At 64.5% G+C, this 56,881-nt stretch carries 47 protein-coding genes and 6 pseudogenes (1 of these 53 only partly in view); 15 read left to right on the top strand and 38 right to left on the bottom strand.

Annotation, left to right across the window (positions count from 1 at the left end; all coding sequences use genetic code 11):
* Positions 1–210: 210 nt before the first annotated feature.
* Positions 211–1,667, bottom strand: a pseudogene (locus ACFLEY_RS09485) (MATE family efflux transporter).
* Between the two features lie 143 nt (positions 1,668–1,810).
* On the opposite strand from ACFLEY_RS09485, the gene ACFLEY_RS09480 reads away from it, so the two are divergent.
* The gene (locus ACFLEY_RS09480; protein WP_060908750.1) at positions 1,811–2,389 is read left to right on the top strand and encodes a TetR family transcriptional regulator; all 579 of its coding nucleotides are present in this window, start codon (positions 1,811–1,813) and stop codon (positions 2,387–2,389) included.
* 48 nt (positions 2,390–2,437) lie between these two features.
* On the opposite strand, the gene ACFLEY_RS09475 is transcribed toward ACFLEY_RS09480, so the two are convergent.
* Positions 2,438–3,625, bottom strand: a complete 1,188-nt coding sequence (locus ACFLEY_RS09475) for a CaiB/BaiF CoA-transferase family protein (RefSeq protein ID WP_211434289.1) — start codon at positions 3,623–3,625, stop codon at positions 2,438–2,440.
* A gap of 130 nt (positions 3,626–3,755) precedes the next feature.
* On the opposite strand from ACFLEY_RS09475, the pseudogene ACFLEY_RS09470 reads away from it, so the two are divergent.
* Positions 3,756–4,757, top strand: a pseudogene (locus tag ACFLEY_RS09470) (IS630-like element ISRj1 family transposase); the annotation flags it as partial.
* A gap of 48 nt (positions 4,758–4,805) precedes the next feature.
* Complete coding sequence (locus tag ACFLEY_RS09465) at positions 4,806–5,693, top strand: VOC family protein (RefSeq protein WP_060908753.1); 888 nt, start codon at positions 4,806–4,808, stop codon at positions 5,691–5,693.
* A gap of 5 nt (positions 5,694–5,698) precedes the next feature.
* On the opposite strand, the gene ACFLEY_RS09460 is transcribed toward ACFLEY_RS09465, so the two are convergent.
* The 9 genes and pseudogenes from ACFLEY_RS09460 to ACFLEY_RS09420 form a co-directional block, all read right to left on the bottom strand.
* Entirely contained in the window at positions 5,699–7,351 is a 1,653-nt protein-coding gene (locus ACFLEY_RS09460; protein WP_211434080.1) for a copper resistance D family protein, read from the bottom strand.
* Positions 7,352–7,361: 10 nt separating this feature from the next.
* Positions 7,362–7,724 (bottom strand): copper resistance CopC family protein, encoded by a 363-nt coding sequence (locus ACFLEY_RS09455; RefSeq protein WP_060908755.1) that lies wholly within the window; start codon positions 7,722–7,724, stop codon positions 7,362–7,364.
* 172 nt (positions 7,725–7,896) lie between these two features.
* Positions 7,897–9,003, bottom strand: a pseudogene (locus ACFLEY_RS09450) (HoxN/HupN/NixA family nickel/cobalt transporter).
* A gap of 152 nt (positions 9,004–9,155) precedes the next feature.
* On the bottom strand, positions 9,156–9,926 hold the full coding sequence (locus ACFLEY_RS09445) for an amino acid ABC transporter ATP-binding protein (RefSeq protein WP_082755436.1): 771 nt from the start codon (positions 9,924–9,926) through the stop codon (positions 9,156–9,158).
* A gap of 16 nt (positions 9,927–9,942) precedes the next feature.
* Positions 9,943–10,788: a transporter substrate-binding domain-containing protein gene (locus ACFLEY_RS09440; protein WP_060908757.1), complete on the bottom strand. Its 846-nt coding sequence runs from the start codon at positions 10,786–10,788 to the stop codon at positions 9,943–9,945.
* A gap of 41 nt (positions 10,789–10,829) precedes the next feature.
* Positions 10,830–11,471 carry an amino acid ABC transporter permease gene (locus ACFLEY_RS09435; protein WP_060908758.1) on the bottom strand — a complete coding sequence of 214 codons (642 nt, stop codon included), beginning with the start codon at positions 11,469–11,471 and terminating at the stop codon, positions 10,830–10,832.
* A 6-nt stretch (positions 11,472–11,477) separates the two neighbouring features.
* Positions 11,478–12,145 (bottom strand): annotated as a pseudogene (locus ACFLEY_RS09430) (amino acid ABC transporter permease).
* A 101-nt stretch (positions 12,146–12,246) separates the two neighbouring features.
* Positions 12,247–13,347, bottom strand: a complete 1,101-nt coding sequence (locus ACFLEY_RS09425) for a Gfo/Idh/MocA family protein (protein ID WP_060908759.1) — start codon at positions 13,345–13,347, stop codon at positions 12,247–12,249.
* Position 13,348: 1 nt separating this feature from the next.
* Positions 13,349–14,209 (bottom strand): sugar phosphate isomerase/epimerase, encoded by an 861-nt coding sequence (locus ACFLEY_RS09420; protein WP_060908760.1) that lies wholly within the window; start codon positions 14,207–14,209, stop codon positions 13,349–13,351.
* 123 nt (positions 14,210–14,332) lie between these two features.
* Between ACFLEY_RS09420 and ACFLEY_RS09415 the strand changes: the two genes are divergently transcribed.
* Both ACFLEY_RS09415 and ACFLEY_RS09410 read left to right on the top strand, forming a co-directional pair.
* The gene (locus tag ACFLEY_RS09415; protein WP_060908761.1) at positions 14,333–15,001 is read left to right on the top strand and encodes a TetR/AcrR family transcriptional regulator; all 669 of its coding nucleotides are present in this window, start codon (positions 14,333–14,335) and stop codon (positions 14,999–15,001) included.
* 188 nt (positions 15,002–15,189) lie between these two features.
* Positions 15,190–16,977, top strand: a complete 1,788-nt coding sequence (locus ACFLEY_RS09410) for a peptide ABC transporter substrate-binding protein (RefSeq protein WP_060908762.1) — start codon at positions 15,190–15,192, stop codon at positions 16,975–16,977.
* A 120-nt stretch (positions 16,978–17,097) separates the two neighbouring features.
* Here ACFLEY_RS09410 and ACFLEY_RS09405 read toward each other — a convergent pair whose 3' ends face one another.
* Together ACFLEY_RS09405 and ACFLEY_RS09400 are read right to left on the bottom strand one after the other, a co-directional pair.
* Positions 17,098–17,988: a sigma-70 family RNA polymerase sigma factor gene (locus ACFLEY_RS09405; RefSeq protein ID WP_060908763.1), complete on the bottom strand. Its 891-nt coding sequence runs from the start codon at positions 17,986–17,988 to the stop codon at positions 17,098–17,100.
* A gap of 20 nt (positions 17,989–18,008) precedes the next feature.
* Positions 18,009–18,317: a hypothetical protein gene (locus ACFLEY_RS09400; RefSeq protein ID WP_060908764.1), complete on the bottom strand. Its 309-nt coding sequence runs from the start codon at positions 18,315–18,317 to the stop codon at positions 18,009–18,011.
* A 182-nt stretch (positions 18,318–18,499) separates the two neighbouring features.
* Between ACFLEY_RS09400 and ACFLEY_RS09395 the strand changes: the two are divergent.
* From ACFLEY_RS09395 to ACFLEY_RS09385, 3 genes and pseudogenes are all read left to right on the top strand, one after another.
* A pseudogene (locus ACFLEY_RS09395) lies at positions 18,500–19,276 on the top strand (MFS transporter); the annotation flags it as partial.
* A gap of 61 nt (positions 19,277–19,337) precedes the next feature.
* Positions 19,338–19,907 carry an MFS transporter gene (locus tag ACFLEY_RS09390; RefSeq protein WP_249163402.1) on the top strand — a complete coding sequence of 190 codons (570 nt, stop codon included), beginning with the start codon at positions 19,338–19,340 and terminating at the stop codon, positions 19,905–19,907.
* 822 nt (positions 19,908–20,729) lie between these two features.
* Positions 20,730–21,236: a GIY-YIG nuclease family protein gene (locus tag ACFLEY_RS09385; RefSeq protein ID WP_171901123.1), complete on the top strand. Its 507-nt coding sequence runs from the start codon at positions 20,730–20,732 to the stop codon at positions 21,234–21,236.
* A gap of 1,429 nt (positions 21,237–22,665) precedes the next feature.
* Here the strand turns inward: ACFLEY_RS09385 and ACFLEY_RS09380 are convergent.
* From ACFLEY_RS09380 to ACFLEY_RS09295, 18 genes are all read right to left on the bottom strand, one after another.
* Positions 22,666–24,033, bottom strand: coding sequence for a sensor histidine kinase (locus ACFLEY_RS09380; RefSeq protein ID WP_060908767.1), 1,368 nt, complete (start codon positions 24,031–24,033; stop codon positions 22,666–22,668).
* Positions 24,008–25,465, bottom strand: a complete 1,458-nt coding sequence (locus tag ACFLEY_RS09375; RefSeq protein WP_060908768.1) for a sigma-54 dependent transcriptional regulator — start codon at positions 25,463–25,465, stop codon at positions 24,008–24,010. The genes ACFLEY_RS09380 and ACFLEY_RS09375 overlap by 26 nt, the downstream gene beginning before the upstream one ends.
* The gene (locus ACFLEY_RS09370) at positions 25,462–27,162 is read right to left on the bottom strand and encodes a hydrogenase maturation protein (protein WP_211434079.1); all 1,701 of its coding nucleotides are present in this window, start codon (positions 27,160–27,162) and stop codon (positions 25,462–25,464) included. The genes ACFLEY_RS09375 and ACFLEY_RS09370 overlap by 4 nt, the downstream gene beginning before the upstream one ends.
* A 9-nt stretch (positions 27,163–27,171) precedes the next feature.
* On the bottom strand, positions 27,172–28,212 hold the full coding sequence (gene hypE / locus ACFLEY_RS09365) for a hydrogenase expression/formation protein HypE (RefSeq protein ID WP_060908770.1): 1,041 nt from the start codon (positions 28,210–28,212) through the stop codon (positions 27,172–27,174).
* Positions 28,209–29,351 (bottom strand): hydrogenase formation protein HypD, encoded by a 1,143-nt coding sequence (gene hypD / locus ACFLEY_RS09360; RefSeq protein WP_060908771.1) that lies wholly within the window; start codon positions 29,349–29,351, stop codon positions 28,209–28,211. Before hypD ends, hypE begins: the two co-directional genes overlap by 4 nt.
* A complete protein-coding gene (locus ACFLEY_RS09355; RefSeq protein ID WP_011089667.1) occupies positions 29,348–29,584 on the bottom strand; it encodes a HypC/HybG/HupF family hydrogenase formation chaperone in 237 nt (78 codons plus the stop codon). Before ACFLEY_RS09355 ends, hypD begins: the two co-directional genes overlap by 4 nt.
* A complete protein-coding gene (hypF, locus tag ACFLEY_RS09350) occupies positions 29,584–31,845 on the bottom strand; it encodes a carbamoyltransferase HypF (protein ID WP_060908773.1) in 2,262 nt (753 codons plus the stop codon). The genes ACFLEY_RS09355 and hypF overlap by 1 nt, the downstream gene beginning before the upstream one ends.
* Positions 31,842–32,750 carry a hydrogenase nickel incorporation protein HypB gene (gene hypB / locus ACFLEY_RS09345; RefSeq protein ID WP_060908774.1) on the bottom strand — a complete coding sequence of 303 codons (909 nt, stop codon included), beginning with the start codon at positions 32,748–32,750 and terminating at the stop codon, positions 31,842–31,844. The genes hypF and hypB overlap by 4 nt, the downstream gene beginning before the upstream one ends.
* A complete protein-coding gene (gene hypA / locus ACFLEY_RS09340; RefSeq protein ID WP_011089670.1) occupies positions 32,750–33,091 on the bottom strand; it encodes a hydrogenase maturation nickel metallochaperone HypA in 342 nt (113 codons plus the stop codon). Before hypA ends, hypB begins: the two co-directional genes overlap by 1 nt.
* The gene (locus ACFLEY_RS09335) at positions 33,084–34,172 is read right to left on the bottom strand and encodes a nickel-dependent hydrogenase large subunit (protein WP_060908775.1); all 1,089 of its coding nucleotides are present in this window, start codon (positions 34,170–34,172) and stop codon (positions 33,084–33,086) included. The genes hypA and ACFLEY_RS09335 overlap by 8 nt, the downstream gene beginning before the upstream one ends.
* A complete protein-coding gene (gene hybE, locus ACFLEY_RS09330) occupies positions 34,169–34,681 on the bottom strand; it encodes a [NiFe]-hydrogenase assembly chaperone HybE (protein WP_060908776.1) in 513 nt (170 codons plus the stop codon). Before hybE ends, ACFLEY_RS09335 begins: the two co-directional genes overlap by 4 nt.
* On the bottom strand, positions 34,678–34,887 hold the full coding sequence (locus ACFLEY_RS09325) for a rubredoxin (protein ID WP_011089673.1): 210 nt from the start codon (positions 34,885–34,887) through the stop codon (positions 34,678–34,680). Before ACFLEY_RS09325 ends, hybE begins: the two co-directional genes overlap by 4 nt.
* Positions 34,884–35,747, bottom strand: a complete 864-nt coding sequence (locus tag ACFLEY_RS09320; protein WP_011089674.1) for a hydrogenase expression/formation protein — start codon at positions 35,745–35,747, stop codon at positions 34,884–34,886. The genes ACFLEY_RS09325 and ACFLEY_RS09320 overlap by 4 nt, the downstream gene beginning before the upstream one ends.
* Complete coding sequence (locus tag ACFLEY_RS09315; protein WP_060908777.1) at positions 35,744–36,190, bottom strand: hydrogenase accessory protein; 447 nt, start codon at positions 36,188–36,190, stop codon at positions 35,744–35,746. The genes ACFLEY_RS09320 and ACFLEY_RS09315 overlap by 4 nt, the downstream gene beginning before the upstream one ends.
* 272 nt (positions 36,191–36,462) lie before the next feature.
* Complete coding sequence (locus ACFLEY_RS09310; RefSeq protein WP_011089676.1) at positions 36,463–36,759, bottom strand: HypC/HybG/HupF family hydrogenase formation chaperone; 297 nt, start codon at positions 36,757–36,759, stop codon at positions 36,463–36,465.
* Between the two features lie 26 nt (positions 36,760–36,785).
* Positions 36,786–37,364 (bottom strand): HyaD/HybD family hydrogenase maturation endopeptidase, encoded by a 579-nt coding sequence (locus tag ACFLEY_RS09305; RefSeq protein ID WP_060908778.1) that lies wholly within the window; start codon positions 37,362–37,364, stop codon positions 36,786–36,788.
* Between the two features lie 16 nt (positions 37,365–37,380).
* On the bottom strand, positions 37,381–38,124 hold the full coding sequence (gene cybH, locus ACFLEY_RS09300) for a Ni/Fe-hydrogenase, b-type cytochrome subunit (protein WP_060908779.1): 744 nt from the start codon (positions 38,122–38,124) through the stop codon (positions 37,381–37,383).
* Between the two features lie 9 nt (positions 38,125–38,133).
* Positions 38,134–39,924 carry a nickel-dependent hydrogenase large subunit gene (locus ACFLEY_RS09295; protein WP_060911516.1) on the bottom strand — a complete coding sequence of 597 codons (1,791 nt, stop codon included), beginning with the start codon at positions 39,922–39,924 and terminating at the stop codon, positions 38,134–38,136.
* Positions 39,925–39,944: 20 nt separating this feature from the next.
* Here ACFLEY_RS09295 and ACFLEY_RS09290 point away from each other — a divergent pair.
* A pseudogene (locus ACFLEY_RS09290) lies at positions 39,945–40,580 on the top strand (IS630-like element ISRj1 family transposase); the annotation flags it as partial.
* 26 nt (positions 40,581–40,606) lie between these two features.
* Here ACFLEY_RS09290 and ACFLEY_RS09285 read toward each other — a convergent pair.
* From ACFLEY_RS09285 to ACFLEY_RS09265, 5 genes are all read right to left on the bottom strand, one after another.
* A complete protein-coding gene (locus tag ACFLEY_RS09285; RefSeq protein ID WP_011089680.1) occupies positions 40,607–41,698 on the bottom strand; it encodes a hydrogenase small subunit in 1,092 nt (363 codons plus the stop codon).
* 197 nt (positions 41,699–41,895) lie between these two features.
* Positions 41,896–43,335 carry a nickel-dependent hydrogenase large subunit gene (locus ACFLEY_RS09280; protein ID WP_060908781.1) on the bottom strand — a complete coding sequence of 480 codons (1,440 nt, stop codon included), beginning with the start codon at positions 43,333–43,335 and terminating at the stop codon, positions 41,896–41,898.
* The gene (locus tag ACFLEY_RS09275; RefSeq protein WP_060911514.1) at positions 43,332–44,348 is read right to left on the bottom strand and encodes a HupU protein; all 1,017 of its coding nucleotides are present in this window, start codon (positions 44,346–44,348) and stop codon (positions 43,332–43,334) included. Before ACFLEY_RS09275 ends, ACFLEY_RS09280 begins: the two co-directional genes overlap by 4 nt.
* A 65-nt stretch (positions 44,349–44,413) precedes the next feature.
* On the bottom strand, positions 44,414–45,736 hold the full coding sequence (locus ACFLEY_RS09270) for a DUF3422 domain-containing protein (RefSeq protein WP_060908782.1): 1,323 nt from the start codon (positions 45,734–45,736) through the stop codon (positions 44,414–44,416).
* A gap of 112 nt (positions 45,737–45,848) precedes the next feature.
* Positions 45,849–47,852, bottom strand: coding sequence for a methyl-accepting chemotaxis protein (locus tag ACFLEY_RS09265; RefSeq protein ID WP_396604618.1), 2,004 nt, complete (start codon positions 47,850–47,852; stop codon positions 45,849–45,851).
* A gap of 473 nt (positions 47,853–48,325) precedes the next feature.
* Between ACFLEY_RS09265 and cybH (ACFLEY_RS09260) the strand changes: the two genes are divergently transcribed.
* Positions 48,326–49,051: a Ni/Fe-hydrogenase, b-type cytochrome subunit gene (gene cybH, locus ACFLEY_RS09260; protein ID WP_060912689.1), complete on the top strand. Its 726-nt coding sequence runs from the start codon at positions 48,326–48,328 to the stop codon at positions 49,049–49,051.
* Here the strand turns inward: cybH (ACFLEY_RS09260) and ACFLEY_RS09255 are convergent, their stop codons facing one another.
* Both ACFLEY_RS09255 and ACFLEY_RS09250 read right to left on the bottom strand, forming a co-directional pair.
* Positions 49,052–51,367 carry a TonB-dependent receptor gene (locus ACFLEY_RS09255; RefSeq protein WP_211434394.1) on the bottom strand — a complete coding sequence of 772 codons (2,316 nt, stop codon included), beginning with the start codon at positions 51,365–51,367 and terminating at the stop codon, positions 49,052–49,054.
* On the bottom strand, positions 51,348–52,187 hold the full coding sequence (locus ACFLEY_RS09250; RefSeq protein ID WP_249163471.1) for a HoxN/HupN/NixA family nickel/cobalt transporter: 840 nt from the start codon (positions 52,185–52,187) through the stop codon (positions 51,348–51,350). Before ACFLEY_RS09250 ends, ACFLEY_RS09255 begins: the two co-directional genes overlap by 20 nt.
* Before the next feature lie 394 nt (positions 52,188–52,581).
* On the opposite strand from ACFLEY_RS09250, the gene ACFLEY_RS09245 reads away from it, so the two are divergent.
* The 5 genes from ACFLEY_RS09245 to ACFLEY_RS09225 all read left to right on the top strand — a co-directional run.
* The gene (locus ACFLEY_RS09245) at positions 52,582–54,066 is read left to right on the top strand and encodes an adenylate/guanylate cyclase domain-containing protein (protein WP_249163470.1); all 1,485 of its coding nucleotides are present in this window, start codon (positions 52,582–52,584) and stop codon (positions 54,064–54,066) included.
* Positions 54,067–54,138: 72 nt separating this feature from the next.
* Positions 54,139–54,537 (top strand): transposase, encoded by a 399-nt coding sequence (locus tag ACFLEY_RS09240; RefSeq protein WP_082757112.1) that lies wholly within the window; start codon positions 54,139–54,141, stop codon positions 54,535–54,537.
* A complete protein-coding gene (gene tnpB / locus ACFLEY_RS09235) occupies positions 54,534–54,881 on the top strand; it encodes an IS66 family insertion sequence element accessory protein TnpB (RefSeq protein ID WP_396604617.1) in 348 nt (115 codons plus the stop codon). Before ACFLEY_RS09240 ends, tnpB begins: the two co-directional genes overlap by 4 nt.
* A gap of 134 nt (positions 54,882–55,015) precedes the next feature.
* Positions 55,016–56,560 carry an IS66 family transposase gene (tnpC, locus tag ACFLEY_RS09230; protein ID WP_224517700.1) on the top strand — a complete coding sequence of 515 codons (1,545 nt, stop codon included), beginning with the start codon at positions 55,016–55,018 and terminating at the stop codon, positions 56,558–56,560.
* A 50-nt stretch (positions 56,561–56,610) separates the two neighbouring features.
* Positions 56,611–56,881, top strand: partial view of a hypothetical protein gene (locus ACFLEY_RS09225; RefSeq protein ID WP_060908788.1) — the 5' portion only. Its footprint extends 233 nt past the window's final position; 271 of the gene's 504 nt are visible here — the first part of the coding sequence; it begins with the start codon at positions 56,611–56,613; its stop codon lies off the right edge, out of view.

Genomic DNA, 56,881 nt, shown 5'->3' with positions numbered 1-56,881 from the left:
GCGACAATGATTGGAACCGTATTCGCTTCTCCGCAGGATGAAATCAATAAAATGGAAATCCATATTGGCGGCCTGGGCGGGCCACACCTTCTCCATTCGACGCCAAACAGAAAACGAATTCACGGCGCCCGACGGCGCTACAGTTGCTGACCAACGCGCTACTGCTGCCGGTGCCGGCCGTTGGCGTTGCCAGCATCAGGTGAGCCGCGCCTATTCGGACCGCCAGGTCGACGGCGACAGCATGACCAGGGCGCAGATCGCGGCATAGGCTGCGAGCGCCACCGCGACCATGGTGGCGAGCCCCGCCATGCCCGCGCCAAAGCTTGCCACCGCGATCCAGCCGCCGCCGGCCGCGATCAGGATCCGCGCGATCGAGGAGGCGAGCGGCCCCATGGCGCGCCCGGTGCCTTGGGCGGCGAAGGACGTGACGAAGCCGAAGCCGAGCGCGGCATAGGCCGGCGCCACGATGCGCAAATAGGTCATGCCTTCGCTCACCACCTCGGCATCGCGGCTGAAGAGATTGAGCCAGGCGGTCGGGAAGATCGCGACCAGCAGGCCGATCGTCCCGGTCATGACCATGCCGACGATGCCGCTGATCCAGCCGATCCGGCGCGCCCGCGCGGTCTGGCCCGCGCCCATGTTGACGCCGACCATGGTCAGGGTCGCCGTGCTGTGCCGAACAGCAGCGGGATCATGATGTAGTCGAGCCGCGAGGCGATGCCGTAGCCGGCGAGCGCGGAGGTGCCGAACAGGCCGACCGCGCCGGTGACGAGGATGACGGTGAGGTTGGTCAACACCGCGTTGAAGGCGGTTGGGATGCCGACCGTCAGCATGTCGCCGAAGATTTTTGGGCGCAGCGGCACGATGTGCAGCTTCAGGCCTGTCGCACCCGATGCCATGTAGCGCAGCAGGAACAGCATGGCCGCGCCATAATAGAGGCCGAAGGCGACGCCGGCGCCGCCGATGCCGAGCCGCGGGATCGGCCCGAGGCCGAAGATCAGCGCCGGCGAGACCGGGATGGTCACGATCGCGCCGACCAGCGTCACCAGCGCGGGCACCTTGACGTTGCCCGAACCACGCAGTGCCGCCGCCTGGAGGTTGACGATCCACACCGGAATGGCGCCGGCGAACAGATAATTGGAATAGGTGGTGGCCGCAGCGAGCGCATCGCCCTGGCCGCCGAGGGTACGGTAGAGCCACGGGCCACCGAGGATCACGCCGAGCGTGAACACGCCGCCGGCGAGGATGGCGAGCACGACCGCATGAAACAGCGCCGCCTCGGCGTCATCACGGCGCCCCGCCCCGACCGCGCGCGCGACCGAGGACGCAACGCCAGAGCCGAACCCGCCGTTCGACATCATGGTCATCAGCATGAAGATCGGGAATACCAGCGCGGCGCCCGCCAGCGCGTCGGTACCGAGGAACCCGACATAATAGGCCTCGGCAATGTTCACCGCGGTCTGCGCCACCAGCACGGTCACGGTCGGCGCAGCCAGCTTGAGCAGCGTGGGGAGGATCGGCGCGATCAGCAGTGCCGCTCGCCGCTGCTCCGCCGCGCTTGGGGTGACGGCGGCGCCTGGCGCGGCCGCCTGGCGAAGCGGAGCCGCGGCATGGGCCGCGACTTGCGCGGCGGGCAAGGCTGGGGCGGCGGCATCCTCGACTGACATGGCCATGGTCCTTGCGTGCCTGCCGGACCGCCGCCGATCGGCCGCCCATTGCATTACGGCCATAATGTAATATTATGATCGTAATGCAATAGCCCCCTCCTCACGATTTCGTTGACCGGGGTGGGCATCCCAAGGAGGCGCGATTGGCGCGGTACGACAAGGGACACCGGGACGCGACGCGGCGGCACATCATCGACGTCGCCTCGGCGCAGTTCCGCGAGAGCGGCATCGCCGCCGTCGGTCTCGCCGGCATCATGTCCGAGGCCGGCCTGACCAACGGCGCCTTCTACACACATTTCGAATCCAAGGAGGATCTGGTGCGCGCGGTGCTGCTGGATGCGCTTGAGCGGCGCGAGCAGCGGCACAAGGACAATCTCGAAAACGGCATCGCGCTGGAGACCACGATCCGCGACTACCTCTCCCCGCGCCATCGCGACCACGCCGGGACCGGCTGCCCGACCGCGGCGCTGGCGTCCGAGATCGCGCGGCATCCGAAGACGACGCGCGATGCCTTCACCGCAAAGATGTCCGACATCATCATGCTGATGGCGGCGCAGATGCCGGATGGCTCGGCTGCGGAGCGCCGGCGGCGCGCGATGTCGGTCTATGCGACCATGGTCGGCGCGCTGCAATTGTCGCGGGCCGTGAGCGACAAGCAGTTGTCGGAGGAAATTCTGGAGAACGCGGTGAAGGCCGCGTTGACGCTTGCGAATGGGCGGTGACGCGTTCGAAATCTTCGGCGACCCAACTGCGGCCGCTCTCCGACCCAGCTAGACGATGCCGCTTTGCCGGAGCGCGGCGATCGCGGCCGCGTCATAGCCGAGCTCCGCGAGGACACGATCGGTATGCTCGCCGAGCGTCGGCGGGCGGCTCGCGATGTCACCCGGCGTTTCCGACAGCCGCACTGCGGCCCGCGCCACCGGCGCGGGCTTCGGCAGGCCCGGATAGTCGATATCCTGCATGAAGCCTGCGGCGCGAATGTGCGGATGATCCAGCGCCTGCTGCGGGCTGAGCACCGGTCCGGTCGGAATCATGGCCTTGCCCAGCGTGTCGACGGCCTCCTGCGTAGTGCGCTCGGCGCACCAGCGCGCCATCCGCTCGCTGATGACGGGGCCGTTGTTGCCGCGGCTGATGTCGTCGGCAAAACGCGGATCGTTCAGCCACTGCTCCTCCTCGCCCATCAGCTTGGCCCAACGCTTGAACAGCGGATGCCCCGTGACCTGGCACAGCACCCAGCCATCCCTGGTGCGGTAGATGTCGGCTGGAGCTGCGGTCTGGCCGAGATTGCCAGTCGGAACACGGTTGACGTTGATGACGGCCTGCTCGATCAGCGTGGCATTGGTGAAGGACAGCGCGGTGGCCAGCAGCGCGCCCTCGACGATCTGCCCGCGCCCGGACTTGCCGCGCTCGATCAGCGCGGCGAGCGTGCCGAACGCGCAGTGCAGCGCGGTTCCGAAATCGACCCAGTTCACCGCGGCGCGGTAGGGCGGATCACCGCCGCCGGTCATGTACACCGAGCCCGACATGACCTGGCCGACACCGTCGAAGCCGACGCGGTCGGACCAGGGCCCCGGCCCGCCGAATGCGGTTGCCGTCGTCAGGATGATGTCGGGCTTGATCGCGCGAAGCGAGTCGTAATCGAGCTTCATCGCGCGCAGGGTCTGCGGCGACAGGTTGGCGACGACCACGTCCGCGGTCGCAACCAGGCGGCGCATCACCTCCTGCCCCTCCGGCTTCATCGGATCGAGCGTGATGCACTTCTTGTTGCGGTTGACCTGGAGGAACAGCGCGCCCTCGCCGCCCGCGCCGACCGGCACCACGAAGCGATCCTCGCTGCCGTCGCGCTTTTCAACGCGAATGACCTCGGCGCCGAATTCGGCCAGCAAGGTCGCGCAATAGGGACCCGCGATATAGCGCCCGAAATCGAGGACGCGCACGCCTTCCAGAACTCCCCCCATTGACCCTTTCCTTGATGTCTTCCGCCTAGATTACAGGGAATGGTTGCCGCGGCAAGGTGGCCGACGGCATTCCCCGATCAGCAGATGTGATCGGCCGACGGTTCGACTGGCCGATATTCTGCTCTAGTGCTGTCGCTCACCGGTGACGTTGCAGCGCGATTTGAAGCGGGCGCGGATAGTTCTGTTGGCGGCGGGTGGGCGCAGCACCCGGTCGATCGCCAAGGAAGTTGGGGTCTCGCCGCGGATTGTCAGCCTTTGGCGGCATCGCTATGCCGACCATGGCCTTGAAGGGCTGCAAGACAAGCCGCGGCCTGGCAAGCAGCCGATCTATACGAAGACGACCGACAAGCGGATTCTGAAGCTGCTGGATAAGCCGCCACCGCAAGGGTTTGCGCGCTGGACCGGCCCCCTGCTGGCCGAGGCGCTGGGCGATGTCGATGTCCAATATGTCTGGCGGTTCCTGCGCAGCCACAAGATTGACCTGGTGGCTCGCAAGTCCTGGTGCGAGAGCAACGACCCGAACTTTACGGCCAAAGCCGCCGATGTTGTCGGCCTCTATGTCGCGCCGCCGGCGAAGGCCATTGTGCTGTGCGTGGACGAGAAGCCCTCGATCCAGGCTTTGGAGCGAGCGCAGGGTTATCTGAAGTTGCCCAATGGCCGCGCCTTGACCGGCCAAAGCCACGATTACAAGCGGCATGGCACCACAACATTGTTTGCGGCGCTCGAAGTCGCCACCGGAAAGATCATCGCGACCCATTCAAAACGCCGGCGCCGCGTCGAGTTTCTCGATTTCATGAACAGCGTCACCGCGGCTTTTCCGAACCGCAAGCTTCACGTCATCCTCGACAACCTCAACACCCATAAAAAGAACGAGGACTGGCTCAAGGCCCACCCCAACGTGCAATTTCATTTCACGCCGACAAGTGCGTCATGGCTCAATCAGGTCGAAGTATGGTTTTCCATCTTGCAGGGGCAGTCGCTCAGCGGCACCTCCTTCACGAGCCTCAAGCAGCTTCAGGAACACATCGATGCCTACGTCAACGCATACAACGACAGAGCCGAGCCCTTCGTCTGGACCAAGAAAAAGGTCCGTCAACGCCGTTTCAAAGGCCGCCGTATCACTCAGCTCTGATTCCGGGTACTAGTATGACCCGTCCGTCCCACACCCAGAGCCGCAGCCATGCCGCAACAGTTCGATCGATCCGCTGAAGACCTCGGCAACGCGATCCATTTCGAGCACGTCAACATCCAGGTCCCGGATCAGCGCCTGGCGACGTTATTCTACGTCACGGGACTTGGGCTCACCCGCGATCCCTATCTGATGGTGTCGGACACCAACATGTGGGTCAACGCCGGGCGGAGCCAGTTTCACCTGCCGAGCGGCAGGCCGCAGGTGCTGCGCGGCCATACCGGCCTCGTCATCGAGGGCCGCGAGGCGTTGCTGGCGCGATTGGCATCGGTCGCGAAGAAGCTCCAGGGGACGGCATTCACGTTCGCCGAGCACAATGACCATGTCGAGGCCGTCTGCCCATGGGGCAACCGGATGCGTGTCTATGAACCTGACGCGGCGCGGTTCGGCCGCATCTCGCTCGGCATTCCCTATGTCGAGTTCGACGTGCCGATCGGAACGGCATCGGCGATTTGCGCCTTCTATCCTGACATCATGGGCATGCCCTCAGGCATGCGGAATGGCGACGGCACGGTTGCGGCGGTGAAGACGGGCCGCGACCAGCACCTGCTGTTCCGCGAGACCGATCGGCCGCAGGGCGAGTATGACGGGCACCATGTGCAGATATACATCACCGACTTCTCCGGCCCCTATCGCAAGCTGCTCGCGCGCAACCTGATCTCGCGCGAGGACAATCAATACCAGTACCGGTTCTGCGACATCGTCGATCTCGACAGCGGCAAGAAGCTGTTCACGGTCGAGCACGAGGTGCGCAGCGCGACCCACCCGATGTTCATGCGGCCGATGGTCAATCGCAATCCTGTCGTCACCAACCGGAACTACGCGTTCGGCCATGATCAGACGTCATGGGCGATGGGGCCGGATCAGTACGACGGATAGCGCGTTCAGGCTTCGCGGTAATCCAGCAGGATCAGCCCGACCAGGATGAAGGCGACCGGCCAGATCCAGGCCGCCGCCCGCCTGACCCGGCCGTCGAGACGCAGTTCGAGCCAGCGGGCCCAGCCGGCGGCGACGCCGCAGAGCGCAAGCGGGGTGTGGCTCATCTCGATGAGCAGCTGGTCCTTGATTGCGATCGCATGAGAATGCGCGAGCAGCAGGGCGCCGCCGAGCGCCGTGGTCAGGGGAAACACCAAGGCCGCCGGCCCGGCCTTGGTGCCGCGCAGCCGCACACGCCATTCGAACAGGCCGAACACGGCGATGAGCAGCACGAAGATGCGATGCTGCGTCACCTCCGGATCACGCAGCGACTCGAAGAAGCCCGCCGGGCCGAGCGGCCAGGCCTGCTCGTCGGCGCGGAAGAACAGGAAGGCCGCCATCGCGAGGAAGAACAGCGGCCAGTGCCGCGCCCAGCGCCCCCAGCGGAAATGCTCGACCAGCGCCAGGAGCCCGATCAGCACCACGAAGACGCCGGCCCAGTGATGGTTGTACTCCGACCAGGCGATATCTTCCGCATTTCGCGGCAGGATCGTGCCCTCACCGGGAACGTAGGCCGATTGCGCGCTCGCGCGCCCGGCGTCCGCCAGCGTGATCTTCGCCTGGAGCTGCGCGACGGTCAGTTTGTCGTAATCCGGGCTGGTCAGGCGCGGCGGCCATTGCGGCGCGGCGCGCTCGACGATCTCATGCCAGTCTAGGCGATCATGAGGGAGATCCGCGCCCGGCGGCAATGACGTCAGGGACGCCGCAGCAAGCAGCACGGTGATGCCGATGCCGATCTCGACCTCGGCGAAACGCTTCAGGCGAAAGATCGGCGTCGTGGGGTCGCGGCGCAGACGTTCGACGAGGAAGTAATTGCTCGCGCCAAGCATCAGCAGCATCAAGAGCAGCCCGACCTTCGCCAGTGTCATGACGCCATAGGCGGTGCCGTAGACCGCCGCGACGGAGCCGATATAGTTCGCCGCCATGACCAGACCACCGGAGACGATCGCCGCGACCGCCGCCATCGACATCAACGAATAGCGGCGCGCAATGAGGCGCCAGTCACCGGCGTCCTTGCAGCCGTTCAGCGCGATCAGGAAATAGGGCAGACCGCCGATCCAGGCGGCCGCCCCCGCCATGTGACCTGCGTCGGACAGCAGCAGCGGCCAGCGCACATCCGGCCGGCTGGCCGCATGCGTGAGCCGGGTCTGCATCGCGAGCGCCAGCACCGACAGGGCGAGAAGCGCGGCCGACCGCACCCGGTGCGCGGGGCCTTTCGTCAGGACGGCGATGCCGGCTGCGCAAGCCGCGATCACGAGGTCAGCGCGGCCAAAATCGGCAGTGACCGCTTCGCTCCAGGGCACCTGGAGCGTTCCGACGAGCGCGGCCGCGTTGAGCGCCAGCGAGGCGACGGTGAGGAGCGCCCATGCGACGGCGCTGAACCGCAGGAACGCGCGGCATCGCTCCTCGATCGAGAGGCCGAAGACGGAGAGCTGCGGCTGCAGCGGCCCCCACAGCAACAGCTGAAACGCGAGACCGCCGAGGGTGAACGACTGGGCGATCAGGATCAGGCCCCGCAGGACCACCGACAGATAGCCGAAGATGTCGAGGAGCAGGTACACGGCCGTGGTTTCAGCGGACGGTGAACGGAATGTCGCCGCGGGTGATGTGCCCGTCGACGCTCAAAACCTGCCAGCGCAGGTGCCATGTCCCCGCCGGCAGCAGCGTCTCATCGGCATTGAGCTCGTCGGCGGGCGCATCGGAAGCCGGCCTCAGCGCGCGCGACGCACCATCCGGTGCCAGCAGCGTCAATTTCGAGCGCGCGTGATCGATCCGGCTGTTGAAGTGCAGGCGGATCGCGACGATGTCGCCGGATATTGTCGCGCCGGTTGTCGGCGAGGACGAGACGATGATGGCGTGGGCCTGGGACGCGTGTGGATGAGCAGGAAGCCACAGGGCAGTTAGAACGAATGCGATTCGGAAGAACCCGCGCATGATGCTCACTCGCTGTCGACAGCCGTCTCTTTCACCCGCCCCCTGGCGTGTGAACTTTACCGGACGCTATGTTGGAGCGAGTTGGTTGTTCGCAAGAGCGCGAGGAATTTGGATCCGATCGCGGATCGCGGAAAATCGCCGATTGTTGCCGTTGCGACACACTCAGGTGCGATCACCCCGCCGCGGCGTCCCTGCTCAGCGCGTCAGGATCGACCATGCGCCGCCGGGCGCCCGGAGCGATACGGCGATAGAGCACGACCGAGACGAGCCAGGCGAGCGCGAACAGCGCGATCACGGCGAAGCCGAAATTGGCGAGCGAGTCGTTGACGGCCTCGACCAGTGACCACAGCCCGCCGGACAGGCCGAGCCGGTCGCCGATGAGCCCCAGCGCCTCGATGCCGCCGATGAACAGCGCGACCGCGATCGAGGCGCACGGTGATCGTGAGGTTGTACCAGAGCTTGCGATAGGGATCGACGAAGGCCCAGCGATAGGCGCTCACCATCAGCGCGGAATCGGCGGTGTCGACCAGCGCCATGCCGGCGGCGAACAGGGCGGGGAACACCAGCACATGCGCGAGCGAGGCGCCGCGCGCGGCTTCGGTGGCGGAGATGCCGAGCAGGCCGATCTCGGTCGCGGTGTCGAAGCCGAGCCCGAACAGCAGGCCGAGCGGATACATGTGCCAAGGTTTGGTAACGAGGCGGAACATCGGGCCGAGCAAGCGCGCCAGGAATCCACGGGCCGCGAGCAGCGCCTCGAGCTGCGCGGCGTCATGAATGCCTTGCTCGCGCACCTCGCGCAGGATCCGCCACAGGCCGACGAAGATGGCGAGATTGATCGCCGCGATCACCAGCAGGAACAGCGCCGACACCGAGGTGCCGATCAGGGCGCCGATCTCCTTCAGCAGGCTGTCGCCGCCGAGGCTCACGACGCCGAGCGCGAGCAGCATGGTCGCGGCCAGGACGACCGTGGAATGGCCGAGCGCGAAATACAGGCCGACGCTTCGCGGCGCGTCGCCCGCTTGCATCAGCTGCGCACGACATTGTCGATCGCGGCGATGTGGTCGGCATCGACGGCGTGACGCAGGCCGAACACCCAGGCGAGCAGCGCGGTAGCCATCACCGCGGGCCGGTCGCCGAACATCGCGAAGGCGAAGACCCATGCGGCGATGTTGGCGGCGATCAGCCCGCCGAACAGCACGCCGGGCTCGAACGCTTGCCTCGCAACACCACCTGACTGAATCACGTCACCCCTCCGAGTATGATGTTCATACCAATCCATCATACTCGCCGGCAAGAGCGGGGCCATGTTCGGGGGACACAGCCGGTCACCCGGGAACGCGCGTCTCCACGATCGGCGATCGCGACATAGCGACGGCAGTTCGCGTCGAGCGCCTGGGCGGCGTGCAGGCGACCATCGGACCCATCCCCGACTCAATGCGCCACCAGGATCTCTCCCAGAAACTTCCTGGTGCGATCGTGCTTCGGATTCCTGAAGAAGCTTTGCGGCTCGGCCTCCTCCACGATCCTGCCATCGGCCATGAAGATCACGCGATCGGCGACCTGCCGCGCAAACCCCATTTCATGGGTGACGCAGATCATGGTCATACCATCCGTCGCGAGCCCGATCATGGTGTCGAGGACCTCCTTGACCATTTCGGGGTCGAGCGCGGAGGTCGGCTCGTCGAACAGCATCACCTTCGGCTCCATGCAGAGCGCGCGCGCGATCGCGACGCGCTGTTGCTGGCCGCCCGACAACTGAGCCGGATATTTCTCGGCCTGGTTCCCTATTCTGACCCGATCGAGCAGACGGCGCGCGGTCTCTTCGGCTTTCGCCCGCGGCACACCCCGGGAGCGCATCGGCGCCAGCATGCAGTTCTCCAGCACGGTCATGTGCGGAAACAGGTTGAATTGCTGGAACACCATCCCGACCTCACGACGCACGGCATCGACCGAGCCGGCAGCGTCGTTCAGCCGCGTGCCGGCGACGACGACTTCGCCGCGCTGGTAAGCTTCCAGCGCATTGATGCAGCGGATGAGGGTGGACTTGCCCGAACCGGACGGCCCGCACAGAACGATTTTCTCGCCCGGGCTGACCGTCAGGCTGATATCGGTCAGGACCTGGCAGGTGCCGTACCATTTGCAGACGTCGCGCATGGCGATCATCGGCTCTGGAGCAGTTTCCATCGCGGCTACACCCGGCATGGCGCTCTCTCCCTGCCTAGCTGACGTTGAAGGGAATACCGGGAATGGCGTCGGGGAAAGCCGGCAGCGGATTATTCATCCACTTCTGATAGATCTTCGCCAGCTCGCCATTGGCCCTGATCTTCTCAATGAAGTCGTTGGCGAAGGCGTTGATCTCCTTCTCTCCGAGCCGGGTGCAGGCGCCGTTGTAGAGTTTCGTGAATTCGAGCTTGTTCTCGTAATAGCCGGGCTTCGATTCATCGAGGCGCGGAACGTAGAAGATGTTGCCACCGACCGCCTGGACCTGACCGGACAGCAGGGCCTGCATGGTCGGCGCGTCGCCGTCGAAGCGGCGAATGGTCGTGCCCGACGGCGCGGCCCTGGTCACGTCGCTGTCCTGCACGCTGCCGCGCGCGACGCCGATGACGTATTTGCCCATGTCGGCCGGAGATTTGATCTCGAACTCCTTCGGCGCGATGAAGGTGATGATGTTCGCGCCATAGGGTTTTGAGAACTGCACGGCCTTGGCCCGCTCCGGCAGCATGGCCATGGTCGCGAACAGGATATCGACACGACCGGAGGTCAGGGCCGGGATACGATTGGCGACCGCCAATTGCGTGAACTCGGCGGGCACACCGAGCTCCTTGGCGAACAGCGCCGAAATCTCCGCATCGTATCCATCCTGCTTTCCCGTCGCATCGACAAATCCCCAGGGCGGATTATCGCCCTGGATGCCGATCAGAACCTTGCCCCTCGCCTTGATCTCCGACGGCGTCACCGCATAAGCGGCGCGCGTCAGCACGAATGGCGAGGCGATCGTCGCGGCTGCGAGCGCCAGCAGACGACGCCGGTTGAGTCCTGTGGTCCTTGCGTTGGTCATCATTCCCTCCTCTGTCCTCGTCCTGTTGTCTGTTGTTGCCCTCGTCATCGCGCGGCGACGGCCATCCGGCGTTCGAGCCGCGCGCCAACGAGCGACAGCGGCCAGCAGATGGCGAAATAGAGGACACACACCAAGCCGAGGACGAGCAGCGGCTTGAAGTTCTGGTTGGACACGATGGTCCCTGCCCGCATCAATTCGGTGAAGCCGATGATCGCTGCGAGCGACGTTCCCTTGATCAGCTGGACCAGAAATCCGATCGTCGCCGGCAGCGAAATGCGGATCGCCTGCGGCAGGACGACATCCTGCATCCGCGAGCCGTAGTTGAGGCTCAGCGCCTTGGCGGCCTCGACCTGGCCTTTCGGAACGGCCTCGATCGCGCCGCGCCAGATTTCGCCGAGGAACGCGCCGGAATGCAGCGTGAAGCCGATGGAGACCGAAACCCAGGCATCGAGCTTGAGGCCCGCCAGCGCCAGCCCGTAATAGACCACGAACAATTGCATCAGAAGCGGCGTGCCCTGGAACAAGGCGATGTAGCCGGCCGCGACGCGCTCCAGCGCGCGGTGGCCCGACGTGCGCGCCAGCGCCACGCCGAGGCCGGCGATCGAGCCGACCACGAAGCCGATCGCGGACAACGCAAGTGTCCATTTGAGGCCACCGAGCAGAAACAGGAACTGATTCCGGTCCATCGCCCCTCACTTCACGGGATAGCTGAAGTAACGCGCGTTGATCAGCGCGAACATCTGCATCAGCATCCACGACATGGCGAAATAGAGCAGCGTGACGACGCCATAGACCTCGAAACTGCGGAAGGTATTGGTCTCGATCGTCTGCCCGACCGAGGTCAGTTCATAGGCCGAGATCGCAGACGCGATGCTGGTCGTCAGCGTCAGCATGACGAACTGGCTGGTCAGCGACGGATAGATCGCGCGCAGCGCCGGCTTCAGCACGATCAGGCGGAACACCTGCGCCCGGCTCAGGCTGAGCGCGAGACCGGCTTCCACCTGCCCCTTGTTGATCGACTGCACGCCACCGCGGATGATCTCGATCGCATAGGCCCCGCCGTTGACACCGAGCGCGATGATCGCGGTTAGTGTCGGATCGAGGCGAACGCCGACCAGCGGCAGCGCGAAGAAGATGAATAGATCTGCCCGAGGAACGGCGTGTTGCGGATCGCCTCGACAAAGGCGATGACCAGCCAGCGCAGCGCCAAGACGCGGGATTCGCGCAGCACGACGCCGCCGATCCCGATTGCAAGCGCCAGCACCATGCCGGACAGCGCAAGCTCCAGCGTGCCGGCACAGCCCCACAGCAGGTCCGGAAGTCCGTCCAGCACGGGGCTAAAGTCGAACGTGTAGTTCACCTCGTTTCCTCCCTCCGGGCGACCGTCTTGCCGGCGTCGTTGAGATCGCGCCGCGGCTCTGCCCATCCTGGTCCGCCGAGCGGCGGCGAATGTGTTTGCGCTCAGGAAGCCCTTTGTTGGTCTGGCGTTGCCGGTACGACCGGACTTGCGAGCGTTTCGTAGCGATGGCGCAGGTCGACGCGTCGTCCACCGACGGCCGCCTCGGCGACCGCCAGGGTCGCGATCAGGCTTCGCGCGCCGTCCTCGACCGGCTGAAATGACCGCGCGTTGCCGCGAATGATGTCGCGGAAATGGTCGAGCTGGGCGACGTAGGGGTCAACCGAGGAGGCATGGATGCGCTGGGCCTGGATCGGCTTGTTCCAGTCCTGCGCGCCGCCGGCTTGCGACCATTGCACGAGCGCCGGAAATTCGATCGACCCGGCTCGGCCGAGGAAGCGATAACTGCTCTCGCCGCTGAACGGGAATTCGGGGGCCTCGCCGAGCCCCTGCTCGGAGGTCCAGGGCGAGACGGCGCTGTCGCTGATGAAAAACGTGCCGAGCGCGCCGCTGTCGAATTCGATCAGCGCCGCGGCGGTATCCTCGACCGCAAAGCTGCGCTGGCGGTTCGACGCAATCGCTTCCACGGCGACGATCTCGCCCACGGTAAAGCGCAGGAAGTCGATCTCGTGGATGAGGTTGATCAGGATCGGTCCGCCGCCAGCCTGCGAGCGCCATGGCGCGATCTCGAAATAGGCCGCTGGCTTGTGGGTGGCCCAGATCGCCGACACCCCGACGACATCGCCGATGCGCTTGTCTCCCAAAGTCGCCTTCAGCGTCCTGACCTGCTGATGGTGGCGGCGGTGATGCCCGACCAGCGACTGGATGCCGGCCTTGCGCACCTCGGCAATCAGGCTTGCCGCGGTCTCCACCGTGTCCGTGACCGGCTTCTCGATCAGGATGTGAATCCCGCGCCTGGCGCATGCGATGCCCTGCTCGGCATGAAGCTGGTTGGGTGAGGCGATGATCACGGCCTCCGGCCGCGCCTCGTCGAGCAGTTTCCGGTAGTCGGCGAAGACAGGGGTCCCGGGATAATCGGCTGCGATCCGATCGGAGTTCACGTCCGCGATGCCGACGAGGTCATAGTCCCCGCGCCCGGCCAGCTTGGCGAGGTGCTTCCGCCCGATCAGTCCCGCGCCGATGACGCCTATGGTGATGTTCTTCATCTCACGTCGTCCGTATCTGGATTGGGCCGCCGGCTTCGCGGCGATGGTCTGGCCGCGACGCTCCCCGTACCCGATGCTCGAGCAGGCGCCTGGTGGCGTTGAGCGCGGTGGCGAGCCGGGGCCGCACCGCCAAGGCCGGCAACGGCATCTCGACGCTGAGGCTCGCGTCCACCGGAAGCGCTTCGAGGAGCTCGCCGAGCGGCAAGGCGCCTTCGCCCGGCGGCAACCGGCCTTCGCGCGCTTCAGCGATGATGGCGGCATCGCTCGCAGGCATATCCGCGACGACGTCGCAGATCTGCGCGGCGCGCAAATAGTGCGCGGGAATCGATATCAAGTCGCCCGGCTTGCCGCCGGAACGATGGAGATGCAGCGCATCGACGAGAATGGTGCCGTTGGCCTTGCCCGCGCCACGCACGATCGCCGCGGCCTGCGGCAGCGAGCCAATCGCGCGCCAGCGCATGAACTCCAGATCGACACGCAGGCCGAATTGCTGCGCGAGGTCGCAGAGATCGGCGAAATGCGCGGTGAGACGGACCGGATCGTCGTCATCCCCCGATGCCGTGACCGCCACAGCGCCGAGATCGGCTGCGGCTTCGAACAGGCCCGCGAGCGCCGGAATGTCGATGCGAGGCGTGAGCTGAACGAACTCGATCTCGTTCAGTCGCACTCCCTCGCCGGCGAGAGACCGTTTGAGCTCGCGGTGCGCGTCCGTTCCCATCCGCGTCGGATAGGCAGGTCCGCCGGCAGTCGCAGGGATCGCGCGCAGGCCGATGAAGCTGAAGCCGGCACGCGCGGCCTCGGCCACAAGCGCGACAGGCGCAAGGTCCAGTGCCGTCAGATGAGCAAGGCCGAGATCCGTCATAGCTAATTAATCCATAGGTTAATTACAATTAACCCACGGGATAATTGGTGTCAAGGACCGCCGATTGCGCTATGGAGGGAGGGGCAAGCAGGCCTGGCCGGATGCAGAGGACCGAACCGCCGGATGAGACCCAAGGAAAAGCCCGTCGCGGAGGACGCGAAGCAGCCGCCGGTGCGGCGGCGCGACCGGGAGCGCACCAAGCGCGAGATCCTGGAGATCGCGTTCGCGGAATTCGCCGAGAACGGCCTCGCCGGCGGCAATACCGATGCCATCGCCGCGCGCGCCAACATCACCAAGCGGCTGATTTTCTACTACTTCAAATCCAAGGAAGAGCTGTTCACGGCCGTGCTCGAGATGGCCTACGCCAAGATGCGCGTCGCCGAGCAGGATCTTCACCTCGAAGCGCTCGCGCCGGAGGCCGCGATTCGCAGGCTGGCCGAGTTCACCTTCGATTTCGACCAGGCCAACCCGGAATATGTCCGGCTGGTCACGATCGAGAACATCCATCGCGGACGGCACATCCGGGGCAGCAAGAAGCTCAAGGAGATGACGCGGCCGATCGTCAGCCAGATCGCCGCGGTGCTGGACCGGGGCGTTCGCGCCGGCGCGATCAGACCCGGCATCGATCCGGTCGAACTGCACATGTCGCTGAACGCGCTCTGCTTCTTCTCGGTCGCGAACCGGCATACGTTCGAGGCGCAATTCGCAACCGACATGTCCTCGCAGAAGGCGAAGGCACAGCGCCGGCTCGAAGTCGCCGACCTGCTCTGGCGCTATGTGCGGAGCGACTAGAGAGGCGAATTGACGATGCCCCGCCCGGCTGGGCTCGATGCATCGTCGCGACGGCACGACCGCGCCATACACACCTTCGCCATTTCGCCGCAGGGGTTCCCCGCCTTGTCGGCATTGCCGCCTTGCCCGCGATGCAACATGATGGGTCGCCGGTGACGACTTTTCTGCGCGAAGGTGGAGCTCATCCGATGAACGAGAACGAAATCCGCAAGGCCATCGCGGAGGTGAAGGACGGCACGCTGTCGCGGCGCTCGTTCATCCGGACAATGGCCGCGGTCGGGATCGCGGCGCCCGCTGCAAGCCAGATCCTGCTCTGGAACGACGTGGCGATGGCGGATGCCACCTTGCCATACAAGCCGACCAAGGCCGGCGGCGGCGGTCCGCTGAAGATCCTGATCTGGCAGGCCCCCACCTTGCTCAATCCGCATTTCGCGCTCGGCACCAAGGACCAGGTCGCCTCGCGCATCTTCTTCGAGCCGCTCGCCGGCTGGGACAGGGAGGGCAACCTCATCCCCTGCCTCGCTGCGGAGGTTCCGACCAAGGCAAACGGCGGCCTCTCGCCGGATGGCACCAGCGTGACCTGGAAGCTGAAGCAGGGCGTCAGGTGGCATGACGGCAAGCCCTTCACCGCCGACGACGTCGTCTTCACCTGGCAATACGCCGCGGATCTGGCGACGGCGGCATACACCACGGGCTCCTACCAGAACATCAAGGTCGAGAAGATCGACGACCACACCGTCAAGGTGATCTTCAAGGCTCCGCCCCCGTTCTGGGCCGACCCCTTTGTCGGCGCGGTCGGCCAGATTCTGCCGAAGCATCATTTCGGCGACTATGCCGGCGCCAAGTCGCGCGACGCGCCGGGCAATCTAAAGCCGGTCGGCACCGGCCCGTACAAATTCGTCGAGTTCAAGCCGGGCGATTTGATCCTGGCCGAGCGCAACCCCGATTATCACGTCAAGAACCAGCCATACTTCGACACGCTCGAGGTCAAGGGCGGCGGCGATGCGGTCTCCGCCGCGCGCGCCGTACTGCAGACCGGCGAATACGACTATGCCTGGAACCTGCTGGTGGAGGACGAAGTCCTCAAGCGCATGGAGGCCAGCGGCAAAGGCAAGGTGGAGTTCACGCTCTCCGGCGGCGTCGAGTTCATCGTCCTCAACACGACGGACCCGTGGACCGAGGTCGACGGCGAGCGTTCGAACGCCAAGACCAAGCACCCAACGCTGTCCGATCCGGCCGTTCGCCGGGCGTTCAACCTGCTGGTCGATCGCGAGGCAATCCAGAAATTCATCTACGGCCGCGCCGCCGTCGCGACGGCGAGCTTCGTCAACCAGCCCAGCCAGTTCAAGTCGAGCAGACTGAAATACGAGTTCAACGTCGACAAGGCGAACAAGATCCTCGACGAGGCCGGCTGGAAGATGGGCGCTGACGGCATTCGCGAAAAGGACGGCAAGAAGCTCAAATACGTCTTCCAGACCTCGATCAACGCCCCGCGGCAGAAGACGCAGGCCATCATCAAGCAGGCCTGCCAGAAGGCCGGGATCGACATCGAGATCAAGTCGGTCACGGCATCGGTGTTCTTCTCGTCCGATGTCGGCAACCCCGACACCTATTCGAAGCTCTATTGCGACATGGAGATGTACAACACGACGCAGCCGCAGCCCGATCCCGAGCGCTTCCTGAACCAGTGCGTCTCCTGGGAGATTTCGTCCAAGGAGAACAAATGGCTCGGCCGCAACGTCTCGCGCTGGTCCGATCCCGAGGCCGACAAGGCCTACAAGGCCGCGCAAAGCGAGCTCGATCCGGTCAAGCGCGCCGCGCTGCTGATCAAGGTCAACGAGATCTTCTGCGAAGCCAACGTCCTCGTGCCGCTGCTGTCGCGCAACATCGTCGGCGGCGCCGTCAACAGCCTCATGACCGACATCTCGGGCTGGGACGTCACGACGTGGAATCTGGGGAGTTGGTATCGGAGTTGAGGGGAGAAGCTGGCTTCACGCGCGCGCTGTCTCAACCGCATCATTGCCCTCCGGACGAGGGTGAATGCGACTTTCTTTCCGTTCAAGTACGGCGAAGGGTCGCTGCGTACGCTCATCCGCTCACCCTCTATCCACCACGCACTCGGCGGCATCGATAACGTACGCCGCGTGGCGAAAATCCCTGATGGTGGCGAGCTTGTCGGCGGACCAGTTCAGCAGCATGAAATATTTCGGCCGCCCGTTCGGCTCATTCGGATCGAACACCAGGATCGCGGGACGTCCGTCGACCTGCCCCGTCACCAGGTGCCAGTCGCTGACCTTCGAATAATTGCCGAAATAGCGCGACACCTCGGCCTTGCCTTTCAACCTGGTGCGGTTGACGAGCTCGAGCCTGACGTCATCGGCGATCATTTCGCGGATGGCGTCGAAGTCGCGGGCGTTGAAATGGCCGACATAGGCGTTGAGCCGCGTGCGGTCGGCGTCCGACAGGTTCGCCTGTGGCACGTCGTCGGGCTGCCCGGCGAACTCACGCAGCTGCGTGCGCCCGCGATGCAGCGCGGCCTTCACCGCCGGCAGGCTGAAATCCATGATGTCGCAGACCTCGGCCAGCGAGCAGCCGAGCACGTCCATCAGGATCACGCTGGAGCGCTGCGCCACCGGCAGCCGCATGAAGGTGCGCAGGCTGGTGGCAGCGATCTGGCGGCTTTCCAAATCATCGAGCTGGTCGGCAATCATCTCCACCTCCTCAGCCGAATGCAGCGCCTCCTGCCGGTTGCGGCGGCGCAGGAAATCCAGCGCGGTGTTGTGCGCGATGCGAAACAGCCAGCCCTCCGGATTGACGGCGGGCGTGACCGTTTGCAGCGCTTCCATCGCCTTGATCAGCGCATCCTGCAGCACGTCCTCACCGTCGATGACCGAGCCGACCATGCGTGCGCAGTAGCGATGCAGCTTCGGCCGCATCCCCGCCAGCAGGGACTCGATATCGATGGTGGCCAGGGGGTCTGGCGCCATTGTTCCTCCGCCTCGCCTGCTCAGGACTCGTCCAGCATACGATAGTTGCCGACGATCCTCACGTCACGAACCAGCGGCGGCTCCGCGCAGCGGTCGCGGATGCCGTCCTGGAACGCCTGAAACGCCCTGAGCTTCGGGATCGGGCTCGAGCCGTCCTCGGCCGCGGCCTCGACAAAATGGATGAAGGTGTCGTCCTCCAGCCGCAGCGTCAGATAGCGCACGCCCTCTGGGCTCTCCGCCTTCAATTCCGCAAACACCGCCGCAACCAGCTCGGCGTTCCGGTCGGCCAGTTCCGGCTTGGTCTTGTACCTGATCAACGTCCTTCTCATCGCGCGCTCCTTTTTTCATGTCGCGACCTGGCTCGCGGCCGCCTCACCCCTAGGACGTTTGCCGGCAGCCGAAGGATGCGGCCCGGGAAAGATTATTTTTGGGCGCATCCTTTGCCCCTCCGGCCTCGTCTAGCCCGCAGAACGCGCCGCGATAGGGTGGCGCGACACACGGAGAGAGGGCGATGCAGACCCCGACCAATCGCGTCGAGCAGAACTGGGTGCTTGGCGTCACCGCGCTGGCATCCTTCATGATGGCGCTGGACGCCATGATCATTACGACGGCATTCGCGGCCATCCGCGCCGAATTCGGCAGCCCGGTCGAGACGCTGCAATGGACCGTCAACGCCTTCAACCTGACCTTCGCCGTGCTGCTCTTGACGGGCGCCGCACTCGGCGACCGCTTCGAGCGCCGCCGCATGTTCGCGGCCGGGATCGCCCTGTTCGTCGTTGCATCGGCGGCCTGCGCGCTGGCAGGCAGCGCCACTGCGCTGATCGCCGCCCGCGCGTTGCAAGGCGCCGGCGCCGCGCTGGTGATGCCGCTCGCAATGGCGATCCTGAGCGGCACGTTCGGCCGCGAGGAGCGCGCCCGCGCGCTCGGCATTTTCAGCAGCATCACCGGATGCGCGCTGATCATAGGCCCCGCCATCGGCGGCTTCATCACCGAGCATCTCGGCTGGCGCTGGGTGTTCTGGATCAACCTGCCGATCGGCCTGATCGCGATCGCCCTGGTGCTGGCACGGTTGCGCGAAAGCTTCGGACCGGCCGCCGCATTGGACATCCCCGGACTGTCGCTCGTGGCGCTTGCGGCGCTCGCACTGGTCTGGAGCCTGTTGCGCGGCAACGCTGTGGGGTGGGCGAGCGCCGAGGTCATGGGCGCGCTGATGTCGGGCCTGGTGTTCGCGGCCCGCGTCGTGCTCTGGGAATTGCGCACGGCCGCGCCGATGGTGCCGATGCGGCTGTTTGCATCGCGTGCCCTCGCCTCGGGCATGTCGGCAAGCGTCCTGTTCTACGCCACGATGTATGGCGTGGTGTTCCTGCTGCCCGCAGTTCCTGCAGACCACGCTGGGCTTCGATGCCTTCGGCGCCGGACTTCGCCTGCTGCCCTGGACAGCGACGCTGTTCGTCACCGCGCCGATCGCCGGGGCGGTCGTCAACAGGTTCGGCGAGCGGCCGCTGGTGGTGACGGGATTGCTGATGCAGGCGATCGGCCTTGGCTGGATCGCCGAGATCGTGAATCCCGCGGTTCCCTACTCCGCCCTGGTCGCGCCGCTGGTGCTGGCCGGCGTTGGCGTCTCGATGGCGATGCCGGCGGCGCAGAACGCCATCCTGAGCTCGGTCACGGTGGCCGAGATGGGCAAGGCGTCCGGCGTCTTCAACATGGGCCGCTTCCTCGGCGGCATGTTCGGCATCGCTGCGCTGGTGGCGACCTTCTCGGCCAACGGCGGGGCCTACTCGGCCGCGCATTTCGAGAGCGGATTTGCTGCGGCGATGAGCCTCGCCGCAACGCTGTCGTTGGCCGGCGCGATTGCGGGGCTTTTCCTGCCGGCACGGCGACGCATCGCCGGCGCAGCCGCGCCGCAGGATGCGTGACCTGTCGAACAGCGGACACGCCTCTCCGTTCTCGCGGCGCAATTCGCCCGAGCTTTGCTTCGTCGCTCTGCCCTCTCAAAGCCAAGAGGGCGCAGGGAAGGCCGGGTGCCCGACGGCACCCGCGGTCCGCTGCGCGAGGTGTAGCGCAAAAGAACCGCACAGCAGCATACAGGTGTAGCCAATCACTCGGCCTTCCCTGCGCAGTGGTTGGACGGCTTATGCCGTGCTCTCCCGGGAGCCGAGTTCCTGCTGGCCTCCCTCGTCCTTGCGAAATTCACCGGCGCCGCGCCGGTTGACGCGACTGCCGCATCCACAAGAGCTTGACCGTAGCAACGACGGCCAGGACCACACGGTTTTGCCGTACGCACGGTTCGCCATTTCGCCGCAGTCTTTCCAGCCCTGTCGACGGAGCCGGAAACTTACAGACGAGACGAACCTGACAGCGTCGCTCATCCGGCGCGACGTTTTGGGCTCACGGAGAGCAATCCGCCCTGCCCTAACATCTCGCGCCCGACGCTGCCGCGTCCACCGCAAGCCCGGCTCGCGAAACGTGACGACACAAGATCGCCCCTCAAGGATGAGCCGGGATGGGCGACACATACGACAAATCCGAATTTCGGTAAAGTGGAATATTTTCGCGGGGAGGGGTTGACGGGGTGGCGACACAGGGCGGATTTTGACCGACGCGTCCTGAAGCGGGCAATCCTTTATGCTTTTCCCGTCGAAGGCGCTCGCGCCAACGGACGCCACAAAGCAGGGCCGGCTCAGACCATTTGTCTATTTCCCTTCTCCGCGTCATCTCGATAAACGTGTCGCCTGGGTATGAGGGGCGTTCGTATGCCGCATGGCTTCGTCTATATTCTCGTTTCGCCGAACAGTGATCACATAAAAATCGGCCGTACTGAGCGGCCCATCAGCGAACGCTTGCGCGGAATAAATGGGGGTGAAGCGTACGCAGCTCACGGACCGTGGGAGCTATCAGACTTCGTTCATGTCACGGACAGCACGGTCGTCGAGAGCGCAACGCACCGCCATTTTATTGACCGAAAGGTCAATGTAGAGGGTACGAATGAGTTGTTCAGCGTCGCTCCTCACGAGGCGAGGAAGGAATTGCGCCGGATATGTCGATATCGCAGAGAAGTCGTTCAGGATGCTTGCGTTCATTACCGGGCGCTGGCCCGACGAGATTCTCCAACCCAGCGCAGCGAACAGATAAGCAAAAATCTTGTGTGCCGGCTGCTGCTGATTTCCCGGCCATTCCAGAAAATTCAGCACCTCCTTAAACGCGTCTTTCGCAGGCACACCATTACGCTCAAACAGTGCGGATAATCGTGCATAGCGGCCGATCAATCCGAAACGGATATCCAAAACACTGGTGGGGTCGTCGGACACAATCGCCGCCTGCGTTTTACTTATTTGCACGCTCAGAGATTCCCGCATCGCTGAGCCGTAGCTCGATAACTCGTTTTGCAAAATGTCATTGAAAGTCGGCCTCTTCTTGACCCAAACATCAGCCAACTGCTTGAGGCTCGCTTCGGCAACCGCCTTGTCCTGTCGCAATCCAGGCGCGAAGACTGAATAATCTGAGTTCACACTGATATGGTAGATGGGCAGCCAAACATTGCGAGTTCCAAAAATGATCTCGTCAACACTTGTGCCGAGGGACGGCGGCGGCTCGCCCTTTAAATAGGCTTTCGCAAATTCCCATTCTTGCTGTGTGGCGATTGCATCCGTCCTCTCGAACGAGGTTTCCCCACTGAACATTTCATGTGCAAGGCGCAACTCGGCCGGAGAATGCCAAACAATCGTCTCATCCGAATGGAGATTCGAGGCCGGAAATATTACCTGCTGTCTCAGGTAGGCACGATTGGCGAGCGCGTAGCAATCCTGCCAAAATTGTTCGCGAGGCGCACCCGGTTTCCGCGTCTTCGTTTTGGTCTTGTAGAGTTCGCTTACCGCAAATTGATCAAGATAAACGACGCGCTTATCGACGTCAGGAAGTACCTCGTCATGTGAGTACGCGCATGCTTTACAGCGTTTGACAACGCGGGTGCCCCCGACAGACAGAGTGCCGAACGATTCGCCTTCGCAGCGGGGGCATATCCGAAAGGGAGCAACTTCGAACATTCTGCCATCTAAGAGCAATCCAGTCTCTAGACAACCTAAGGCCGATGGCACCGGCAGCCACAAGCGTTCTCGCCACGCAGCTTCGCATGTTGAAGAATGAGCGGATCGCAACGCTCGAGTGATTTGTACGGAACAATTGGTAGCGGGAGAGGGACACGCTACCACATCCCCCACGACAGCAATTCCATCGAAAAAACAATGTCTTGCCTGAGTCTTGGAGTTCGAGCCAGGGGCGATTCATCTCGCCGGGATGTATCGCCCCTGGCCGGGCTCCTCAGAAAGGCAACGACATGGCCCGCCCGGCCTATCTCCACCGCCGTCCGGACGGCCGGTACTGCATTCAGATTAGACTGGGGAAACGCGCCCAGGAAATCCATGGCCGCCCCTTGCTCTGTGTCAGCCTCAGGACAGCGAATTTCCAGGAGGCGCGGAGAAGGCTGGTGGTTAACCTCGGATGGGCAGTGGACATCGTTCAAGCTCCCGGCCTTGAATCGCCAGGGAGCAATTGAGCCGCCGGTGGTCAGGCAGATGAGAAAAGTCTTGCTTGCTGCAAAGCGCCGCGCCGACACAGGCGAACTCACGTCCTGAGGACGTATCGATAGCCTTCGTTAGAGAGCTGCGCGCCAGGTGTTTACGCAGCCGGCAAGGCAAAAGAGAACGTCGCGCCGCCGTCCGGCTCATTCGCGGCGAGAAGCTCGCCGCCGTGCTCGCGCACAATGCCGTAACTGATCCAGAGGCCGAGTCCCGTGCCCTCGCCGACCCGCTTGGTCGTGAAGAACGGCTCGAAGATGTGGCTGATGTGATCCTTGTCGATTCCCGGACCGTTGTCCGAAATCCGGAACAGGATCTCGTTCCCCTTGCGCGCCGCCGAGACGACCAGCCGCGGCAATTCGGTGTCGCGCATCGCGTCGATCGCGTTCTCGACGAGATTGACGATGACCTGGTGCAACTGTCCCTCGTTGCCGGAGATCCAGAGTTCCGGCTCGAGCTCCATCTGCAGGTCGATGCGCACCTGCTTGGTGCGGACGGCCCACAGCACAGCGGTGTTGATCAAACGCTCGATATTGACGCGCTCGACCTCGCCGAGCTTGCTGAAGGAGAGCCGGCGCAGATTCTTCACGATCTCGCTGATCCGGACCGCCCCCTCCATGGTGCCCTCGATCAGCGGGCCGAAATCCTCCATGACCTCGTCGATGCGCAGGCTCTTCTTCAGTGCGGCGAGGTCGCTCGCCCGGCCCTTGCCGTGGATCGCGTCGAGATAGGCGACGATGGCCGCGCGGTAGCGGATCAAGGTGTGAATGTTGCCGTAAACGAAGCTGATCGGATTGTTCAATTCGTGCGCGACGCCGGCGACGAGACGGCCGAGGCTCGCCATCTTCTCCTGCTCGACCAGCTGCCGCTGGGCGCGCTGCAATTCCTGATGGGCCTTGTGCAGCGCCTCATAGGCGCGACGCAGCTCGCCGATCGGCCGCCCCGTCAGCACCACGCCGATAAAGCGGCCGCGATGATCGTGCCGCGGCGAACTGTTGATCGCGAACAGATCGGTGCTGCCGCCGTCCGTCGCAAACCTCAATTCACCGTCGACGACGTCGGGCGTGCCGCGCGGCTTCAATAGCGGCACCAGCTTGGCACCGTCGGCGGCATCGATGACGTCGGCGATGTTCCTGCCGATCACGTCCCCGACGCTGCGGCCGAGCGCATGCTGGAACGCGGAATTGACCTGCTGCACCATCCCCCTGGCGTCGCAGACGATCAGGATGTCCGAGACGGATTCGATGACGTTGGTGACGAAGGCCTGCGCCTCCTCGAGCTCCGCGTTCTTGTGCTCGAGGTCGACCTCGTAGCGCAACAGGTCCGAATAGACCTCGTCCATCTTGCGGATGACTTCGATCCAGGCGCCTTCGCGCTCGCGGTCGAACTCGATCGCGCCGCCGCTGGTGACCAGCTTGAGCAGCGAATCCGCCTCGCTCGCTTCAGGAGAATGCGTCGCCTTTGGCATTTTTTCTCAGATCATACCTGGACAGCTTGTTCCTGAGCCCTACCCGTGAGAGACCCAGCTCGCTGGCGACACGACTGATGTTTCCGTCGTTCCTCTCCAGGCAGTTCATGATAACCGACTTCTCGAGATCCTCCACCTTGTCTTTCAGCGAGGCCGATCCGTTCAGCCTGCCGTGGGCCGGCATCGGCGCGGATCGCTTCCCATTGCGGCGGCCGAGCAGCGGCGGGGTGCGCAGCTCGTCTTGGTCGGCGAGCACGGCCATGCGCTGGATCTCGTTCTGGAGCTCGCGGACGTTGCCCGGCCAGTGATATTTGCCGAATTCCTCCAGCGCCGAACGCGCGAAGCGCAGATTCGGCCGGTTGAAGGAGCTCTTGACCGCCGACAGCACGCCCTCCGCAATCAGCGGGATGTCCATCGGGCGCTCGCGCAGCGCCGGCATGTGCACCGGGAATGCGGCGAGGCGGTAGTACAGGTCGCGCCGGAAGCGGCCGGCCTCGACCTCCGCCTCCAGGTCGCGATTGGTCGCCGCCACCACGCGAACGTCGACCTTGCGCACGCGCTGCGCGCCGAGCGGCCGGATCTCGCTCTCCTGCAGCACACGCAGCAGCTTGACCTGGAACGCCGGCGAGGTCTCGCCGATCTCGTCGAGGAAGATGGTGCCGCCATCGGCGACCTCGAACAGGCCGATGCGATCCTGGTAGGCGCCGGTGAAGGCGCCCTTCTTGCAACCGAACAGCTCGCTTTCCAGGAGCTCGTCCGGCAGCGCGCCGCAGTTCTCGACCACGAACGCCCTGTTGGCCCGCGCCGAGCCGTAATGGATGGCGCGAGCCAGAAGCTCTTTGCCGGTGCCGGATTCTCCGGTGATCAGAACCGAGATATCGTAGTCGGCGGCGCGCCTGCCGAGCTCGATCACGGCGTGCATCGGGCTTTCCGTCGAATGCACGATGCGGTCGAAATCGTAGAGCTGCTTGGCCACTCCGCGCTTGACCGAGACGACCTTCTTGATGTGCCCGGAGGTCGCCTTGACGTCGACGCCGGCGGTCTCGGTCTCCTTCTGCAGCCGATAGAGCTGAACCGCCTCCTTGACGGTTTCGACCAGCTGGTCCGGCTGCCAGGGTTTGGCGATGTATTGATAGATGCCGGCCTCGTTCAGTCCCGCGATAATATCCTCGGACTCCGAATAGCCGGAAATGATCATCCGCACCGGATCCGGCCAGAGCTCGCGGACGCGCTTCAGGAAGCTCACGCCGGATTCGTGCGGCATCCGCTGGTCGCAGAGGATCGCGTGGACGATCTCGCCCTCCAGCAGCTTCTCCGCATCGGTCGCGTTGCCGACGCAGAGCACCTCGAAATCCTCCCTGAGCACGCGCCGCAACGCTTCCTGCGAGCGGACCTCGTCGTCGACGACGAGAATGGTTCCCTGAATGCTCACGATGACACCGCCATGCCGACAGGCCGACCTGGCGCACGCCTGATACGGTGACCTGCGATGGTCAGCGGCGTGCGCGACTTCGGTACCTTATGGATGAAATTGTAGCGCGCGACATGATAGCTCGGATCGAAGCCGTAGAAATTCAGCTTCATCCGCCGCAGCTCCTCGTCGCGGTAGGATTGCAGGGGCTTTTCGGCCTCATCGGCGGCTCGCCGCTGCTGCTTGGCGGCAAGGCGCGCGGCAAAGCCGGCATCCGACGCCATGGCTGCGCCGCTCTGCACGAGGCTTGCGTCGGCGAGCCCCTCGCCCGACAGCACGCGGTCGACGATGGCGAGGCGCCGGGCTTCCGCCACGCCCATCGGGAGCCGGCATTGCGTGATCCGGGTTGCGTTCACGGCCCCCGCACGGCGCGGCAGCAGATAGGTCCAGTATTCCGAGCCGTAGAGATTGCCCATGTCCTTGTAATGCGGATTGAGGATGATCTGGTCGCTCGCCCAGACCTCGTCGGCGGCAAGACTCAGGAACACGCCGCCCGCACCCGCATTGCCGCGAATGACCGAGACGACCAGGCGATCGGTGGTCTCGATGATCGCGCGGGCGAGATCGTCGATCGCATTGATGTTGCGCCAGGACTCGTCCGCGGCGCTTTCGGCTGCCTCGATCTCGGCAAGATGGATGCCGTTCGACCAATAGTCGGGGCCGCCGGTCAGCAGCAACACCCTGGTCGGGCGTTCCAGCGCAGCGCGATAGGCGCCGAGCAAGGCTTCGCAGTCACCGGTCGCCATGGCGCCGTTAAAGAAGGAGAACGCGAGCTCGCCGACCTCGCCATGCTCGCGATATCGGATCGGGGCGTAGCCGCAGCCAGGCCGGTGCGGCAAATACGCCGCCTCCGCGGCGAAGACTTTCGCCGCGGGCAGCTTCAGGCTCTTCGGCGCGAGTCGCTTGACATGGCCGATCCAGACCGCGCCATCGACCGTGGCACGCGCCAGCGCGCCTTCGCATTGCGCGATGACTGTGCCGGGCACGCCGGAGATATCGTGCGCTTCGTGCGCATCGAACAGCCTGACCTCCTGGAAGAACAGGCTATCGACGAGGCCCGGCATGCCATCGGCGCTGTTGATCTTGCGCAGCACGGTCATGGTGCTGTCGTGCTGCCAGTCGATCGTCCGGTCCGCCTGATGGCAAGGTCCGCGCACGCGAATGCGCGGGTCACCCGCCTGCATCGGCTGCGGGGCAGCCTGTCCGGCTTCGATCGCAGCGACCGCTTCGAGCACGGCTGCGACCGCGCAGGAGGTTAGCTCGTTGCGGTAGATGCTGGACTTGGCCGCGCACCGCATCGGGAAGCTGCGGAACGACCAGACCGGACCGGCATCGAACTCGCCATCCGCCTGTAGCACCGTGACGCCCCACTCGGCGACGCCTTCCAGAATCGCCCAGTCGAGCGCGGCGGGACCGCGGTCGCCGGGCGGCCCGGGATGGACGACCAGGCAGCGCACGCTCCGCCAGACGTCGTCGGGGATCGCGCGCTTCAGGAACGGCGCGATCACCAGGTCCGGCCGATGCAGCGCCACGCTCTCGCGCGTGACGTCGGCGTGGATGTCCAGCTCGACCGAAACCTCGTGGCCGCGCTCGCGCAACTCGACATGGAGCCGCTGCGTCAGGCTGTTGAAGGAGTGCGATAGCAGCAGGATGCGCATCTCGAAGCCTCAACAGATTCTCGGCAGTTGCTCGCCCGACAGCCAATCGACGATTCGACCGCCGCCGAAGCTCGTCGCCATCTGCACGAAATGATGATCGTCGGCAACGGCCTCGCCAATGTCGGCGGCGTCGCGGCCGAGCGGATGCGCCCGCATCGCGGCCAGCACCGCCCCGGCGGCCTCCGGCGCGACGATCGCGACCAGCTTGCCCTCATTGGCGACGTGGAGCGGATCGAGTCCAAGCAGCTCGCAAGCCGCAGCCACGCCCGGCTTCACCGGGATCGCCTCCTCGAGGAGATGGAAGCCGAGGTTGGACTGCTGGGCGATCTCGTTCAGCGTCGCGGCGAGCCCGCCGCGCGTGGGATCGCGCATCAGGCGGATGCCATGACCGCCGGCCTGCACCATCCTGGCGACGAGATCGTGCAGCGACGCCGAGTCCGAGACGATCTCGGTCTCAAAAGCGAGATTCTGCCGCTTGGACATGATGGCGACGCCGTGGTCGCCGAGCGTGCCGGAGATCAGGACGCGATCGCCGACGCGGGCCTTCTCGGCCGACAGATCGAGCCCGTCAGGCACGACGCCGACGCCCGCGGTCGAGATGAACAGGCCGTCGGCCTTGCCGCGCTCGACCACCTTAGTGTCACCGGTGATGATGTGGACGCCGGCGTCGCGCGCCGCCGCCCCCATGGACTCTGCGATCAGCTTGAGGTCGGCGAAGCGAAAGCCCTCCTCGATGATGAAGCTCGCCGAGAGATAGAGCGGCTTCGCGCCGGCCATGGCGATGTCGTTGACGGTGCCGTGCACCGCCAGCGAGCCGATATTGCCGCCGGGAAAGAACAGCGGTGAGACCACATAGCCGTCGGTCGTCATCACCATGCGCCCGGCGCCGACGTCGAACGCCGACTGGTCGTTGCCGCGCGCCAGCCATTCGTTGCCAAAGGCCTCGTGGAACAGGCCGGAGATCAACTGCGCCATGGCGCGGCCGCCCGAGCCGTGGGACAGGTCGACGCAGCCGTTCCTGATGTCGAGCTTGCGCTGATAGGCCTTCATGACGCCCGCCTCTGCTGATGATCGCGGAAGCGGCCGTAAGTCCAGTGCGCGGCGCAGGCGCCTTCGGAGGACACCATGCAGGAGCCCATCGGCGTCTCCGGCGTGCAGACGGTGCCGAACAGCTTGCAATCCACCGGCTTCTTCACACCGCGCAGGATCGCGCCGCATTCGCAGGCCGGATTGTCGTCGACGCGCAGCTCGTTCATGTCGAAGCGGACCTCCGCGTCGTATTTCGCGTAAGCGCGCTTCAGCTTCAACCCGCTATAGGGCACCTGCCCGAGCCCGCGCCACTCGAACTGATCGCGCAGCTCGAAGACGTCGGACACTTCTTCCTTGGCGCGCAGATTGCCGTCGCGGGTCACGGCGCGGCTGTACTGGTTCTCGACCTCATGCCTGTGCTCGTTGACCTGCCGCACCAGCATCAGGATCGCCTGCATCATGTCGAGCGGCTCGAAGCCCGCGATCACCACAGGCTTGCCGAACTCCTCGGCGAAGAACTCGTAAGGCGCGGTACCGATGATGGTCGAGACGTGGGCGGGTCCGACAAAACCATCGATCTCGACGCGGCCGATGTTGCGGATGTCCGGGCTCTCCAGGATGTTCTGCATCGCCGGCGGCGTCAGCACGTGGTTGCAGAACACGCTGAAGTTTTCGAGTTGCTTCTTCCCGGCCAATCGGATCATGACCGCGGTCGGCGGCGTCGTCGTCTCGAAGCCGATGGCGAAGAACACCACCTCGCGCCCGGGATTGTCCTCGGCGATCCGGATCGCGTCGATCGTGGAATAGACCATGCGGATGTCGGCACCACGGGCCTTCGCCTTCAGGAGCGATGCGCCCTGCGAGCCCGGGACGCGCATCAGGTCGCCATAGACGCACAGGATGATGTCTGGCCGCTCGGCGAGCCGGATCGCCATGTCGATGCGCCCGGCCGGCAGCACACAGACCGGACAGCCGGGCCCGTGGATCATCCGCACGTTCTTCGGCAGCATGTCCTCGAGGCCGTAACGCGAGATCGCGTGGGTATGGCCGCCGCAGAATTCCATGAAGCGATAGGGCTTTCGCGGATCGGCTTCCGCGCGGATCGCTTTGGCGAGCCCGAGCGCGATCTCCTTGTCGCGAAACTCATCGGCATATTTCATGACGCGGCTCCCTGTCCCTCGGTGCTGAGCTCGCGCAACAATTCGAGCGTCCGCCTCGCCTCCTCCGGATCGATCTTGGTCAGGGCGTAACCGACATGGATGATCACGTAGTCGCCGACGGCGAGGTCCTCGATCAGGGCGACCGAAATTTCCTTGCTGACGCCGTCGATGGAGACGATCGCCATCTCGTCGGGCAGGAGTTTTGTGACCTCAGCGGGTATCGCGAGACACATCAGGCGGTTCCTTCCTGGCCTTGCGGTTCGAGGAGTTTGAGTGCGGCGATCCAGGCCTGCCCGAGGCTGAGACCGCCGTCATTGGGCGGCATTTGCCGCGGCAACAGCGGCGAGAGACCGGCAGCGATACAGCCGCGCTCAATCTCGGAACTGAGGATCGCGTTGAGAAAGCAGCCGCCGCTCAAGGCGACGGTCGTGATGCCGGTCTCGCGCGCCGCGCGGCCGATCCAGTCGACGCAGGCGGCGGCGAGCGTGCCGTGGAACAGCCCGGCCCCGTCGACTGGATCGATGCCCTCGGCCGCAAGCTGCGCAAGCAACGGAAACAGGGACAGCACCCCGTCCTCGATCGTCCAGCCGTCTTTCATGGAGCGCGGCGTGCGAACATGCGCCTCCAGCTTCATCGCGGCTTCGCCCTCGTAGCTCTGCACCGGGCAGAGACCGAGCAATCCCGCCGCCGCGTCGAACAGCCGGCCGGCGCTGGTCGTCACCGGCACGCCCGGCCGTTCGAGCATGGCGCAGAGACGTGCGGCCTGCGGCTGCGCCGCGAAACGGGTTGCGATCGCATCGCTGCGGCGAAGGCCATGCAGCACGCTTGCGGCCATGCGCCACGGCTCGCGCGCGGCACGATCGCCACCCGGCAACTTCATTGGCGCCAGATGTCCGAGCCGCCGGAACTGCGCGCTCTGGCACAGCAGGAGCTCGCCGCCCCAATTGCCGCCGTCGCTACCCTGGCCGAAGCCGTCGAGCACCAGCGCCAACGCAGGTCCCGTGAGGCCATGCTCCGCCATGACGGAAGCGGCATGGGCATGATGGTGCTGGACCGCGATCAGCCGCTTTCCGCTCGCTTCGGCGAAGCGGGTCGAAGCCATGTTCGGGTGCAAATCATGGGCGATAACCACCGGCTCGACGTCCAGCGTCGACAGCAGATGGCCGACGGTTTCCTCGAAGAAGCGGACGCCTTCCGCGGTGTCGAGATCGCCGATATGCTGGGAGACGAAGGCCTCGTTGCCGCGCGTGACCGTCACGGTCGACTTCAGCGCGCCGCCGACGGCCAGGATCGGCGGCACGGTCTGCGCGAGACGAACCGGCTCGGGCACGTAACCGCGGGCGCGGCGGATGAACCGCGTCCGCCCGGCGACGACCGCCGCCACGGAATCGTCGGCGCGCGTGACGATGTCGCGGTCATGGGTGACGATGAGATCGGCGATGCCGGCAAGGCGCAGCTCCGCCTCGCGATTGTCGAGCAGAAGCGGCTCGCCGCCGGGGTTGGCGCTGGTGGCGACGGTCGCCCAACTTTCGCCGGCCCGCTTATGCACCGAATTCAGCGCCTCGAAGATCAGGTGATGAAGCGGGGTGACCGGCAGCATGATGCCGATCCGCGACAGCCCCGGCGCAATCGCAGGCGCGAGCCTATGGCGGGACGTCATCAGCACGATCGGCCGCGGCGCCATTTCGAGCAACGCAAGCTCGGCAGCGTCGGCATCGGCGATGCCGGCGACCGCGTCCACCGAGCCGACCATCACGGCAAACGGCTTTTGATCGCGCTCCTTGCGCTGCCGCAGCCGCTGCACGGCCGCTTCGTCACGGGCATCGCAGATGAGCTGATAGCCGCCGAGCCCCTTGATCGCGACGATTTTGCCTGCGGCAATCGCGGCGGCGATCTCCTCGATTCCGTGGCTGAGCCTTGGGCCGCATTGCGGGCAGGCGATCGCCTCGGCGTGGAAGCGGCGGCTCCTGGCGTCGGCATAGTCGTCCGCACAGGCCTTGCACATCGCGAAGCGCTTCATCGCGGTGGTGGGGCGATCGTAGGGCAGCCGCTCGGCGATGGTGTAGCGCGGACCGCAATGGGTGCAGTTGACGAAGGGGTAGCGATGAAACCGGCTGGCGGGATCGAACAGCTCACGCAGGCATTCCGGACAGGTCGCCGCATCGGCGACGATGCGCGTCGATACCCTGCCCTGCTTGCTGGCGCGGATGCAAAACTCCTCGCTCGCCATGGCGCCGACCGGGTGCACCGAGATCTCGTCGATGCGGGCGAGCGGCGGCTTTTCGAGCGGCAGCGCCGCGACGAAGTCCGACGCGCGCTCTCCTTCCACCTCGATGATGACGCCGTGGGGATCGTTGGCGACGAAACCGCCGAGGCGATAGCGCGTGGCGAGGCCGTAGACATAGGGACGAAAGCCGACACCCTGCACCGCGCCACGCACATGCAGGCGCAGCCGCCGTCCGTCCAGTGCTGTAGCCTCGCCGCCCATCGTCATTCCGCCGCCGTCATCGCGGCCGGCCTCGTCGCCTCCATCCGCCTGCGAATCCAGGCATAGAACGCCGCAAAGCCTTCGCCGGTGCGCGCCGACACCGTCAGCACCTCGATCTTCGGGTTGACCCGCCGCGCATATTCGATGGTCCTGGCGAGATCGAAATCGAGCACCGAGGCGAGATCGATCTTGTTGATCAGCATCAGGGACGATGCGGCGAACATGTCAGGATATTTCAGCGGCTTGTCCTCGCCCTCGGTGGTCGAGAACACCACGATCTTGCAGGCTTCGCCAAGATCGAACGCTGCCGGGCAAACGAGGTTGCCGACATTCTCGATGAAAAGCAGCCCGCCGTTCAGCCAGGGCAGCCGGTCATAGGCCTCGCCGACCATGGCGGCATCGAGATGGCAGCCCTTGCCGGTGTTGACCTGGATCGCCGGCACGCCGGTCGCGCGAATGCGCTCGGCATCGTTGGAGGTCTGCTGGTCGCCTTCGATCACGCCGATCGCAAAACTGTCCTTCAGCTCGGAGACGGCACGGACCAAGAGCGAGGTCTTGCCGGCGCCGGGGCTCGAGACAAGGTTGAAGGCAAGCACCTCGTCGGCGCGGAAGCGGGCGCGATTGTCGGCGGCGAGCCTGTCGTTCTTGCCGAGGATGTCGCGCTCGACCTGGATGATGCGGTCGCTGCTCATGCCGGCGATCTTCTGGCCGGCCGGATTGGCGCCGCAGTCGAGCAGCCCGGTGTCGCCGTGGGCGTGATCGTGGTGATGATGGTGGTCATGGTCATGACCGTGGTGGTGGTGATGATGCCCGTCGTGACCATGATCGTGGTCATGCCCGTGATCATGATGATGATCATGGGCATGTTCGATGGACGCCTTGCCGTCGCTGCAGCCGCAGACCGTACACATCAGTCGACCTCCAATTCCCTCACGCGCATCTCTTCGCCGCCCGTCACCTGCAATTGATAGCCGCCGCAGGACGGACACGGCTCGTATCGCTGCTTGATCTCGACGCTTTTGGAACAGGCCATGCACCACGCCGTGCCCGGCGTCTCGACGATCTCGAGTTTGGCGCCTTGCGCGATGGTCCGCGCGGCGACGGCCTCGAAGCAGAATTGCAGGGCCTCCGGCGCGACATGGCTGAGCGCACCGATCTCGAGGCAGACGACGTTCACCTTGGCGAAAGCGCGCTTGCGCGCTTCCTCCTCGACGATGCCAATGATGCCTTCGCACAGCGCCATCTCATGCATGGCCGGCCTCGCGAAAATCCAGGCTGAAGCCGACGCAGGGATCGAAGGAACCGACCAGCGCGCGAACCGCATCCTGGCCCGGTCGGCCGGCGGCGAGCGTCGCGCCCTTGAGGCTTTGGACCAGTGGACCGCGGGCGTGAAAGTTCCACTCGGTCGGCGCCAGGAATTCGAAGTTGACGATGCGATCCTCGTCGTCGAGTACGACGGCGTGATAGAGCCGGCCGCGCGCGCATTCGACCGCGGCCGCGCCCTTGCCGGCGCCGAGCCGATAGCTCGCCACGATGCCGTGTTCGAGATCCGCGTCGCCGTGATCGAGCCAGGTGCAGAGCTGCGCGACCTCGGCAATGCGCGCCCTCAGGCGCGCGGCGGGGCCTGCGGCCGTCGCTGAAATCTCTTCGCGGTGCGCCCTGCGTGCCCAGACGCCGGTTTCCGGAATCTGGCCGCAGAGGTCCGGCGCATCGGAATAGGCCGCCCCGTCCGCCAGCAGACGCGCGACGATATCGAGATCGTCCGCCGCCGTCAGGAACGATGGCTCGGCCACCGGCTGCGACACCAGCCTGCCATCGCATCCCTCGACGGAAGCTGCGAGCGCGCTGCCCGACGCAAGCGCATGGTCTTCGGAGATCCCCAGCGTGTCGACCGCGGTCCTGATCTGCGCGACCGCATCGCGACGCAGGGCCTGCGGCACGGCCTCGCTCGGACCGCCGAGGAGCGCACTCGCCTGCATCACGGTGCGCACCGCCACAGCGCTTGTGCCGTCGAGCGCGCGCCGTCCGACGAAGAGGCCGCGCAGCAATTCGGTCAGCCGTTCGGCGACGACCACGGTGAGGCGATGCCGCACCGTCGCGGGCGCCGCCTCCTGCCCTTGCGCAGCTTCCACTGCCGACAGGAATGCGACCTGATGGGCAACCGAGCAGAGCGAGAACAGCCGCGGCAGCACCGGGAGCAGCGAGGCCGCCGGCTTTCCCGCAAACAGGCGCGTCAGCGGCGGCCGGCTGCGCGGCTGGATCGCGACGTCGGCGATCGTGGCGCCGGAGAGCCACACCGTAATGTCGATTTCGTTGCGGAACGAGAGGCTCATCCGCGCCGCTCCGTCAGGGTACCCCGCAGGAAGTTACGCCGATCGATCGGGGTTGTCGCGGGCTCGCGGCGGCGAACCGCCTCCTCGCTGTCGGCCGGCAGCATCAGCTCGGCAAGCGCGGCTTCAGCCGTCGCCCGCGCGGCGTCCATGTCGGCGAACTGGAACATCGGCGAGAACAGCGAGCAGCTCGCGATCCGGCCGATTTGCCCGACCTCGCTGCTGATGGTGAACTCGATATCGCCCGCGGGAAAACGAATACGCGCAGTCGCGCCCGAGGTGGCCTGTGCCACCGCGCTCGCCGGCAGCACCACGTTCATGAACCAGGGCGTGACCATGATGCCGACGATCGTGCCGTTGAAGGCGCGGAATCCGACCGCTTCGACGCCGAGCGCATCGTTGTAGATCGGCAGATCGCGCATGGCGCGCTCGCCGATCTCCCGATAGCTTCCGGCCAGGAGATCGCCCCATGCTACGGCGTCGGCGTCCGGATTTGGCGCGCTCCCGGTCATGATTCGATCGCCATGAACTTGGACTTCGGGGCGTCGCAATTCGGGCAGTGCCACTCCTCCGGCAACGCCGCGAACGGCGTGCCGGGCGCGATCTGCGCCACATCGTCACCGTCAGCCGGATCATAGACGGTCCAGCAGATGCCGCATTCCAGCCGCGTGACGTCGGTGACGTCCTGGCGCACGCCAAAATTCTCGAAGGCGCTCATTTGAAATAGGCCTCGATGATTTCCTTGAGCCGCTCGGCGGAATCCTCGAAATCCTCGTCCGCGGCCAGCGCAACGGTCGGCACGCCGCCGACTTCGAGCGTATCGAGAATGATGGTGTCCATGGCGTTGAAGAACTGCACGGACCAGACATTGCGGATGCCCGTGGACAGCACGCGGCAGGTGCCGTAGCCGCGCGACACCAGTTGAATCGGTCCGTTCCGGATCGTGTCCTGCAAAAAGCTCATGTCGACCGGGCTCATCGGCAACAGCGTGAAATTGATGATCTGCGAGCGGATGCCGGGCCGCCACGCGAGCGCGCGCTCGCGGATCTCGGCGAGCACCGGCAGCACGTTCATGGCACCCTCAGGCACCTGTCCGATCTCGAAATCAGCGGATGTCAGGTCGGCGGCCGCGCGCTTGACGATCTCCGGGACGGCGCCGATCTCGAGATATTCGTGGTTGGCGTCGGTCTCGAGCCGCACGCGCCAGATCCCTGCCAGTACCGATTCCTGGATCTGCGCCAGCGATCCATCCGGCAGCGCGACGACGCCGGCGACCTCGCCTTCGCCGAGCACGTCGGCAATGAGCTTGCTCTCGAGATCGTTGAGATTGGCGAGCCGGAACAATTGCGACGGCGCGTCGGCTTTCTGGCCCGCGATCGCATCTGCGATCCGCGAGAGCAGCGCGACCGCGTTTGGGCAGCTCCTGGCAAGCTCCGCGCTGTCGAGCGTTGCAAGCTTGGCGAGCGCACCGGCCGCCGTGAGGCTTCCTTTCGATGCATTGAGACTCTCTTCGCCGATCGGAAACACGCTGACCGGTTGCTCGGCGCCTTCGGGCGCATCCCAGAATCCGACTTTCATAACTCGACACCTTGTGTGCGGTGCTGGGGCACGATGGTGACGGCCACCGCGGCGCTTTGCCCGCGCGGCCGGTCGATCAGCTTGGTGATGCGGTCGACATAGACTGACCAGTCCTGGATCTTGGCGATCAGCCCCAGTGTCTCGCCCTTGGCGACGAAGATCAGCGTCGGCTGCACGCGGACGCCAAAACGCTGGCCGAGCGCGCTCTCGTCGCCGCGCGCGATGACCGCACCGCGCAGCCGGCCACCGAATGCGGCGATCAGCTCCGGCAGCACCACAGCGACGTCGGTCGCCTCCGGAAAGCGGTTGGGATCGCCCGCCGACAGCAGCACGGCGATCGCACCAGCCTCGTCTGCTGAGCCAAGAAAATGTTCAACCGTCGCGGCATCGACCTCATTCAGGCCGTGCCGCGTCAGATCATGCTTCCCCACCTGGAATTCCATTGGACCTCCCCTGACAAGCTTATGAATTGTTCGGGATAGGGGTTAGCAAGGCATGTGCCAGGATATGTTAGCGACTTTCCGGGTTTATCTCATTGACCTACATCAGATATTTTATTGCGCGCGGATGACGCAGGCTCCCGATGATAAGATACTTTCCATTATCAGTGAAAGCTATCTTTGCAGATAGAAAGACGCATTCCAGGTAGCTTGTGGCGCCCGCACGCCGATCCGGCCGCGGAGGCCGTGATTCCAGTTGATGCCTGGACGTGGGCCTATTCGGACCGCAGGTGCGCTGGCAGTTGCGGCTCGCGGTCGATCAGGTCGGCGAAGAAGCGGTCGCAATCCTCACCGTCGAGCGCAGCACCAAGACCGTCGATCGCGGCGCCAATCAGGCGCGCCTCTTCCTCATCGAGAAGCCGGATCGCGGTGTCGATATAGACCAGCACGTGGGTGCCGACCGGCGGGTTGGAGAGCAGCAGCATGGAGACGCGGCGCTGTTCGCCGCGAAATGCGCACAGCGCCGAGACGCCATCCGTCTCGACAATCGTCATCGGCAGGCCGAGGCACATCGTGCTTTCTCCGGAGATCGCGCCTCTCAGGCCGGCCGCATCTCGTAATTGGCGTGATCGATGTCATTGGCGAGCAGCCGCTCGGACTCCGCCAATGGCGCCCTGCGGCGGCTGACCGTGACGCCCCACTCGGCCAAGACCTGGCAGGCGAGATCGATCGCGGGCGCGATCTGGTCGCGCACCGGCGGCGTCAGCGGCCCGCCCCAGTCTTCGAGATCGAGCGGCTGGCAGCCGATCAGCACGAGATGCTTCGGGCACCGGCCGAGCAGGTCGGCGGCGCTGATGACCTCCTGGAAGCCGGTCTGGTGCAGGCTCATCTTCTTGGCGCCGGTGAAACGCGGCACCTCATCGTCCCGCACCAGCTTCAACTGGCCGGGTTCGAGGCCGTAGTCGATCGCGTCGAACACGATCAGGCGATCGGCCTCTTCCAGATAGTTCACGAGGTAGAGGCCCTGCGTGCCGCCGTCGAGGATGGTAACATTGTTGGGCACGGCGTAGCGGCGGTGGAACTCTTCCACCGCGCGCACGCCAAAGCCTTCGTCGGCCCACAGAATATTGCCGATGCCGAGCACCAGGATGCGGTCGCCTTGCGAGGATGTCGGCATCGTTAGCCTTCCCGTTTCAGTCGCGGAATTGCCGTTCGCCCGAGATCATCGAGGACATGATGCTCTGGCGTGACATGATGTCTTCGCGGATCGCGGCGTAGATGTGCACCATCACGAATACGACCAGCGCCCACATGCCGAGATGGTGCCAGGTGTGAACGTCCTGACTGTTCGGCCAGATCGCAAACACCCAGCCGAACAGCTTGTGCTGCCAGCTATCGATGCCTTGACCTTCGGAATAGAGCGCAAAGCCGGTGATGATCATGAAGGCCACGAACAGCGTGAAGCCCGTGAACATCGCGGTCTGCGCCAGCGGATTGTGGCCGACATACATCTTCGGCTCGCGCTCAAGGAACGCGTACCAGCGGATTTCATGCAGCACTTCCTTCCAGAATTGCTTGCGATGAACCGGGATGTAGAAGATCTGCCGGGAATGGTGGTTGCCGACAAAGGCCCACAGGATACGCGTCAGGAAGAATACCGCGAGCACCTGTCCCGCGGCGAAATGGGCGAAGCGGATGTAGCCCATCACAAAATGGTCGGACGCCTCGCCCGCGACCGTCGGCAGCGGCGTTCCGATCAGATAGCCGGTCACCATCAGCACAATGATCGAAAACGCGTTCACCCAGTGGCAGATCCGCACCGGCGCTTCGTAGACGTAGACGGTGGGCCGGCCCACCGCACGTTCGCCGGAAGCGTCGGCAGCGATCGCCGCGAGGTCGGGCCTGGCGTCCGAGGCCGGAGCAACTGCATCCATCATGATCCCCTCCTACCTGACCTTGACCTTGGCGAGTTCCTGGCCGTCCGGGCTCATGACGTGCGTCGAACAAGCCAGGCACGGATCGAAGGAGTGGATGGTGCGCAAAATCTCGAGCGGCTGCTCGGGATTGACCATCGGCGTGTTCATTAGTGACGCCTCGAAGGCGCCGATGTTCCCTTGGGGATCGCGCGGCGAGCCGTTCCAGGTCGTCGGCACCACGCACTGGTAGTTGTCGATCTTGGTGTCCTTGATCTTGATCCAGTGCGCGAGCGCGCCGCGCGGCGCCTCGGTGAAGCCAACGCCCTTGGCCTCCTTCGGCCAGCTCTCCGGCTTCCACTTGTCGACATTCGCGGTCGAGCTGTCCCCGGCCTTGATGTTGGCGACGAGCTTGTCCTGGAAGTAGCGCATCTGCCGTCCGGCCCAGACGGATTCGAGCGCGCGCGCGGCGGTGCGGCCGAGCGTCGAGAACAGCGCCGACGTCGGCAGGTTCAAATCCCTCAGGAACTTGTCGACGGGATCCTTGAACTCGGATTTGTTCTGCGCGTAGCCGACCACCCAGCGCGCCAGCGGGCCGACCTCCATGGCGTGGCCCTTCCAGCGAGGTGCCTTGATCCACGAATACTTGCCGCCCTCGTCGAGCTGCTCGATCGCGGTCTTGGTGCCCTTCGCATTGGGCCCCAGCACGTAGTTCGGCTCGGTGACGCCGTCCCAGGGATGCAGGCCCTTGGTCTCGTCAGGGTATTTGTACCAGGAGTGGACCACGAACTCCTGGATCTCGTCGGGGTTGGCGTGATCGACCGGAAACACTTCGGACAGATTGCCGTTGATGATGGCGCCCCGCGGCAGCTTCAGGCTCTTGGCGGAATAGTCGTTGGCATGTTCGGGCACGTCGCCATAGGCGAGCACGCTCTGGCCCGAGAGGCCGCCGCCATAGAGCCAGTCCTTGTAGAACGACCCGATCGCCGCCACGTCGGGCAGATAGACCATTTCGTTGAACTCGATCAGCCGGTCGATGATCGAGGAGATCAGGTTCAACCGCTCCATGTTGATGGCGCCGACGGCACCCGTGCCGTCGACGTTGATCGGACAGGGCACGCCGCCGACCAGCCAGTTCGGATGCGGGTTCTTGCCGCCGAAGATGGTGTGGATCTTGACGATCTCCTTCTGGAAGTCGAGCGCCTCCAGATAATGCGCCACGGCCATCAGATTGGCCTCGGGCGGCAGCTTGTAGGCCTTGCTGCCCCAATAACCGTTCTTGAACGGACCGAGCTGCCCGGATTCGACGAACTTCTTCAGCCTTGTCTGCAGATCCTTGAAATAGCCGGGCGACGACAGCGGCCAGTTCGAGATCGACTGCGCCAGCGTCGAGGTCGCCCGCGGATCGGCCGAGAGCGCGGAGACGACGTCGACCCAGTCCAGCGCGTGAAGGTGATAGAAATGCACGACGTGGTCGTGCACCTGCAATGCAAGCTGCATCAGATTGCGGATCGAATTGGCGTTCTCCGGAATGGTGATCCCGAGCGCGTTCTCGACCGCGCGCACCGACGTCAGTGCGTGGGTGCCGGTGCAGACGCCGCAGATCCGCTCGGTGAACGCCCAGGCGTCGCGGGGATCGCGGTTCTTCAGGATCACTTCGATCCCACGCCACATCGTGCCGGTCGAGACCGCATTGCGGATCATGTTGTCGGCGTCGACATTGACCTCGACCCGCATGTGACCTTCGATACGGGTCACCGGATCGACGACGATGCGCTTGCCGGAATTGTCGAGATTGAAGCCGTTGGGAGTCTGGATACCCATTGTGTTCCTACCCTAGTACGTCCTGGTGCGAGAGCAACGACCCGAACTTTACGGCCAAAGCCGCCGATGTTGTCGGCCTCTATGTCGCGCCGCCGGCGAAGGCCATTGTGCTGTGCGTGGACGAGAAGCCCTCGATCCAGGCTTTGGAGCGAGCGCAGGGTTATCTGAAGTTGCCCAATGGCCGCGCCTTGACCGGCCAAAGCCACGATTACAAGCGGCATGGCACCACAACATTGTTTGCGGCGCTCGAAGTCGCCACCGGAAAGATCATCGCGACCCATTCAAAACGCCGGCGCCGCGTCGAGTTTCTCGATTTCATGAACAGCGTCACCGCGGCTTTTCCGAACCGCAAGCTTCACGTCATCCTCGACAACCTCAACACCCATAAAAAGAACGAGGACTGGCTCAAGGCCCACCCCAACGTGCAATTTCATTTCACGCCGACAAGTGCGTCATGGCTCAATCAGGTCGAAGTATGGTTTTCCATCTTGCAGGGGCAGTCGCTCAGCGGCACCTCCTTCACGAGCCTCAAGCAGCTTCAGGAACACATCGATGCCTACGTCAACGCATACAACGACAGAGCCGAGCCCTTCGTCTGGACCAAGAAAAAGGTCCGTCAACGCCGTTTCAAAGGCCGCCGTATCACTCAGCTCTGATTCCGGGTACTAGTGTTTCTCTTCGCTCAGCTGTTGTGGTCGGCGTCTTCGCGCTTGGTCGCGAGCCGCTTCACTGCGGTCACGGCCGCATGCGCGGCCACCGCGGCGCCGACGGCGCCCGCCGCCACCATGCCGATCTGGTCGGCGTTCTTCTCGATGCCGAACTGCTTGATGTTGGTGAGACGGTCGTAGAATGAGCCCTTGTCCCAGAAGCCGTCCTCGGAGCAGCCGATGCAGCCGTGGCCCGACTGGATCGGGAAGGACACGCCGCCGTTCCAGCGCACGGTCGAGCAGGCGTTGTAAGTCGTCGGGCCCTTGCAGCCCATCTTGTAGAGGCAGTAGCCCTTGCGGGCGGCCTCGTCGTCCCACTCCTCGACGAACTGGCCGGCGTCGAAATGCGGACGGCGGTAGCACTTGTCGTGAATGCGCTGCGAGTAGAACATCTTCGGCCGGCCCTGGCGGTCGAGCTCGGGCAATTTGCCGAAGGTGGTGATGAAGGTGACGACGCCGGTCATCACTTCGGCGATCGGGGGGCATCCCGGCACCTTGATGATGGGCTTGTTGGTGATGACCTTGTCGATCGGGGTCGCCTGTGTCGGATTGGGCTTTGCCGCCTGCACGCAGCCCCAGGACGCGCAGGCGCCCCAGGCGATGATCGCCATCGCGTCCTCGGCCATCATCTTGAGCTTCTCGACGAACGGCTTGCCGCCGTCGATGCAGAACATGCCGCCTTCGTTCAGCGGCGGATTGCCTTCCACCGCGAGGATGTACTGGCCTTTGTGCTTGGCGCGGGTCTCCTCGAGGATGGCCTCCGCCTGGTGACCCGCGGCCGCCATGATGGTGTCGTCATAGTCGAGCGAGATCATCGACAGCACGGCATCCTTGACCAGCGGGTGCGCGGACCGGATGAAGCTCTCGGAGCAGCAGGTGCATTCGAGGCCGTGCATCCAGATCACGGGCACGCGCGGCTTGGTCTCGAGCGCGTTCGCGATACGGCTCGCCGCCAGCGGCCCGAGCCCGAGACTCGTCGCCGTCAGGCTGCAAAATTTGTGAAAGCTCCGACGCGTGATGCCTTGCCGCCTGATCACGCTGTAAAACGTTTCCGTCGCCGCGCCCATGTATCCTCCCGCCTTCGCTTTGACTTTTCGATGACCCCAAGGACAGCAAGAAGCAGGCCAACAGCCTGGAGCGATTCAAAAGTGGAGAGATTCCAGAACGTTGGGTGTTTGAATTGCTCGCAGGAGCGGTACACGAGGATGCTGGAGATACGAGAAGCGGAAACAATTCGATTTGCAGCCGGCAACGAAGTTTCCGGTCAGTGCGCGGTGCACACCATGCAGGGATCGAACGAGCGCACGATGTGCTGGATCGCGACCGCACGTGGGCCGGCGTCGCCGACATCGGTGCCGACCAGCGCCTGCTCCAGCGGGCCGCCGACGTCGAAGGAATCGCGCGGCGAGAAATTCCAAGTGGTCGGCGCGATGATCTGGTAGCGCTCGATCCTACCCTGGCTTACCGCCATCCAGTGCCCGAGACTGCCGCGGGCGGCTTCGACGAGCCCGACATAGCTTCCGTCGGGGATCTCGCGCGCATTGTTGCAGAATGGCTCCGACAATCGCAGCGCGCGCGTCCACTGCTCCATGGCCAGCGCGATGCGCGCGGTCTCGATCAGCCGCGCGATCACGCGGCTGCGCACGTTGGTGCCATCGCGCGCGACCAGATCCGTGATCAGCGCCTGACCGGCCACCGTCTGGCGCGCGATCGCGCCGACCTCGATCGGCTGGCCCGACAGCCGCGGCGCCTTGCACCAGCTATAGGCCGCCGGCTTGTCGGGATCGGGGACGGTGCTGCTATGTGCTGGGTCCGCAGAGGACTCCCGCATCCAGGCGTGCGAGACGTCCTCGGTGATCTGCGTCAGGGGCAGCGGTTCGACCGCGGCGCGCGGGCCGAACAGGCCGCGCGGAAACAACTCGCCGTCGACGCCACGATAGGCGCCGTAGCTCATCATCAAGCCCGTGCCCCGGCCGAGCCCGGTCAACGCAAGACTGTCCGCAAGCCGCAGGAAATGGGCGAAATCGCCGCCGCGGCCGTCGCGCCAGCTATCCAGCTCGTCCGCGGAGGCAATCGCCAGCACATTCTCGAGCGAGTCCGCGAAGACGACACGCTCGAGAAAGCTTCGAAAGGCCGTCGTGATCGACAGCAGCCGGACGCGCTCGCCAAGGTCGATGGCGCGCGTCGTGCCTCCTGGCTGGAACGCGAGGCTATGCGGCCATTTCCCGGCGATGATGCCCATGGTCTCGAGCAGCCGTGCCCGCGCCGGCAGGGCATCGCGCGCTGCGCTGCCGCGGGTTGCTGCAAAGCGCTCGCGCGTCTCCGCGTGCCAGCCGTGCGCCGCATAGGCCTCGCGGGCAAAGTCGGGCATGAAAAAGATATAGAAGTGGGTCAGATGGTCGGCTGCGTTCTCCGCCGCATGCGCAATGCTCGTGGCAAGCAAGCCATTGGGCGCAGCCTCTATGGCCATGCCGTCGCGCAGGGCGGCAGCGGCCGCAACCGATTGCGAGACCGAGCAGATGCCGCAGATCCGCGGCGCCAGCGCCAGCGCGTCGAGCGGCGGCCGGCCCTCCAGGATCTGTTCGAAGCCCCGGTAGAGCGGCGCCGTCACCTCGGCGCGCATGACGCGGCCGCTCTCGACGTCGAGGCGGACTTCGAGATCGCCCTCAGCACGGTTGAACGGGCCGATCGTGATCCGCGTCATGGCTTGCCCTTGGCCGTCGAACGGCCCGGCGGCACGACGACGTGGTCGGCGGTCGCATTCAGCCGCACGCGCCGGGGCGTTGCGGACTTCGACAATGCCGCGAGCGCGACGAACCAGGCCTTTGGCATGTCAGTCGGCAAACCAACCGGAATGCCGGCGAGCTTGGCGGTCTCCAGGAAGTTCTGCGCCCCTTCGAATCCCGGCGAGGTGCAGGCGATACAGGCATAGCCGCCCTTGGTGCAGGAGCCGCCGCCGTTCCAGGAGCGCTGATTGCAGTCGCCGACCGCCTGCGTCGCCTTGCAGCCGAGATGCTCCATCAGGCAGCCGCGCTCCGACATCGTCTCGGCGCTCGCCTTGAACTCGTAGAACTCGTTGCGCGAACAGCCGTGATGGGCGAGATGATTGGCTATGAATTTCGGTCGTCCGTAAGCGTCGAGATCGGTCGCGGCAAGATCCTTGGCGGTCAGTGCCAGGATGGTTTCCATCATCCAGCCCGGATGCGGCGCGCAACCCGCGACATTGATGACGGGCAGACCGAGGCGCGAACGGAAGCCCGCGCCCAGAGCGCCGCCGCTATCGGAACCTTCGAACTGCAATCCCACGGCATCGGTCGGGTTCGATCCGGCGGCCGGCACGCCGCCATAGGCGGCGCAGCTTCCGACCGCGATCACATAGTCGGCGCACGGCGCCAGATCGAGCATCCAGCGATAGATCGAGCGGTTGGTCCCCGCGAGCATGTTGAAGCGGCCGCTGTCGTTCGGCCCCCGGGCGACGGAGCCTTCCAGCAAGAGCAGATCCAGCCGCACCTTGCCATCCAGCACGGACTGTAGCACCTCGACTGCTTCCTCACCGGTCTCTTCGCTGACCGACGGATGCCACAGCAGGTTGATGCCGAACTGCCTGAGCTCGTCGAACCAGCCAGAGGCGCCGCTCTCGAGGATCGACATGGTGCAGCCGCCGCAACTGGCCCCCTGCAGCCAAAGCACGTTGGTCGTCCCTTCCGATCGGCTCATGGCCTCCTTAGCCCGCAAGCATCCGTCGCTCGTAGCACAAGAGCAAGGCTCTGGCTTGAGGGATCTCAATCATGCCCGCCCGACGTCGCGCCGTCATGCTTCAAGTGCCGCTGGCGAATCCGGTGCGTGACAATCCAGGTGACGCCGATAGCGACCGGCACGAACAGCGCGGTCGCCAGCGACGGCTCGACATGTACGCCGCCGTCATGCGCGCCCTTGGCAAGATACCCGAACAGGCTGACGACGTAATAGCCGATCGCTGCCACCGACAGGCCCTCGACCGTACTTTGCAGGCGCAATTGCAGCTTGGTGCGCTCGTTCATCGAACGCAAGAGGTCACGATTTTGCTCCTCCAATTCGACGTCGACGCGGGTGCGCAGGAGGTCGGCGGCGCGCGCAAGCTTGATCGACAAATTGGCCTGACGCTCCTCCAGGGCGGCGCAGGTCCGCATCGCCGGCGCCATCCGGCGGGCGAGAAACGACGACCAGGTCGGATAGCCTGCGATCTCGCCGCCTTCGATCACCCCAAGGCGAGCCTGCACGATGTCGTAATAGGCCCGGCTGGCCCCGAACCTGAACAGGCTGCCGGCGGCGCCGCGCTCGAGCGAGGCGGCGAGCGCGGTCAGCTCGGTCAGAAGGTGATTGTTGAGCTTGAGGCCCTCCGCACCCTGCATCTCCTCGAGCACCTCGACCAGCCGGCGCCCGATCTGATCGACCGATGGTGCGAGTTCGAGCGCAGCCGGCAAGCCGAGCAACGCCAGCGTGCGATAGGTCTCGATCTCCAGCACGCGCTGCACCAGAGCGCCCAAGCGGCCCGGCGACAGGCCGTCGTTGCAGATGAGGATGCGAACAAAACCATGGTCGTCCGCGCGAAAGTCGGAGGCGACCACGGCAGATCCGCTGCGGACCGCCGCCATCGCGAGGCTGCCTCGTTCGAAAACCTCCTGGGCACGCTCCAGCGCCGCCGAGGTTTGCTCGACCCCGAGCTTGACCGCGACCAGCAATTGGCCGGACTGCGACAGGGAGCGTATCAATGCGGCGGGCCCATCGCCGATCTCGCCGAAACTCCGAGCGGACGTATCCGCGTTGCCGAGGATCCAGGTAAAGGTGGTGAACTCCGAGTGCTGCTCCCAGCGCAGCTGGATCGCGCCGATAGCGACCTGATGATGTTTCGTTCCTTCATCCGGCGGCTCCTGCCCGTGCGACGTGCAGAACGCGACGAACTTCTGCCGATTGGCGGCGGCAACCTCGCCCTGGCTGAGAAAGGCAAAGCGCAGCACGGTGAGCGGCGCCGTCAGCCGGGTGAACGGGCGGGCATGCACCTCGCCCAGCACCGCACCACGCTGCGGGTGCAGCTCAAAACCGGCGAGATCGAGGTCACGGTTCATCGGTGGTCCCTTGGGTAGGCGCTCTCAGGCCGCGGTGTACCGCGAACCTCGCCATTCACTACCACAACACACCCATGCTCTTGCAATCACCCGTTGGCACGATAGGCCGACCTCAGGCTGCGGCAACATTGGCCATGAATCCGTCGAGCTCGACGCGCAGGCGCTGGCTGGCCTCGGTCAGGCCGCGGGCCGATTGCAGCACGGCGGAGGCGGCCGCGCCGGTCTCGGTTGCCTCGCGATTGACCTGTTCGAGATTGGTCGAGACCTGACCGGTACCGGAGGCCGCATGCTGGGCGCTGCGCGCGATCTCCTGCGTCGTCGCCGTCTGCTGATCGACGGCGGTCGCGATCGAGCCTGATATCGACGAGATCTCCCCGATCGTGCCGGCGATCGTCCTGATCGCCGCGATCGATTCACCCGTCGCCTGCTGCATGCCCTGGATGTGCGCGCCGATCTCCTCCGTGGCGCGCGCCGTCTGACTGGCGAGCGATTTCACCTCAGAGGCCACCACCGCAAAACCGCGGCCGGCATCGCCTGCACGCGCCGCTTCGATCGTGGCGTTGAGCGCCAGCAGATTGATCTGCTCCGCGACCGCCGTGATCAGTTTTACGACGTCGCCGATCCGGTGCGAGGCCTCGGACAATGCGGCAATGCGCACGTCCGTGTCCCGCGCCTGTTGCACCGCACTTTCCGAGATGTCGTTGGAGTTGCGCACCTGTGAGCGGATCTCGTTGATCGAAAGCGACAGTTCCTCGGCGGCGGCGGCGACCGAACGGATGCTGCCGACCGCTTCCCGGGAAGCGCCAGCCACCGCTGTCGTCAAGTCGCCGGTCGCTTCCGCATTGCGCGACAGCGCCGAGGCGGCGGCTTCCAGTTGCCGGGCCGAGCTCGATATGTCGTTGACGATGTCGCCGACCGCGGTCTCGAAGGTGCCGGCAAATCGCGTCAGCTCCGAACGGCGAAGCTCCGCTGCCGACCTGTTGCGCTCCTCGATCTCGGCCGCCTCCCGCTCGGTGCGCTCGATCGCCTGGCGCTTGAACATCTCGACGGCGCCGGCCATTTTGCCCACCTCGTCGCGGCGGCCGAGGCCCGGCAGCACGATCTCGTGCCTGCCGCGGGCGAGCTCCGTCATGGCAGCGCACATGGCGATCACGGGACGCGCAATGCCGCGTCCGACAGCGAAGGACAGCACGAGGCCGATGGCGATCGATGCCAGCGCCAGCGCCACTTCGACCGACTGGCCGCTGGCGATCTGCTCCGACGTCTTCTTTTCAGCCTCGGCCTGCTCGGCCAGTGCCACGCGCTTGAGCGAGCTCGCCGCCCCCGACAGGCCATGGCGCAGCTTCCACATGCTTTCCACGAGGCGGTCGATTTCCTGCGCGGACGCCACGACGCGTGCGACGCTTTCGCCATAGAAGGCGAGACGATCGGCAAGCGCCTTCTCGCCGATGGCGTCCATCGAGCGCAACGCGCCGCGATCGACCAGGCGCTTGATCGTCTCGAGGCGTTGCGCGGCGGCCTGCGCCAGCGCGTCATCATGGCGCTTCAGCTCGGCGGTTGCGAGCAGATCAACGACCTCAAAGCGGTTGAGCGCGCCTCCGATTTCATCAGCATCGCCGGGCGATACCTTCGCATCCGCAAGGATGGATTTGATCGCACGCGACTGATCTTCCATCACGGTACCCGACCGGCTGATCTCCGACCGCAAGGCCAGCACCTTGTTGAAGGCGTCGGTATAGGCGCGATAGGCCTCGAACAGCTCCTTGATGGACTGCTGCCAGCTCAAGGTGGCGGTCTCGGTCTTGGCCGCGGTAATGGCTCCTTCCAGCCTTCGCCTCGCCTCCTCGGCCGCAGATTCCGCCTCCTTGGTGCCAGCCATGGCGAAATAGCGCGCGTTGCTCTGATAGGCGGACAGGGAACTGTCGATCTCGCGCGCGTAGTCGGACTCTGACATGCTAACCCGGTAGACACCGAAGCCGTCGAGGATCTTCTCATAGCCGAACCAGGCGCCGGCCATGGTGACGGCCGACAGCAGCAGCACGACCGCAAAGCCGATCATGATCTTTGCCCGGATCGACACGTTGGCGAAGACCGGCTCGCTCTTAGGAAGACTCATGGCGGCGGCGTTCATTCGCCCATGGCCGTGAAACAGGTCTGACATCGACTGCCCATCCCGGGCAAAAACGCGTGCAACGAAGCTCAGATTCATTTCGCAATACCCGTTCTCGGAAAGCTCGCAATGATGCGACGATGCGGCCACTCCCCTAATCATCGGTAAATCGAAAACTGTTGCTCCGCAGCGAACGAAGCCTCCAACGCGGCGACGCTCAGCGTTGCGCCGCGTGCAAATTGAACGACCGCGCCGCTTGCGATGAAGAAACCGCAAGCAGTTTCAAGCAAGGCCTGAAAGGCGAATTTCCAGCATGAGATAAAACATGTTTCCATTTCGACGCATCGTGCGGCGCATCAAGCGCTGTACGAATTTTTTTCGCGGCGGGGATTTTGCAAGAGAGCGCGCGCGATATTGTCGGAAAGGGTGAGCTGATTCGTTTGTTCCTGCGTCGGATCGCTTTTGGGCAGGAGCAATCGATGACTGAGATTTCCGAGATTCCCGGCACGCTCGATGCGATCGGCGCCGCGGGAACGAGCCGCCAATCGATCTATGTGTACGAAGCGTCGGTGCGGATCTGGCATTGGCTCAATGCCGCGCTCATCACCATGCTCGTGATCACCGGTTATCTGATCGCCTCGCCGCTGCCGTCGATGCCGGGAGAGGCTTCCAACTGGTACACAATGGGCTATATCCGCTTCATTCATTTCGCGTCGGGACAGGCGCTTGCCGTTGCCTTCCTCTATCGCATCTACTGGGCGATCGTCGGCAACGCTTATGCACGGCAACTCTTCGCGCTGCCGTTCTACAACCGGATCTGGCGCTGGGGTTTTCTATACGAGCTGCGCTGGTATCTCTTCCTGGTGCGCTACCCGAAGAAATATGTCGGCCATAACCCACTCGCCAATACCGCGATGTTCCTGTTCATCCTCGCGATGGTCGGGATGATCATGACCGGATTTGCCCTTTATGCCGAGGGCGCTGGCATCGACAGCCTGTGGTATCGTTTCTTCGGCTGGGTGTTCAAGATCTTGCCGAACAGCCAGGACGTCCACACCATCCATCATCTCGGCATGTGGTTCATCGTGGTGTTCGTCATCCTGCACATCTACGCCGCGCTGCGCGAAGAAATCATGTCGCGCCAGAGCATGCTGTCCGCCATCATCACCGGCGAGCGCACCTTTCGCGACTCCCGACCTGACTAGCTAGAACGTCCCCGCGACCGTCAAGCGGAACGACAGCGGCTCGACCGGATGCAGCACGTAATCCATCACTCCGTTCCGGCAGACCGCGGCGGGCGCAACGCCGCCGGTGCAGAAAGTGTACAGCGCGTCGGTCTTGAGCAACGAACCATAGGCATAGGTAATCTGGTTCGCTCTCGCGTCGAACAGATTGAGCACGTCGAGCTGGATGCGCCAGCCATTGTGAGCGCGGTAGCCGAGGCGGCCGTTGAAGATGCCGGTCGCGGACGAGCGGAACGCATTGTCTTCCGTCAGCGGGCTGGAGGCGAGATAGCGCCAGCGCAAGGTCCCGAACCAGCCGGTCTTCTCGCCCAGGGTGATGCCGGCCGAGGCCACCATCGGCGGCGCGTTCGGGATGTAGTTGCCGGGCGCGTTGCCGATCTGCGCCTCCGGATAGCCGGCGAGCGCGGCGTAGACCTCCGCCTGGTCGCTGTCATAGCCGCGAAAGCGCGCACGGGTCATCGCCAGATCGGCGTCGATATCGATCCAGGATCGCGGCCGGTAATGGTTGGTCCACTCGAAGCCATAGCGGCGGCTGGCGCGGGTCGCCTCGGTGTTGCCGGCATCGCCGGAGAACAGGATCTCGGAATCCTGGTCGAGGATGAAGACGCTGAACGAGGTGTCGAGGCCGGGAATGATCCTGCTGCGAACGCCGACCTCAGCGCCCCTGGTGCGCACCAGTAGCGGCGACGGCGAGAGCTTTGTGGCGGGATCGCTGGGGTCTTCCGTCGTGGTGGCGCCGCGGGCGTCGTTCGAGTGCATGCCGTAGCCTGCGCCGAGGAAGAATTCGGTCTGGTTGAAGGGACCGAGCACCATCCGGAATTTCGGACTGCCGAGCGAGGCATTGACGCGGCCGGAGTTGTTGGAATTGAACAGCGAGGTGACATTGGCGGCATAATAGTCACCGCGCCAGCCCATTGTGGCTCGGAGCCAGTCGGTCCAGCGCACGGTGTTTTCGGCGTAGACGCCGACGCTGCCTTCGCCGACCTTGTCGCTGCGGACGCTGGAGAGGTAGCTGCGGTGGACCGTGTTGGTCAGCGCCAGATCAATCGCGTCATAGCGCGATTGCAGGCCGACCGTGGTCTGCATCGGCAGGCCCGCAAACGAGCCGTTCAGTGTACGGGAGATGTTGGCGCCGGCCATCAGGCGGTCGTCGTGCTGGTGGAACTGGTCGCCGAGCACGGGATCGCTGAGGAAATAGGTGAAATTGTTGAAAAGATCGAGCTGGCTCTTCACGACATAGGCATTGGCCTTCCAGGAGCCGAGATCGTCGCTCTGCGCGACGCGGCCTGAGAGCGCGAAGCGGTTGGTGTTTCCGCCGTCGGTCGGGTCTTCCGAGCCGAACCGGTCGAGAAAGCTGCTCGTTATCGCGCGCTGCGGCACCTGGTCGGTGGAATTCCATTTGTTCGCATAGGCCATGCCGGTGACGGTCAGGCCATCCGTCGCGGTGCCCTGGCTAAAACGCACGAGACCGTTGAGCTTGCGCACATTGTCCGGATTGTCCCAGGGGCCGTTGTAGGTGCCGATCTCGCCGGCGACGAGCAGCGCGCCCTCACCGAGCTTCGCGGAGTCCATGCCGAGCAGACGCCGATAGCCAAAGCTGCCGGCAGTCACCTGTGCGAGGCCCTTCTCGGTGCGGTCGATCAGGCCGATGCGCACGCTGCCGACGGAGGCGAAATCGCTCTCGTCGGCGAAGTACGGGCCCTTGCGCACGTCCATCGCGCTGATGGTCTCCGGGATCAGCCAGTTGAGATCGGCATAGCCCTGGCCGTGCGCGTGGGTGCGCATGTTGACGGGGACGTCGTCGACATAGATTGCGAGATCGGTGCCGTGATCGAGATTATAGCCGCGCAGAAAATACTGGTTGGCTTTGCCCTCGCCGGAATGCTGGGTCAAGATCAGCCCCGGCACGGCTTCGAGCACCTCGCCCGGCCGTGTGAAGGGGCGCGCGTTGAGCTCTTCACCGGAGACGGTGAGCGCGCTGGCCATGCCCGGCGGCCCCTCTGGGCCGGAGGCGACGCTGCGGGTGCCCGACGCTGGCGCTGCTGCCGGATACACAAAGATCCGATGACCGGCCCGTGTCGATGTGCCGGCGTGCCGCGACGCGGGCGGCCTCTTGTGACGCGGTGTCTGGCCGGCAAAAATCTGGACCGGCGGCAGTTCGCGCAGGCCGCCATCGCTCTGTGCGAAGGCGTTGCCGTCAACCGCGAGGAGCCAGAGGGCCGAGAGTACCGTCAGCGGACCGCAGCGTCGGCAAGACTCAGACCGCCTCGGTCGCATCAGCGCATTCCAGGACTTCCGTGTCGGCAAGGCCCGAGCTGCCCGCAATTAGGCGGCGGTAGAGCACGATCGAGAGCAGCCAGGCGATCGCGAACAACGCGATCACGGCGAGGCCGACATTGGCGAGCGACTCGTTGAGGGCGTCGATCAGCGTCCACACACCGCCGGAGAGATCGAGCCGGTTGCCGATCAAGCCCAGTGCCTCAATGCCGCCGATGAACAGCGCGACCGCGACGGAAGCGCCCGTAATGGTGAGGTTGTACCAGAGCTTTCGCATGGGATCGACGAAGGCCCAGCGATAAGCGCTGACCATCAGCGTCGAGTCCGCGGTGTCGACCAGTGCCATGCCGGCGGCGAACAGCGCGGGAAAGACCATGACGTCGGCGAGCGAAGCGCCGCGCGCGGCCTCAGAGGTGGAGATGCTGAGCAGGCCGATCTCAGTTGCAGTGTCGAAACCGAGCCCGAACAGGAAGCCGAGCGGATACATGTGCCAGGGTTTTGTCACCAGGCGGAACATGGGGCCGAGCAAGCGCACCAGGATACCGCGATGAGCGAGCAATGCGTCGAGCCCGGCGGCGTCACGAATGCCCTGCTCGCGCGCCTTGCGAAAGGTCCGCCACAGGCTGGCGAAGATGGCGAGGTTAATGGCCGCAATCACCAGCAGGAACAGCGCCGACACCGAGGTGCCTATGAAGCTGCCGATCTCTTTGAGCAGGCCGTCACCGCCAAGGCTCACCACGCCGAGCGCGAGGAGCATGGTCGCGACCACGACCACGCTGGAATGGCCGAGCGCGAAATAGAGGCCGGCCGATCGCGGCATGCTAAACTCGGTTTCTGACCGGCGACGTCAACATCACACGTTTTGGTAGTACCGTATTATTGCGTCAACCCATGCCGCAGCAAATACTCAATTTTCCATGAACAGAGGAAGTCCAATTCAGGTCAACAGGCGCCGTCCTGACCGCCGCCGGTCACGTCCGGTCTGCTGCGACAACCGGACGATTTCAAAGCCAGCCCGGGCTTCGCGTTCGGGCCATTCGACGACATAGCGTCGCGTCTTCGAAAATGTTCGGATAAGCCGGAGCGGACATCGGTCAACGCGGCTGACGTGTCGACTAGATGGCGATGACCGATATCCACTTCTAGGTAGGCATCCCGCGTTTGGCACAGCCGTGTGATCCGTCGTACAAATGTGCCGGGTTGGATTGCGGGCCATGGTGCAAGAGCGACCAGTCCGGGTCGAGCGCAGGTTATCGGCGATTCTGGCCGCCGACGTGGCTGGCTATTCGCGGCTCATGCACAATGACGAAGAGGCTACCCACGCCAAGCTAAGCGCGCTGCTAACGGAAGCTGTCCAGCCGGCAATCGCTGAACACGGTGGCCACATCGTGAAGAACACCGGGGACGGGTTCTTGGCCGAGTTTCCGAGCGCGGTCGAGGCGGTTCGAGCCGCGATGCAGTTCCAGACCAGCATTCATGAACTTACAATCGGTGATGTGGAAGACAGGCGCATTGCTTTCCGTGTGGGCATCAATATCGGCGACGTAATTGTTGAACCTCATGACATTTTTGGGGACGGCGTCAATATTGCGGCGCGGCTTGAGGGCGTCGCAGAGCCCGGCGGCATCTGCATCTCGTCTTCTGCCTACGATCAAGTCCGAGGCAAGGTCGGGGTTGAGTTCGGCGATCTGGGCGAGCAGAACCTCAAAAACATTGCCCGTCCGGTCCGGGTCTATCGAATGCGGCCATGCAATGCAGCAACACGCCCACAGGCCTCGTTGCTGCACCGTGACACGCCGCAGATTGGTTGGTTTCCAAACATGTTTGGTGGCTTTCCGATCCGCCTGTGGCCGGCGCTTCGTGCGCGGCGCGCTCGGATGGCTCTAGTGATTGCCTTGCTGTTTCTTCTGAGCGGCGGCGTAGCTTATTGGTATATGCATCAAGGCGAGCCGCAGCCGTTGAACCATCGCCTGTCGATTGTCGTGCTGCCATTCACGAATCTAAGCAATGCATCCGAGCAGGAATACTTTGCTGAAGGTATTACTGACGACCTGAGTGCCGATCTTTCACGGATCGAGGATAGCTTTGTGATCGCGCCCAGCACAGCCCGCGCCTACAAGAATGTTGACCCGAAGCGCGTTGGCCGCGAACTCGGCGTACGCTACATCCTTGACGGCAGCCTGCGCAGAACGGACTCACTGGTCCGGATCAATGCCAGGCTGATTGATGCCCGGACTGGCGCCGAGATCTGGTCGGAGCGCGTCGACGGTGACTGGTCCAAATCGATGCAGCTTCAGGATATCATCACCGGTCGACTGGCGCGGCGGCTTGATCTTGAACTGACAAACCAGGAAAGCCGCGACGCGGAGGTTATGCGGCCAAACAACCCTGACGCGGTCGATCTCACGATGCGGGGGTGGGCTGTGCTCAACCAACCCTATTCGCGCGAGCAGTTGTCGCAGTCGCAAGCCCTTTTCGAACGTGCGCTCCAAATCGATCCAGGCTTCCCGAAGGCGTTGGTGGGCCTGGCTGAGACTCTGGCAATGGAGGTCAACTATCGTTGGACAGATGCGCCGGCAGATCAGCTACGGCGTGCTGAGAGCGCCGTAGGCCAGGTCTTGTCAAAGTTTCCCAGTGATGCGATGGCACATTTTGTGAGGGGAGAGATCCAGCGTAAGCGGAGCTTTTCTCCCATTTGATTGACTGGTTTCGCTTCGGCTTTCGCTCTGCGATCCTTGGCTTGTCAGAGAGCCGAGAGGAGACTGAAGGCGATGGAACAATCGGGGGAGGAAGCCGAAGCTGCTGGCTTTGTGGGGAAGCTTACGCGCCGGACGCGTTCTGGAGGCCGGTTATGGTCTGCGGAGATCAAGGGGCGCGCTGTTTTCGAGAGCATGAAGCCCGACGCCCGGGTATGTGATGTCGCACGGCGTTATGGTGTGAAGGCCCAGCAGTTGACGACGTGGCGCAGATTGGCGCGTGCTGGCCGGCTCGCATTGGTCACGGACGACGCGGCGGATTTCGTGTCGATCGAGCTGAGCGATCCAGTGGCGTCAGGCAAGAGCGAGGGGCCCGTCGAGATTACGATTGGCAAGGTTTCGGTCCGCCTGGATGCGGACGTGTCGGCGGTGCGGATCGCGGAGATCGTGACTGCGATCGAGCGCGGCGCATGATCATTCCGGCGCAGGGACTGCGGATTGTGCTTGCTGTGCGTCCTGTTGACTTCCGGTGCGGGCACGACGCGCTGGCCGGTCTTGTGCAAAACACGCTTGGGCTCGATCCGCATTCGGGCCTGATCGTGGTTTTTCGTTCGAAGCGCGCCGACCGGCTGAAGATTTTGCTATGGGACGGCACGGGCCTCGTTTTGGTCTACAAGCGCCTTGGCCGCGATGGTCGTTTCGAGTGGCCGCAGATCAGCGACGGCGTCATGCATCTGACGCGCGTGCAGTTCGAAGCTGGGCTGAACTGGAAGCGAGTGGGCGAACGGATTGTCGCGACGCCAGCTGCGGCGAACTGACTCAGACCCGACAACCTGTTTCGCGCGGGGCTTTGGGATGATAGCTTGCGGATGTGCCGCCGTCCCCCATTGATCCCGCCCGTCTTGCAGCGCTGCCCGCCGATTTGCGCGCGCTCTTCCGCGCGCAGGAAGCGATGATTGAAGCCGAGCGTCGTCGCGCAGACGATGAATGCTCGGCGCGCCTTCATGTCGAGAGTGAACTGGCTGCGTCCAAAGAGAGCGTCGAACGCCTCGAACTGCTCGTGAAGGAGTACGAGCGCGCACGTTTCGGTAAACGCTCGGAAAAGTTCAATCCCGATCAGATGCAACTGGTTCTCGAGGACATCGAGATTGCCATCGCCGAAGTCCAGGAACGCCAGGACGATCGTGCGCGCCGCGCCGGCACGGCGCCGTCCAGCCGCCGGACCAGGCGCGCTGCCCGTGCCTTTCCCGCGCACCTGCCGCGCATCGAGCAGGTGATCGAACCCGAGAACCTCGAGTGTCCCTGCGGCTGCGGCCGGATGGTCCAGATCGGCGAGGATCGCTCCCGCCGTCTCGATGTCATGGCCGCCCAGTATCGTGTGATCGAGACGGTGCGACCGCGCTACGCCTGCGCAAAGGGCTGCACCGGTGTTGCTCAGGCGCCGGCGCCCGCCCATCTCGTGGAGGGTGGCATCCCCACCGAGGCGCTGCTGGCGCAGGTGGCGGTCGCCAAGTTCAGCGAGCACATGCCACTCTATCGTCAGTCGCAGGTTCTGGCTCGGCATGGCATCTTCATCGATCGCGCCGTTCTGGCAGACTGGATGGGAACGGTCGCCTTCCACCTCGCGCCGCTGGTCGAGCGCATGAGCGTCGTGATGAAGCAATCGGGCCGCTTGTTCATAGACGAGACCAGGGCGCCTGTGCTCGATCCGGGCCGGGGCCGAACGAAGACCGGCTATCTGTGGGCTGTCCTGCGCGACGATCGCGGCCACGGCGGCGCTGATCCACCAATCGTGGTCTACCACTACGCGCCAGGACGCGGTGGTGACCATGCTGAGCGCATCCTCGAGGGCTTCGACGGCATCCTTCAGGTCGACGGATACCAGGGCTATCATCGGCTCGCACGGCCCAAGCGCAAAGGCGGCGTGCCGCTGCGGCTGGCCGCATGTTGGTCCCACTCAAGGCGCAAGATCATCGCAGCGACTCCGAAAGCCGGCTCACCCATCGCCGAAGCCGTTCTCGCGCGCATCGCCGCACTCTATGCGATCGAGAAGGAGATCCGTGGCGCCGACGCCCCGGCTCGGCAAACGACCCGTAACGAGCGATCACGGCCGCTCGTCGCTGAACTCGAGAGGTTTCTGCGCGAGCAAGCCGCTCGCCTGTCGCCGGGCAGCGAGATGGGCAAGGCGATCGCCTATCTCCTGAACCATTGGGATGGCCTCACCTTGTTTCTCGACGATGGTTGCGTTGAGATGGACACCAATCCCGTCGAAAATCAAATCAGGCCGCTGACTCTGACGCGTAAAAATAGTTTATTTGCTGGTCACGACGAAGGTGGTCGTTCATGGGCGCGCATAGCTTCGCTCATCGCCACCTGCAAAATCAACAGCGTGGAGCCCTACGTCTGGATGAAAGCGACGCTCAAAGCGATCGCAACCGGTCACCCGCAGTCCCGGATCGACGAGCTCCTGCCCTGGTCGTTCGGCCGCACCTCGTAATTCTCCGTCGTTGCCGCCTCCATACCCCCCGCCAACGATTTGCAAACACGTTGATCAACAGACTGCAATCCCCACGCCAAACCTTTGCGAATGGGACGCGAACGTCGCTTACGATCCAGCGGGCCAGCGGTAGGAATGTTGAGGCCGCGGTCGGCGAGTACGAAGCGGCAATCGCGATCAACCCCAGCCTGGCCCCGGCCCATGGCGCGCTCGGCGCCGCCAAGATCCGCGTCGGCCGTTCCGCGGAGGCATTTGCGCCGCTCCAAATGGCCATCCAGCTCAGCCCCCGTGATCCGCTGCTAAGCACGTGGTACTTCTACA

Origin of the sequence: Bradyrhizobium sp. YCK136 (assembly GCF_044570075.1) — a bacterium.
Taxonomy (GTDB): domain Bacteria; phylum Pseudomonadota; class Alphaproteobacteria; order Rhizobiales; family Xanthobacteraceae; genus Bradyrhizobium; species Bradyrhizobium diazoefficiens.
This window is presented reverse-complemented; position numbering and strand designations above follow the sequence as displayed.

Coding starts and splice junctions, on each gene's coding strand:
- ACFLEY_RS09270 (WP_060908782.1), bottom strand. CDS start 45,736: ATGAACCGTGACCTCGATCTCGCCGGTTTTGAGCTGCACCCGCAGCGT.
- ACFLEY_RS09310 (WP_011089676.1), bottom strand. CDS start 36,759: ATGTGCCTCGGCCTGCCGATGACGATTGTCGAGACGGATGGCGTCTCG.
- ACFLEY_RS09445 (WP_082755436.1), bottom strand. CDS start 9,926: ATGCCGGGTGTAGCCGCGATGGAAACTGCTCCAGAGCCGATGATCGCC.
- ACFLEY_RS09325 (WP_011089673.1), bottom strand. CDS start 34,887: ATGAGCGCCTTCGAGAATTTTGGCGTGCGCCAGGACGTCACCGACGTC.
- ACFLEY_RS09410 (WP_060908762.1), top strand. CDS start 15,190: ATGAACGAGAACGAAATCCGCAAGGCCATCGCGGAGGTGAAGGACGGC.
- ACFLEY_RS09455 (WP_060908755.1), bottom strand. CDS start 7,724: ATGCGCGGGTTCTTCCGAATCGCATTCGTTCTAACTGCCCTGTGGCTT.
- ACFLEY_RS09320 (WP_011089674.1), bottom strand. CDS start 35,747: ATGAAAGTCGGATTCTGGGATGCGCCCGAAGGCGCCGAGCAACCGGTC.
- ACFLEY_RS09295 (WP_060911516.1), bottom strand. CDS start 39,924: ATGGGTATCCAGACTCCCAACGGCTTCAATCTCGACAATTCCGGCAAG.
- ACFLEY_RS09420 (WP_060908760.1), bottom strand. CDS start 14,209: ATGACGGATCTCGGCCTTGCTCATCTGACGGCACTGGACCTTGCGCCT.
- ACFLEY_RS09415 (WP_060908761.1), top strand. CDS start 14,333: ATGAGACCCAAGGAAAAGCCCGTCGCGGAGGACGCGAAGCAGCCGCCG.
- ACFLEY_RS09435 (WP_060908758.1), bottom strand. CDS start 11,471: ATGGACCGGAATCAGTTCCTGTTTCTGCTCGGTGGCCTCAAATGGACA.
- cybH (WP_060912689.1), top strand. CDS start 48,326: ATGACTGAGATTTCCGAGATTCCCGGCACGCTCGATGCGATCGGCGCC.
- hypA (WP_011089670.1), bottom strand. CDS start 33,091: ATGCATGAGATGGCGCTGTGCGAAGGCATCATTGGCATCGTCGAGGAG.
- hypB (WP_060908774.1), bottom strand. CDS start 32,750: ATGTGTACGGTCTGCGGCTGCAGCGACGGCAAGGCGTCCATCGAACAT.
- ACFLEY_RS09335 (WP_060908775.1), bottom strand. CDS start 34,172: ATGAGCCTCTCGTTCCGCAACGAAATCGACATTACGGTGTGGCTCTCC.
- ACFLEY_RS09400 (WP_060908764.1), bottom strand. CDS start 18,317: ATGAGAAGGACGTTGATCAGGTACAAGACCAAGCCGGAACTGGCCGAC.
- ACFLEY_RS09355 (WP_011089667.1), bottom strand. CDS start 29,584: ATGTGTCTCGCGATACCCGCTGAGGTCACAAAACTCCTGCCCGACGAG.
- tnpB (WP_396604617.1), top strand. CDS start 54,534: ATGATCATTCCGGCGCAGGGACTGCGGATTGTGCTTGCTGTGCGTCCT.
- ACFLEY_RS09305 (WP_060908778.1), bottom strand. CDS start 37,364: ATGCCGACATCCTCGCAAGGCGACCGCATCCTGGTGCTCGGCATCGGC.
- ACFLEY_RS09405 (WP_060908763.1), bottom strand. CDS start 17,988: ATGGCGCCAGACCCCCTGGCCACCATCGATATCGAGTCCCTGCTGGCG.
- ACFLEY_RS09315 (WP_060908777.1), bottom strand. CDS start 36,190: ATGGAATTCCAGGTGGGGAAGCATGATCTGACGCGGCACGGCCTGAAT.
- ACFLEY_RS09240 (WP_082757112.1), top strand. CDS start 54,139: ATGGAACAATCGGGGGAGGAAGCCGAAGCTGCTGGCTTTGTGGGGAAG.
- hypE (WP_060908770.1), bottom strand. CDS start 28,212: ATGAAGGCCTATCAGCGCAAGCTCGACATCAGGAACGGCTGCGTCGAC.
- ACFLEY_RS09425 (WP_060908759.1), bottom strand. CDS start 13,347: ATGAAGAACATCACCATAGGCGTCATCGGCGCGGGACTGATCGGGCGG.
- ACFLEY_RS09285 (WP_011089680.1), bottom strand. CDS start 41,698: ATGGGCGCGGCGACGGAAACGTTTTACAGCGTGATCAGGCGGCAAGGC.
- hybE (WP_060908776.1), bottom strand. CDS start 34,681: ATGACCGGGAGCGCGCCAAATCCGGACGCCGACGCCGTAGCATGGGGC.
- ACFLEY_RS09280 (WP_060908781.1), bottom strand. CDS start 43,335: ATGACGCGGATCACGATCGGCCCGTTCAACCGTGCTGAGGGCGATCTC.
- ACFLEY_RS09275 (WP_060911514.1), bottom strand. CDS start 44,348: ATGAGCCGATCGGAAGGGACGACCAACGTGCTTTGGCTGCAGGGGGCC.
- ACFLEY_RS09370 (WP_211434079.1), bottom strand. CDS start 27,162: ATGCGCATCCTGCTGCTATCGCACTCCTTCAACAGCCTGACGCAGCGG.
- ACFLEY_RS09245 (WP_249163470.1), top strand. CDS start 52,582: ATGGTGCAAGAGCGACCAGTCCGGGTCGAGCGCAGGTTATCGGCGATT.
- hypF (WP_060908773.1), bottom strand. CDS start 31,845: ATGACGATGGGCGGCGAGGCTACAGCACTGGACGGACGGCGGCTGCGC.
- ACFLEY_RS09250 (WP_249163471.1), bottom strand. CDS start 52,187: ATGCCGCGATCGGCCGGCCTCTATTTCGCGCTCGGCCATTCCAGCGTG.
- ACFLEY_RS09385 (WP_171901123.1), top strand. CDS start 20,730: ATGAGGGGCGTTCGTATGCCGCATGGCTTCGTCTATATTCTCGTTTCG.
- ACFLEY_RS09390 (WP_249163402.1), top strand. CDS start 19,338: ATGGCGTGGTGTTCCTGCTGCCCGCAGTTCCTGCAGACCACGCTGGGC.
- cybH (WP_060908779.1), bottom strand. CDS start 38,124: ATGATGGATGCAGTTGCTCCGGCCTCGGACGCCAGGCCCGACCTCGCG.
- ACFLEY_RS09255 (WP_211434394.1), bottom strand. CDS start 51,367: ATGCGACCGAGGCGGTCTGAGTCTTGCCGACGCTGCGGTCCGCTGACG.
- ACFLEY_RS09465 (WP_060908753.1), top strand. CDS start 4,806: ATGCCGCAACAGTTCGATCGATCCGCTGAAGACCTCGGCAACGCGATC.
- tnpC (WP_224517700.1), top strand. CDS start 55,016: ATGATTGAAGCCGAGCGTCGTCGCGCAGACGATGAATGCTCGGCGCGC.
- ACFLEY_RS09380 (WP_060908767.1), bottom strand. CDS start 24,033: ATGCCAAAGGCGACGCATTCTCCTGAAGCGAGCGAGGCGGATTCGCTG.
- hypD (WP_060908771.1), bottom strand. CDS start 29,351: ATGAAATATGCCGATGAGTTTCGCGACAAGGAGATCGCGCTCGGGCTC.
- ACFLEY_RS09475 (WP_211434289.1), bottom strand. CDS start 3,625: ATGGGGGGAGTTCTGGAAGGCGTGCGCGTCCTCGATTTCGGGCGCTAT.
- ACFLEY_RS09440 (WP_060908757.1), bottom strand. CDS start 10,788: ATGATGACCAACGCAAGGACCACAGGACTCAACCGGCGTCGTCTGCTG.
- ACFLEY_RS09265 (WP_396604618.1), bottom strand. CDS start 47,852: ATGAGTCTTCCTAAGAGCGAGCCGGTCTTCGCCAACGTGTCGATCCGG.